At 66.1% G+C, this 57,671-nt stretch carries 51 protein-coding genes (1 of these 51 running past the window's edge); 36 read left to right on the top strand and 15 right to left on the bottom strand.

Going from position 1 to position 57,671, the window contains the following annotated elements; translation table 11 throughout:
- Window positions 1-824, bottom strand: partial view of a 3-hydroxybutyryl-CoA dehydrogenase gene (locus tag AB4Z51_RS20395; protein WP_028152200.1) — the 5' portion only. Its footprint begins 28 nt before the window's first position; 824 of the gene's 852 nt are visible here — the first part of the coding sequence; it begins with the start codon at window positions 822-824; the stop codon falls past the left edge of the window.
- 401 nt (window positions 825-1,225) lie between these two features.
- Here AB4Z51_RS20395 and pstS point away from each other — a divergent pair, with 401 nt between their 5' ends.
- From pstS to AB4Z51_RS20380, 3 genes are all read left to right on the top strand, one after another.
- Window positions 1,226-2,281, top strand: a complete 1,056-nt coding sequence (gene pstS / locus AB4Z51_RS20390; RefSeq protein ID WP_441497842.1) for a phosphate ABC transporter substrate-binding protein PstS — start codon at window positions 1,226-1,228, stop codon at window positions 2,279-2,281.
- A gap of 181 nt (window positions 2,282-2,462) precedes the next feature.
- Window positions 2,463-2,834: an arsenate reductase (glutaredoxin) gene (gene arsC / locus AB4Z51_RS20385; protein WP_441497841.1), complete on the top strand. Its 372-nt coding sequence runs from the start codon at window positions 2,463-2,465 to the stop codon at window positions 2,832-2,834.
- Window positions 2,831-3,529 (top strand): ABC transporter permease, encoded by a 699-nt coding sequence (locus AB4Z51_RS20380; RefSeq protein ID WP_441497840.1) that lies wholly within the window; start codon window positions 2,831-2,833, stop codon window positions 3,527-3,529. The genes arsC and AB4Z51_RS20380 overlap by 4 nt, the downstream gene beginning before the upstream one ends.
- On the opposite strand, the gene AB4Z51_RS20375 is transcribed toward AB4Z51_RS20380, so the two are convergent.
- Together AB4Z51_RS20375 and AB4Z51_RS20370 are read right to left on the bottom strand one after the other, a co-directional pair.
- Window positions 3,503-4,312, bottom strand: coding sequence for an extracellular solute-binding protein (locus AB4Z51_RS20375; protein WP_441497839.1), 810 nt, complete (start codon window positions 4,310-4,312; stop codon window positions 3,503-3,505). The genes AB4Z51_RS20380 and AB4Z51_RS20375 overlap by 27 nt on opposite strands.
- Window positions 4,313-4,512: 200 nt before the next feature.
- Entirely contained in the window at window positions 4,513-4,839 is a 327-nt protein-coding gene (locus tag AB4Z51_RS20370) for a hypothetical protein (RefSeq protein ID WP_441497838.1), read from the bottom strand.
- Between the two features lie 41 nt (window positions 4,840-4,880).
- Between AB4Z51_RS20370 and AB4Z51_RS20365 the strand changes: the two genes are divergently transcribed.
- Together AB4Z51_RS20365 and AB4Z51_RS20360 are read left to right on the top strand one after the other, a co-directional pair.
- The gene (locus AB4Z51_RS20365) at window positions 4,881-6,416 is read left to right on the top strand and encodes a hypothetical protein (protein ID WP_441497837.1); all 1,536 of its coding nucleotides are present in this window, start codon (window positions 4,881-4,883) and stop codon (window positions 6,414-6,416) included.
- 64 nt (window positions 6,417-6,480) lie between these two features.
- Window positions 6,481-6,759: a TonB-dependent receptor plug domain-containing protein gene (locus AB4Z51_RS20360; RefSeq protein WP_441497836.1), complete on the top strand. Its 279-nt coding sequence runs from the start codon at window positions 6,481-6,483 to the stop codon at window positions 6,757-6,759.
- 19 nt (window positions 6,760-6,778) lie between these two features.
- Here AB4Z51_RS20360 and AB4Z51_RS20355 read toward each other — a convergent pair whose 3' ends face one another.
- Window positions 6,779-8,095: an alpha/beta hydrolase gene (locus tag AB4Z51_RS20355; protein ID WP_441497835.1), complete on the bottom strand. Its 1,317-nt coding sequence runs from the start codon at window positions 8,093-8,095 to the stop codon at window positions 6,779-6,781.
- 272 nt (window positions 8,096-8,367) lie between these two features.
- Here AB4Z51_RS20355 and blaBJP point away from each other — a divergent pair, with 272 nt between their 5' ends.
- The 24 genes from blaBJP (at window position 8,368) to AB4Z51_RS20235 (ending at window position 37,563) form a co-directional block, all read left to right on the top strand.
- Complete coding sequence (blaBJP, locus tag AB4Z51_RS20350) at window positions 8,368-9,252, top strand: BJP family subclass B3 metallo-beta-lactamase (protein ID WP_441497834.1); 885 nt, start codon at window positions 8,368-8,370, stop codon at window positions 9,250-9,252.
- A 335-nt stretch (window positions 9,253-9,587) separates the two neighbouring features.
- Complete coding sequence (locus AB4Z51_RS20345; protein ID WP_441497833.1) at window positions 9,588-11,597, top strand: putative bifunctional diguanylate cyclase/phosphodiesterase; 2,010 nt, start codon at window positions 9,588-9,590, stop codon at window positions 11,595-11,597.
- A gap of 248 nt (window positions 11,598-11,845) precedes the next feature.
- Window positions 11,846-12,625, top strand: a complete 780-nt coding sequence (locus tag AB4Z51_RS20340; protein WP_441497832.1) for a LuxR C-terminal-related transcriptional regulator — start codon at window positions 11,846-11,848, stop codon at window positions 12,623-12,625.
- A gap of 234 nt (window positions 12,626-12,859) precedes the next feature.
- Complete coding sequence (locus AB4Z51_RS20335; protein WP_085405637.1) at window positions 12,860-13,228, top strand: hypothetical protein; 369 nt, start codon at window positions 12,860-12,862, stop codon at window positions 13,226-13,228.
- Window positions 13,229-13,264: 36 nt separating this feature from the next.
- Window positions 13,265-14,785, top strand: a complete 1,521-nt coding sequence (locus tag AB4Z51_RS20330; protein ID WP_441497831.1) for a phage tail sheath family protein — start codon at window positions 13,265-13,267, stop codon at window positions 14,783-14,785.
- 24 nt (window positions 14,786-14,809) lie between these two features.
- On the top strand, window positions 14,810-15,334 hold the full coding sequence (locus tag AB4Z51_RS20325; RefSeq protein ID WP_135216063.1) for a phage tail protein: 525 nt from the start codon (window positions 14,810-14,812) through the stop codon (window positions 15,332-15,334).
- 8 nt (window positions 15,335-15,342) lie between these two features.
- Complete coding sequence (locus tag AB4Z51_RS20320) at window positions 15,343-16,047, top strand: hypothetical protein (RefSeq protein WP_205124615.1); 705 nt, start codon at window positions 15,343-15,345, stop codon at window positions 16,045-16,047.
- A 113-nt stretch (window positions 16,048-16,160) separates the two neighbouring features.
- Window positions 16,161-16,691, top strand: coding sequence for a hypothetical protein (locus AB4Z51_RS20315; protein WP_135216064.1), 531 nt, complete (start codon window positions 16,161-16,163; stop codon window positions 16,689-16,691).
- On the top strand, window positions 16,688-18,037 hold the full coding sequence (locus tag AB4Z51_RS20310) for a DUF4255 domain-containing protein (RefSeq protein ID WP_441497830.1): 1,350 nt from the start codon (window positions 16,688-16,690) through the stop codon (window positions 18,035-18,037). The genes AB4Z51_RS20315 and AB4Z51_RS20310 overlap by 4 nt, the downstream gene beginning before the upstream one ends.
- Window positions 18,034-20,007, top strand: coding sequence for an ATP-binding protein (locus AB4Z51_RS20305; RefSeq protein ID WP_441497829.1), 1,974 nt, complete (start codon window positions 18,034-18,036; stop codon window positions 20,005-20,007). Before AB4Z51_RS20310 ends, AB4Z51_RS20305 begins: the two co-directional genes overlap by 4 nt.
- On the top strand, window positions 20,004-20,237 hold the full coding sequence (locus AB4Z51_RS20300; protein WP_063981957.1) for a hypothetical protein: 234 nt from the start codon (window positions 20,004-20,006) through the stop codon (window positions 20,235-20,237). The genes AB4Z51_RS20305 and AB4Z51_RS20300 overlap by 4 nt, the downstream gene beginning before the upstream one ends.
- Entirely contained in the window at window positions 20,234-22,579 is a 2,346-nt protein-coding gene (locus AB4Z51_RS20295) for an eCIS core domain-containing protein (RefSeq protein ID WP_441497828.1), read from the top strand. Before AB4Z51_RS20300 ends, AB4Z51_RS20295 begins: the two co-directional genes overlap by 4 nt.
- A gap of 3 nt (window positions 22,580-22,582) precedes the next feature.
- The gene (locus AB4Z51_RS20290; RefSeq protein ID WP_441497827.1) at window positions 22,583-23,131 is read left to right on the top strand and encodes a hypothetical protein; all 549 of its coding nucleotides are present in this window, start codon (window positions 22,583-22,585) and stop codon (window positions 23,129-23,131) included.
- A complete protein-coding gene (locus tag AB4Z51_RS20285) occupies window positions 23,128-23,793 on the top strand; it encodes a hypothetical protein (protein WP_063981954.1) in 666 nt (221 codons plus the stop codon). The genes AB4Z51_RS20290 and AB4Z51_RS20285 overlap by 4 nt, the downstream gene beginning before the upstream one ends.
- An 11-nt stretch (window positions 23,794-23,804) precedes the next feature.
- Window positions 23,805-24,155, top strand: coding sequence for a hypothetical protein (locus AB4Z51_RS20280; protein ID WP_063986204.1), 351 nt, complete (start codon window positions 23,805-23,807; stop codon window positions 24,153-24,155).
- 14 nt (window positions 24,156-24,169) lie between these two features.
- Window positions 24,170-25,300 (top strand): hypothetical protein, encoded by a 1,131-nt coding sequence (locus tag AB4Z51_RS20275; RefSeq protein WP_063981953.1) that lies wholly within the window; start codon window positions 24,170-24,172, stop codon window positions 25,298-25,300.
- The gene (locus AB4Z51_RS20270; protein WP_063981952.1) at window positions 25,297-25,809 is read left to right on the top strand and encodes a phage baseplate assembly protein V; all 513 of its coding nucleotides are present in this window, start codon (window positions 25,297-25,299) and stop codon (window positions 25,807-25,809) included. The genes AB4Z51_RS20275 and AB4Z51_RS20270 overlap by 4 nt, the downstream gene beginning before the upstream one ends.
- Window positions 25,810-25,818: 9 nt before the next feature.
- On the top strand, window positions 25,819-26,133 hold the full coding sequence (locus AB4Z51_RS20265) for a hypothetical protein (protein WP_441497826.1): 315 nt from the start codon (window positions 25,819-25,821) through the stop codon (window positions 26,131-26,133).
- A 12-nt stretch (window positions 26,134-26,145) separates the two neighbouring features.
- A complete protein-coding gene (locus AB4Z51_RS20260) occupies window positions 26,146-26,517 on the top strand; it encodes a GPW/gp25 family protein (RefSeq protein WP_063981950.1) in 372 nt (123 codons plus the stop codon).
- A complete protein-coding gene (locus AB4Z51_RS20255) occupies window positions 26,514-29,060 on the top strand; it encodes a putative baseplate assembly protein (RefSeq protein WP_441497825.1) in 2,547 nt (848 codons plus the stop codon). Before AB4Z51_RS20260 ends, AB4Z51_RS20255 begins: the two co-directional genes overlap by 4 nt.
- Window positions 29,057-31,696 (top strand): putative baseplate assembly protein, encoded by a 2,640-nt coding sequence (locus AB4Z51_RS20250; RefSeq protein WP_441497824.1) that lies wholly within the window; start codon window positions 29,057-29,059, stop codon window positions 31,694-31,696. Before AB4Z51_RS20255 ends, AB4Z51_RS20250 begins: the two co-directional genes overlap by 4 nt.
- Window positions 31,693-33,822, top strand: coding sequence for a hypothetical protein (locus AB4Z51_RS20245; protein ID WP_441497823.1), 2,130 nt, complete (start codon window positions 31,693-31,695; stop codon window positions 33,820-33,822). Before AB4Z51_RS20250 ends, AB4Z51_RS20245 begins: the two co-directional genes overlap by 4 nt.
- A 21-nt stretch (window positions 33,823-33,843) precedes the next feature.
- Window positions 33,844-37,026, top strand: a complete 3,183-nt coding sequence (locus tag AB4Z51_RS20240; RefSeq protein ID WP_441497822.1) for a DUF6519 domain-containing protein — start codon at window positions 33,844-33,846, stop codon at window positions 37,024-37,026.
- A 15-nt stretch (window positions 37,027-37,041) separates the two neighbouring features.
- Window positions 37,042-37,563 carry a hypothetical protein gene (locus tag AB4Z51_RS20235; protein ID WP_354177883.1) on the top strand — a complete coding sequence of 174 codons (522 nt, stop codon included), beginning with the start codon at window positions 37,042-37,044 and terminating at the stop codon, window positions 37,561-37,563.
- Between the two features lie 28 nt (window positions 37,564-37,591).
- Here the strand turns inward: AB4Z51_RS20235 and AB4Z51_RS20230 are convergent, their stop codons facing one another.
- The 8 genes from AB4Z51_RS20230 to AB4Z51_RS20195 are packed head-to-tail and all read right to left on the bottom strand — an operon-like array spanning window position 37,592 to window position 45,955.
- Window positions 37,592-38,311, bottom strand: a complete 720-nt coding sequence (locus AB4Z51_RS20230; RefSeq protein WP_135216076.1) for an ABC transporter ATP-binding protein — start codon at window positions 38,309-38,311, stop codon at window positions 37,592-37,594.
- The gene (locus tag AB4Z51_RS20225; protein WP_135216077.1) at window positions 38,304-39,059 is read right to left on the bottom strand and encodes an ABC transporter ATP-binding protein; all 756 of its coding nucleotides are present in this window, start codon (window positions 39,057-39,059) and stop codon (window positions 38,304-38,306) included. The genes AB4Z51_RS20230 and AB4Z51_RS20225 overlap by 8 nt, the downstream gene beginning before the upstream one ends.
- Entirely contained in the window at window positions 39,056-40,054 is a 999-nt protein-coding gene (locus AB4Z51_RS20220) for a branched-chain amino acid ABC transporter permease (RefSeq protein ID WP_135216078.1), read from the bottom strand. Before AB4Z51_RS20220 ends, AB4Z51_RS20225 begins: the two co-directional genes overlap by 4 nt.
- On the bottom strand, window positions 40,051-40,926 hold the full coding sequence (locus AB4Z51_RS20215; protein WP_028152185.1) for a branched-chain amino acid ABC transporter permease: 876 nt from the start codon (window positions 40,924-40,926) through the stop codon (window positions 40,051-40,053). Before AB4Z51_RS20215 ends, AB4Z51_RS20220 begins: the two co-directional genes overlap by 4 nt.
- Window positions 40,927-40,936: 10 nt before the next feature.
- Window positions 40,937-42,178 carry an ABC transporter substrate-binding protein gene (locus AB4Z51_RS20210; RefSeq protein ID WP_441497821.1) on the bottom strand — a complete coding sequence of 414 codons (1,242 nt, stop codon included), beginning with the start codon at window positions 42,176-42,178 and terminating at the stop codon, window positions 40,937-40,939.
- A gap of 23 nt (window positions 42,179-42,201) precedes the next feature.
- A complete protein-coding gene (locus AB4Z51_RS20205; protein ID WP_441497820.1) occupies window positions 42,202-44,577 on the bottom strand; it encodes a xanthine dehydrogenase family protein molybdopterin-binding subunit in 2,376 nt (791 codons plus the stop codon).
- Window positions 44,574-45,098, bottom strand: a complete 525-nt coding sequence (locus AB4Z51_RS20200; protein WP_135216081.1) for a (2Fe-2S)-binding protein — start codon at window positions 45,096-45,098, stop codon at window positions 44,574-44,576. Before AB4Z51_RS20200 ends, AB4Z51_RS20205 begins: the two co-directional genes overlap by 4 nt.
- Window positions 45,095-45,955 carry an FAD binding domain-containing protein gene (locus tag AB4Z51_RS20195; protein ID WP_135216082.1) on the bottom strand — a complete coding sequence of 287 codons (861 nt, stop codon included), beginning with the start codon at window positions 45,953-45,955 and terminating at the stop codon, window positions 45,095-45,097. Before AB4Z51_RS20195 ends, AB4Z51_RS20200 begins: the two co-directional genes overlap by 4 nt.
- A 257-nt stretch (window positions 45,956-46,212) precedes the next feature.
- On the opposite strand from AB4Z51_RS20195, the gene AB4Z51_RS20190 reads away from it, so the two are divergent.
- Window positions 46,213-46,833, top strand: coding sequence for a TetR/AcrR family transcriptional regulator (locus AB4Z51_RS20190; protein WP_167768217.1), 621 nt, complete (start codon window positions 46,213-46,215; stop codon window positions 46,831-46,833).
- Here AB4Z51_RS20190 and hutU read toward each other — a convergent pair whose 3' ends face one another.
- The 3 genes from hutU to hutI are packed head-to-tail and all read right to left on the bottom strand — an operon-like array spanning window position 46,834 to window position 51,288.
- Window positions 46,834-48,504 (bottom strand): urocanate hydratase, encoded by a 1,671-nt coding sequence (hutU, locus tag AB4Z51_RS20185; RefSeq protein WP_135216084.1) that lies wholly within the window; start codon window positions 48,502-48,504, stop codon window positions 46,834-46,836.
- 13 nt (window positions 48,505-48,517) lie between these two features.
- The gene (gene hutH / locus AB4Z51_RS20180) at window positions 48,518-50,077 is read right to left on the bottom strand and encodes a histidine ammonia-lyase (protein WP_135216085.1); all 1,560 of its coding nucleotides are present in this window, start codon (window positions 50,075-50,077) and stop codon (window positions 48,518-48,520) included.
- Window positions 50,074-51,288: an imidazolonepropionase gene (hutI, locus tag AB4Z51_RS20175; protein WP_135216086.1), complete on the bottom strand. Its 1,215-nt coding sequence runs from the start codon at window positions 51,286-51,288 to the stop codon at window positions 50,074-50,076. Before hutI ends, hutH begins: the two co-directional genes overlap by 4 nt.
- Before the next feature lie 82 nt (window positions 51,289-51,370).
- Between hutI and AB4Z51_RS20170 the strand changes: the two genes are divergently transcribed.
- The 6 genes from AB4Z51_RS20170 to AB4Z51_RS20145 all read left to right on the top strand — a co-directional run bounded on the left by AB4Z51_RS20170 (window position 51,371) and on the right by AB4Z51_RS20145 (window position 57,356).
- Window positions 51,371-52,729: a formimidoylglutamate deiminase gene (locus tag AB4Z51_RS20170; RefSeq protein WP_441497819.1), complete on the top strand. Its 1,359-nt coding sequence runs from the start codon at window positions 51,371-51,373 to the stop codon at window positions 52,727-52,729.
- A complete protein-coding gene (gene hutC, locus AB4Z51_RS20165) occupies window positions 52,726-53,454 on the top strand; it encodes a histidine utilization repressor (protein WP_014493578.1) in 729 nt (242 codons plus the stop codon). Before AB4Z51_RS20170 ends, hutC begins: the two co-directional genes overlap by 4 nt.
- Window positions 53,455-53,559: 105 nt before the next feature.
- Window positions 53,560-54,504, top strand: coding sequence for an ABC transporter substrate-binding protein (locus tag AB4Z51_RS20160; RefSeq protein ID WP_135216088.1), 945 nt, complete (start codon window positions 53,560-53,562; stop codon window positions 54,502-54,504).
- A gap of 71 nt (window positions 54,505-54,575) precedes the next feature.
- Window positions 54,576-55,349 (top strand): ABC transporter permease, encoded by a 774-nt coding sequence (locus tag AB4Z51_RS20155; RefSeq protein ID WP_028156759.1) that lies wholly within the window; start codon window positions 54,576-54,578, stop codon window positions 55,347-55,349.
- On the top strand, window positions 55,346-56,131 hold the full coding sequence (locus AB4Z51_RS20150; protein WP_063981932.1) for an ABC transporter ATP-binding protein: 786 nt from the start codon (window positions 55,346-55,348) through the stop codon (window positions 56,129-56,131). The genes AB4Z51_RS20155 and AB4Z51_RS20150 overlap by 4 nt, the downstream gene beginning before the upstream one ends.
- Window positions 56,124-57,356 carry a Zn-dependent hydrolase gene (locus AB4Z51_RS20145; RefSeq protein ID WP_063981931.1) on the top strand — a complete coding sequence of 411 codons (1,233 nt, stop codon included), beginning with the start codon at window positions 56,124-56,126 and terminating at the stop codon, window positions 57,354-57,356. The genes AB4Z51_RS20150 and AB4Z51_RS20145 overlap by 8 nt, the downstream gene beginning before the upstream one ends.
- The last annotated feature ends 315 nt before the right edge of the window (window positions 57,357-57,671 follow it).

The raw sequence follows: 57,671 nt of genomic DNA, 5'->3' as shown, positions 1-57,671 counted from the left end.
CCGGTCTTGCGGCCGAGATGGCCGGCATCGACCATTTCCTTGAGCAAGGGGGCCGGACGATATTTGGGGTCGTTGAAGCCCTTATAGAAGACCTCCATCACCGAGAGCATGGTGTCGAGCCCGACGAGATCGGCCAGCGCCAGCGGCCCGATCGGATGGTTGCAGCCGAGCTTCATGCCGGCATCGATCTCCTCAGCGGTCGCGATCCCTTCCTGGAGCGCAAAGATCGCCTCGTTGATCATCGGGCACAGGATGCGGTTGACGGCGAAGCCGGGGCTGTTCTTGGCCGTGATCGCCACCTTGCCGACCCGCTTGGCGAAATCCAGCGCCTTGGCGTGGGTGTCGTCGGAGGTCTGCAAGCCGCGGATGAGTTCCAGCAGCGCCATCACCGGCACCGGGTTGAAGAAGTGCATGCCGATGAAGCGATCGGGACGATCGGTTGCGGCGGCAAGCTTCGTGATCGAGATCGAGGAGGTGTTGGTCGCGAGCAGCGTGCGCGGCGACAGCGTGGCGCAGAGGTCCTTCAGGATCTTGACCTTGAGCTCCTCGTTCTCGGTCGCGGCCTCGATGACGAGATCGCAATCGGCGAGCTTCGCGCGGTCGGTGGTGCCGGTGATGCGCTTGAGAGCCGCCTCGCGATCGGCCGCCGACATCTTCTCCTTCTTGACCAGGCGCTCGAGGCTGCCGCCGACGGTCGACAGCCCGCGGTTCACCGCCGCATCGGAGATGTCGACCATCACGACCGAGAGCCCGGCCGCGGCACAAATCTGCGCGATGCCGTTCCCCATGGTCCCTGCCCCGATGATGCCAACCGTGTTGATCATTGCCTCTTATCCTTGATCCTTGCGAGCGTGCCAGTAGCGGCCCGGCCCCATTGTTCCTGCATCAGGGTCTAGCACCGCCAACAGGCGGGTGCGACCCGATCCTGCCCCTTCCTTAAAGCATCCCAGGCGGGAATAAAGCCGCCATTCGGTCGCGAAATGGCATGATTTGGCGGTCTGACAGGCGGTTTTCCCGAAATTTGCGCGTGCTCTACCCCCGGCGCTTTTCCGCGGGACGGCTGAGCCCGGCCCGCTTGGACCACCTTGATCTACATCAATCGGACGATGCGGTGGTCGCTAACGGTGTGGTGTAATTGATGCGCAATGGCCAGCGCGAATGCCTCGCGACGCTATTGTGACATAGCCCACATCAGCCTCGTGCCCTACCTGTTAGCGTCGCGCACATGAAGAAACATATTGCACTCCCCGTCCTCCTCGCCGCTCTGCTCGTCGCCACGCAAAGCCTGGCGGCCGAGACCAAGGGAGCCGGCTCAACCTTCGTTTCGCCCGTGATGGCGAAATGGATCGACGCATACAAGACGAAGACCGGCAACACCGTCAGCTATCAAGCGGTCGGCTCCAGCATCGGCGTCGGCCTGATCAAAAAAGAGGCCGTCGACTTCGGCGCAAGCGACATGCCGCTTGATCCCAAGGAACTGGACAGGCTCGGCATGATGCAATTCCCGATCGTGATCGGGGGCGTCGTACCGGTCGTCAATATCGATGGAGTCAAACCCGGCCAGATCCGCTTCACCGGCCAGATGCTCGCCGACATCTATCTCGGCAAGCTGAAATCATGGAACGATCCGGCCATTCGCGCGATCAACCCCGACATCAGGCTGCCGAACACTGCGATCACGGTGGTTCATCGCATCGACGGATCCGGCACGACGTTCAACTGGTCGAACTACCTCTCGAAGGTCAGCACGCAGTGGAAGACGAGCGTGGGCGAAGGCACCTCGGTCGAGTGGCCACTTGGTCTCGGCGGCAAGGGCAATGACGGCGTCGCCTCGCTCGTCAGCCTCGTGCCCGGTTCGATCGGCTATCTCGAATACACTTACGCGCTGCAACGGCTAGACAGAATCTCATTTGGCGTCGTGCAGAACAGCGCCGGCAATTTCGTCGTCCCCGACGCCGCATCGTTCCAGGCCGCGGCCTCGAGCGCGGACTGGAAGGCGGAGAAGGATTTCCACCTCGTGCTCACCAACGCGCCCGGCGAAGACGCCTACCCCATCACGGCCACGACCTTCGTGCTGATGCCGAAAGCGCCGAAATCCGAGGAACGATCGGCAGCGGCCATCGACTTCATCCGCTGGTCGTTGGAGAACGGAAAGGCTCAGGCCGAGACGCTGAACTACGTTCCGCTTCCGCCTGCCCTGGTCGACCAGATCGAACGCTATTGGCAGCAGAGCATCGAGACAAACCCCACGGTCTCGGCCTCGGCTAACGTCAAGCGCTGAAGCTTGGAAACGAGCGGCCGTCATGCCGGGCCTGTCCCGGGCATCCACGTTCCCAGAGCCAGCCACGCGACCGCGATCCTTCTGGAAATCTCGCCGTGAATCGTGATTTAGTCCCGCAGAAGGCCTGTTGCCGGCTCGCAGCGGCGAGAACGCGCGAAGGTCCAGGCCCGGGGGCTTTCGAATGGACGTGATCATCTACCACAATCCCGACTGCGGCACGTCGCGCAGCGCGCTTGCCGCAATCAGGAGTGCCGGCATTGAGCCGGACGTGGTCGAATATTTGAAGACGCCACCCTCGCGAGCCCCGTTGCAACAGTCCATCGCGCGCATGGGGATTTCGGTGCGCGAGGCAGTCCGCGAGAAGGCGGCGCCCGATACGGAGCTCGGGCGCGACAACCCGGCACTGACGGATGACCAGCGGCTCGAAGCGATGATGGTACATCCGATCCTGATCAACAGGCCGATCGTGGTGACCCCGAACGACGTCAGGCTTTGCCGCCCTTCGGATCTGGTGCTTGATCTCCTGCCGGCGCAACAGCGTCCGGCCGGATGAACGATTTCGCGCGATCCATCGGCGCCGCGTTCACACTGATCGGCGAGGCCGACGCCGAGCTGCTCGGCATCGTCGCGCTGTCGGTGCGTGTCAGCCTGACCGCCGGCATCGTCGCGCTGCTGATCGGCGCGCCCTTCGGGGCCCTGCTCGCGATCACCCGATTCCGCGGGCGACAGGTCGTCATCGTATTGACCAATGCGTTGCTCGGCCTGCCGCCGGTCGTGGTCGGGCTTGCGCTCTATCTTCTGCTGTCGCGGTCCGGCCCGCTCGGAGCAGCCGGACTGTTGTTCACGCCGACCGCCATGGTGATCGCGCAGACCATGCTCGCGACCCCGATCGTGGTCGCGCTGGTGCACCGGCCGGCGAGCCTGCTCTGGGCGGAGTATGGCGACCTCGCGCGGATCGACGGACTATCGATACTGCGCAGCATCGGCCTGCTGTTCGCGCTCGGCCGAACGTCGCTGCTGACGGCCTTTCTCGCGGCTTTCGGACGCGCGATCGCCGAGGTCGGCGCCATCATCATCGTCGGTGGCAACATCCGCGGCTTCACGCGCACGATGACGACGGCGATCGCACTGGAGACCAGCAAGGGCGACCTGCCGCTGGCACTCGGGCTCGGGCTGATCCTGCTCGCACTCAGCGTGGCGGTGTCGACCGTCGCCTTCCTGCTAGTGGGACGCGTTGGGGAAAAATAGCTGCTGGCCGCCGACCTTGTAGCTGGCGATCGCATCCTGCCCCTTCGGCGAGACCAGCCAGTCGATGAAGGCCTGTCCCTCCTTCGCCTTCACATTCGCATGCGTCGCCGGATTCACCAGCATGACGCCATACTGGTTGAACAGCCGCTTGTCGCCCTCGGTCAGGACGGCAAGCTCGCCGCGGTTCTTGAACGACAGCCAGGTGCCGCGGTCCGACAGAACATAGGCGTTCGACGACGAGGCCATGTTCAGCGCCGGACCCATGCCCTGGCCGATCTCGCGATACCAGCTGTCCTTGCCGGCACCGATATCGACGCCCGCCTCCTTCCACAATCTCAGCTCGGCCGCATGCGTGCCGGACTTGTCGCCGCGCGAGATGAATGGCGCCTTCGCCGCCGCGATCTTGCGCAGCGCATCCGTGACGTCCTTGCCGCCGGCGATCTTTGCGGGATCGCTCTTCGGACCGACAATGATGAAGTCATTGTACATGACGTCGAAGCGCTTCACGCCCTGCCCCTCGGACATGAACTTGTCCTCGGCCGGCCTGTCATGCACGAACACCACGTCGGCGTCGCCGCGCCGCCCGATGTCGAGCGCCTGGCCGGTGCCGACGGCAACGACCTTCACCTCGATGCCCTCCGCCTTCGAGAACAACGGCAGCAGGTAACCAAACAGGCCCGACTGTTCCGTCGACGTCGTCGAGGCCACGGTGATGGTGCGATCCTGCGCGAATGCGCATGTCGACCAGACCAGAACCGCTGCGATGGCGGCAAGCTTTCTCATTGCGTTGTCCTCACTCCCCAGACGTTTGAACTTAGGCGGGAAGGATGACGCAGGGAAGTCCGACGTTCGGCGCAGGATCAGCGGCCGGGTATGTCTTGCGGATCACGTCTTTTCTCCTTCGCCGTCGAAGGAAGCGTATCGGGGATCGGCGCGGCAATTCTGTGGGCGCGGTCACATTGGCCGCCTGCCACGCCGGAGCTTCAGGACGACCGCAGCTTGTCGATGATGGCCGTCACCTCGTTCAGCTGGGCTTTGGCCGTGGCCAGCAGATCAAGCAGATCGCGCGCGGACTGGGCTGATCCGCCGGCGGCGGCCTGATCGATCACGCTCAAGCCGTCGGTGAGACGCGAGATGATTTGCACGAGCTCATCGCGGCGCGCCTCGAGGTCCGCAAGCGTTGCGTCAAAGCGCTCGTCGAGCCGGGCGCCTTGCAACGAGCGGATCGGAACGATCCTGTCGTCGGGAGGATCGGACATGCGCGTGCTTTGCGTTGCCGTCCCGTCCATCCTAGGCGCGACCGCCCGCAACCCGGCGGTCGTGCATTGTCGCATCCGACACGGCAGTCGCGTTGCCCTTTCCCGCGCGGAGGACGCACGGATGTTCTGCAATTGGTCCCACCTACATTGACATCGATGTGACGGCCGGGGCAGTTTTTTGCATTGCTGGCGAATCAGCGATTGCTTCACGCCGAGTACCTCTTGGACAACTCCCTGTGCTTTCGAGACTGATATCGTTGCTGCGCCGCATTCCCGCGGTGAAATGGGCGTTCACCCGGCTTAGGCCCTTGCCTCACGGCGGCAGCATCGATGTCGCGCCGATCGCGGCAAGCGATTCGCCCGCAACCGTTGCCGACATCGCAGAAGCTGTTCCGGCTCCCGACAGCATCAGCACCACCCCGCTGCCCAGTGACACCGAGATCGCCGTTGCGGCTCCGGTCGCCGAAGATGGCGCCGCTATCTCTGTCATCCCGGAGAGCTCGTCCGCGGCGCCAACTGATATCAGCGTCACCGATGATTCATCCTTGGAAGCGCCGACAGAGGTCGAGGCGGTCGTCGTCGAAGAGGTTTCGGTCTCTTCAGTCGAGGTGGAGAGCGCGGCCGTCGATGCTCATGAGCTCGTCACCAACGATCCGCCCGCGGAGCCTGAAACCAGCGTCGCACCCGTCGTCGTAGAAGAGACACCGGTCCCGGTTGTCGAGATCGAGAGCGAGCCGGTCGGTGCACCCGAGCTCGTCAGCAGCGACCCGTCTGTGGAACTTCCGGAGATCGCTGAACCCGTCATCGTTGAAGAGGCGCGGCTGTCGCCTGTCGAGGCCGAGAGCCGGCAGGCCAACGTTTCCGAGCCCGTCGTCAGCAACGATGCATCTCCCGAACTCGCGACCGAGGTGGAGCTTGTCGTCGCAGAGGAGGCGCTGGTCTCGTCTATCGACATCGAGATCGCTCCGGTTGATGCCCCCGTTCTCGCCGTCAACGACGATACCTCCTCCGACGTCGCTGATGTGGAGCCGACTGTCGTGGAGGACACGTGTGTCGCGCTTGYGGACAGCGACGTCTCGGCGGGGGAGGTCTCCGGGAACAGCATCGACAGCGTTGCCATCCCTGTCGTCGCAATGGAGATCGAGCCGGTCCCGGCCAACGATCCCGGCCCGATCGCAACGATCGCCGCGGAGGATTCCTCCGCCGACGGGGCAAGCGCCGTCACGCATGTCGCGCCGGAGCCGATCCTCGAGTCTCCCGCTCCGGTGATCCCCAGCGCGCCGAAGACGCGCGCAAAGGTCGTGGAACCCGTCGACCGCGCCACGTTGATCCGGCAGCGCTGGACGGAGACCGGGATCAGGATGTGGAATCCGCGGCTTCACGGCGCCGGCGACGCCACGCTGAACATCCAGGGCCGCGTCGAGCTGCTGCCGCCCGCGCCCGGCGAGACCATGCCACGCTACGACAAGCTCGAATTCAGGATGCTGGACGGGCAGATCGTCTGCGAGGGCGTCGTCGTCGAGGCGCCCGCGTCGGCGGGTCAGCGCAGCTTTACCCGGCTCGCCGAGCCGCGCAACACTGACCGGCCCCGCGAACCGCTACGGGAACGCCAGGCCGCTCTCGCCTGACCCTTGTCCTCTGCGACCATGCCCGCCATATGCTATGGCTGACGGCTTGGACATGGGAGGCCGCATGCCCGCAAGATTATTGCGCCTGATCGTGATCGCCGCCCTCTGCATCTCGCAAGGGGCCTTTGCGGCGTCCGGCAAACGCCCGCACCATGCGCCCGCCACCGATCGGGCCGCGCCCTACAAGGCCGACCGGCTCTCGACCTCGCGCGGCGAGGCGATCCTCAACACGCCCGGCCAGACCACCGTGCTGACACGTCAGATCCTTGACGACATGAACGCGACGACCCTCCGGGACGCCATGCGCTCGACCGCCGGCGTGACGATTGGGATTGGGCGCTAGATTTCGCGCGGCTTCACGTTCAGGGGATCGGATAGCCCTTCCAGACCCACTCCAGCGCCGACGGCAGCGTTTGCGCAATCGTCGGGCGATCGACATGCTTGGCGTTGCGCACGAACAGGAACTGGTAGTGGTAGCCCTTCTCCGCCAGCACCTTCGCCATCAGCGCGTTGGACAGGGTCCAGTCGTGCATGCCATCGGGAATGGTGGGGTTCGGATAGAACAGGTCCTGGTCGCCGCCGAAGAACCAGAAGCGGATCGGCTTCGCCGGCGCAGCGACGATCAGCGGCACGCCGGGCGGCTCGGCCGGCGTGAGCACGCCGGCCTTTGATACGAGGTTGGGACCGGCCGGCCCCGTCCATGCGCTGTGATATTCCCAGGCGCCGCCACGCAGCGACGGATCGTGAGGCCATTGCTGGTTGACCATCGTCGGCGAGAAGGCCAGCACGCGGTGATAGAGATCGGGATAGAACCACGCCATGGTGAAGGCCGCCACACCGCTCGAGCTCAGGCCCATGGTCGCGCGCCCGTCGGGGTTTTTGGTCAACTTGACGTCGGCGTTCTTCTCGACCAGCGGCAGCACCTCGCGCTCGACGAACTGCGCATAGTCGCCTGACACCGCATCGTATTCGCGGCCGCGCTGGCTGCCCTGCGCATCCTGCCCGCCATTGCCGATCTGGATCGCGATCATCGGCGGCACGCGGCGCTGCGCGATCAGATTATCGAGCGTCGTAGCGAGGTCCTTGTAGGCGTTGGAGCCGCCGTCGCCGACCACGATGAACGGCGCCTCGGTGCCGCGTACATATTGCGCCGGCACGTAGACGTCGATCGTGCGTGACCAGATTCCAGGATGGCTGGTGGTGACGATCATGTGCGACTTGTCATCCGGCGCGGTGACGGTCGTCATGATCGAGGAATTGGTGCAGCCGGCGACGTCGTCGCGGATCAGGCCGGGATTGTAGATCGTGCTTTCCTTCGACGTCAGCGTGAAGGATTTTGTCGTGCCGCGTGGTACGCCTTCCTTCGCAATCGTCTCCGGCGCGGGATTGTGGGTGGGCCCGATGATGAAATTGCCCTCGGCGCCGGGCGGCGGCAACGCTCCGTCGGGCAGCTCCGTCGCGCGCGGATAGTTGGGGTTCGAGGGATCGCGCGTCGGCGGCGCCGTCTTGAAGTCGAGGCCCGTCGTGTCGATGAAGAACGGTGCCGCCTTATCGGTGGTGTTGGCCCCGGGCGGCACGGCCATGTTCTGGGTGACGCAGGCCGGCTGCGACAGTGCAATTGAAGTGAAGGAGACGAGGGAAATCAGCGTCCCCGCAAGGACGGACAAAGAATTGGTCATTTCAGCTCCCGGTGCCGACAAGTCTTTCTGGCTCGCCTTGACGCAAAGTATGGCGGGCCGCCTGCGCGCGGTCAAACAGCAAGCGGCCGCATTCCAGCGATAGCCGCCATGCTCAAACCGAACGGCGACCGCTATTCCGCGCATGCCCATGAATATTTCCGGATACGAGGCCGTTGCTGCCGCAGCTCGCGCGACGTAGCTTGCGCACCGCGCCGTGCCAAGCAAAAGGCGCGCACGGTCAAAATGAACAAGAACACTTCGGGAGGCGACCTATGAAGAAGCTCGCGGCCACGCTATGTGCGCTGGCGTTCCTCGCAACCGGCGCACAGGCGCAGACCATCAAGGATTTCCTGACAGCGGTCATGCAGAAATGGACGGCGCCATTCGATCCGTTCCAGCTGATCGGCAACATCTATTATGTCGGAACCGACGGCATTGCCGTTTATGTCATCAAGACATCGCAGGGCCTGATCCTGATGGACACGGCGATGCCCCAGTCGACCGGCATGATCGAGGACAACATCGCGAAGCTCGGCCTCAAGGTCGCCGACATCAAGATCATCCTCAACACGCATGCGCATCTCGACCACACCGGCGGCTTCGCCGAGATCAAGAAGGAGACCGGCGCACAGCTCGTTGCCGGTGAGCGCGACAAGCCGCTGCTCGAAGGCGGCTACTATCCAGGCGACGAGAAGAACGAGGACCTCGCCTTCCCCGCAGTGAAGGTCGATCGCGCGGTGAAGGAAGGCGACAAGGTCACGCTCGGCGACACCATGCTGACGGCGCATGCAACGCCCGGCCACTCGCCGGGCTGCACGAGCTGGGAGATGACCGTCAAGGACGGTGGCCAGGACCGCGAGGTGCTGTTCTTCTGCAGCGGCACGGTGGCGCTGAACCGGCTGGTCGGCCAGCCGACCTATGCCGGCATCGTTGATGATTACCGCGCGACCTTCGCCAAGGCCAAGGCGATGAAGATCGACGTGCTGCTCGGACCGCATCCGGAAGTCTATGGCATGCAGGCCAAGCGTGCGGAGATGAAGGACGGCGCACCGAACCCGTTCGTCAAGCCGGGCGAGCTCGCAACCTACGCAACCAGCCTGTCGGAGGATTTCGACAAGCAACTCGCCAAGCAGACCGCGGCGTTGGAGAAGAAATAGCGGCCATTTGCGCTCTCCTCACCTTTCCTCCCGCGGGGAGAGGTGAAGCGCGCGCGTCGGCTGATCGCGCGGCCATGCGCCGTCGCCGATGTGAAAGCCAAGGTCTCGCATGGTTAGCGGATCGTAGCTGCGGGTGGCTGCGGGCAAGGTGTGCCTGAGACACGCGCCTCGGCCGCCGGATATCCTTAACACGGCCTCACCAATACACGCGGCTGGAAAATCCCGCGGCCGCGCGCAACCTGCGCTGGCTTTTCGTACAGCCGCACCTAACGCGGCCTCTACCCCCGTCGTGCAAGATCGCCGCCGTTTTGAAGGGATCCGGGGCGCGTATTGCAATGCCTTTCGTCAATTTGAAGTCTCAGCTCGCCGCCGCGATGCGGCTGTTTCGCGTGCCGGCCGACAACCCGGACCTGACGCGCGCGCAGTTCGACGCCTTCTCCAAGCAGATCCCGCTGCTCTATTTCATCCTGATGAGCAACACGATCGCGGTTGCCTATACCTATGTCAACGTGGCGCCGGACTGGCTGACGATGATCGTGCCGCGCGTGCTCACCGTGCTCGCGGCGCTGCGTACCTTCTGGTGGCTGCGCCAGCGGCATCTCGTGCGCAGCGATGCCGACATCCTGCGCAATCTGCGCGCCACAAACTGGATGACATTGCCGATCGGCGCTGGCTTCACCGCATGGTCCTTTGCGCTGTACCCTTACGGCGACGCCTTCGCCAAGAGCCAGGTCGCCTTCTACATGGCGGTGACCGTGATCGGCTGCATCTTTTCGCTGATGCATCTGCGTTCCGCGGCGTTGATCGTGACGCTCGTCGTCGACGTTCCCTATGTGCTGTTCTTCTGGGCCACCGGCGAACCGACGCTGAAGGCGATCGCGGTCAACAACCTGCTTGTGTCGGGCGCGATGGTGACGGTGCTGTTCATCTACTATCGCGACTTCGCCGATCTCGTCTCCAGCCGCAAATCGCTGCTGGCGCAGCAGGCGGCGACGCAAGCGCTATCGGACGAGAACTTCCGCCTCGCCAACCTCGATTCCCTCACCGAGCTGCCGAACCGCCGCCGCTTCTTCGCCGAGCTGTCGAGCGCCTTCAGCGACGCCGAGCGCAGGCGCGTTCGCGTCGCGGTGGGGATCATCGACCTCGACGGCTTCAAGCCGATCAACGACAATTACGGCCACTCGGTCGGCGATCGCGTCCTGATCGAAGCCGGGCGCCGCATCCGCGAAGTTTGCGAGGGCTTCGGCCCGCAGCGGGTGGAATTTGCCCGGCTCGGCGGCGACGAGTTCGGCCTCGTGGTGTGCGGCGATCCCGAAGATGACGATTTGATGCGGCTCGGCCAGCGCATCGGCGAACAGGTCAAGTTGCCCTACCAGCTCGACACCGCCCATACCGGGCTGTCCTGCTCGATCGGCTTCGCGCTGTTCCCAAGCTCGGCGACCTGCGCCGAAGCGCTCTATGAATGCGCCGACTACTCGCTCTATCACGCCAAGCGCCATCTGCGCGGCCGCACCGTGATCTTCTCGAGCGAGCTCGAGGCCGAGATCCGCAGCCGCGGCGTCATCGAGAACTTGCTCCGCACCGCCGATTTCAGCACCGAGATGGACCTGGTGTTCCAGCCGATCGTGGACGCCATGAGCGAGCACACCGCCGGCTTCGAAGTCCTGGCGCGCTGGCACAGCTCCCGCCTCGGCCTGGTCTCGCCGGCCGACTTCATTCCGGCCGCAGAGCGCATCGGCTTGATCCGGCCGCTGACGCAGGCGCTGCTGGTCCGCGCGCTCGCGACGGCAAGGGCCTGGCCCGACCACATCCGCCTGTCGTTCAACCTCTCCGCCCACGATGTCTGCGCAGCCGAGGGCATTTTGCCGCTGATCTCGATCATCGAGAAGAGCGGGTTGCCGCCGCACCGGATCGACTTCGAGATCACCGAGACCGCCGTCACCTTCGACTTCGTGCGCGCGCAGCAGTCGATCGCGACGCTGAAGGCCATGGGCTGCGGCATTTCACTGGACGATTTCGGCACCGGCTATTCCTCGCTGAGCCACGTGCATCGGCTGCCGCTCGACAAGATCAAGATCGACCGCAGCTTCGTCGCCGACATCAACGAAAATCCGGTGAGTCACAAGATCATCAAGTCTCTCGCCGGCCTGTGCGACGACATGGAGATCGCCTGCGTCGCCGAGGGCGTCGAAACGCGCGCCCAGCTCGACAGCCTGCGCCGCCTGGGATGCGACTTCATCCAGGGCTACTACTTCGCAAAGCCGATGTCGGGCGATGCGATTGGCGATCATCTCGCAAAGGAACACCAGCGTCTCGGCGACGCCGGCGCCAAGGTCGTGGCCTGAGAGGCCAGATCTCAATCCGCACGCGCAGCGCTGATAGATTAAATTGCTGCCTGTCAATCGTCCGCATCACATGCGTCGAAACGCCCCCGACATGTCGGGATGCCGTGTCGGTGCTTGTCAGCGACGTCAAAACGCGCGATACTCAATTTCAAGGGGAAATGTATTAAAGATACAACTTTTTGATCTTGGTGGCCTTCAACTGGGCGCGGCGGCAAACACGGTTGTGAGTTGGCAATCGGGAGGCAGGCATGTCGTCCAATGCGTCATTTTCGGCAGGGCGCCACGTCCCGCCGCATTCCCACCTCACCGCTTCGCATGCATCACCGCCGCCCGCCGAGCCGGACGGCGGCCTCATACCCATCAGCCTCTTCATCCTCAGCGATGTGCGCCTGCTCTGCGAAGGCCTCAGTTCCTGCCTGGCCCGGCAGGAATGCTTACGCATCGCCGGACACGGCGATCTTGCGACCCCGCCTGAGCAAGTCGTCGACAGCGGCGCACAGGTGCTGCTGGTCGACATAGCGACGCCGCAGGGCTTGCAGCAATCGGCGGTCTGCCGCGCGCTGGCGCCGGCGTTGAAGGTCGTCGCCATCGCGGTCGCCGAAGCCGAGCAGGACATCCTGGCCTGCGCAGAGGCCGGCGTGTCCGGCTTCGTGCTGCGCGAAGGTTCGATCAGCGACGTCGTCGCCGCCGTCCATAACGCGATGCGCGACGAGCTCGTGTGCTCGCCCAAGGTCGCCGCCGCCCTGTTCGGCCGCCTCGCGCTGCTCTCTGCGCGGACCGTCACGCGAGCGCCGGCCGCCGGCGTCGACACGCTGACACCACGCGAGCACGAGATCATTCGCTTCGTCGGCGAAGGGCTGTCGAACAAAGAGATCGCACGAGCCTTGCGGATCCGCAATTCGACCGTGAAGAACCACATGCACAACGTGCTCAGCAAATTGCAGATTCGTCGGCGCGGCGAGATCAGCAAGCATCTGCACGCGAATGGCGCGGCCGCGTCTGCATCGTCGCGGATCCAGACCCGCTAGACCTTTCGGCCTAGATCCTCCGGGCCGGCATCGCGCGCGAAGCCGCCATGTCGCGGTGAATTGCGCGCCCGTTTGCGTCATCGCGGTCTCGACGCCGCGGGCATGGTCCGGACCATCAACTCCATCCTCGCTAGACCCTTTGGTTCAATCGCGCCGTCGCGCCTTGTGCAAGGCTCACCGCAAAGGTGGCCATTGCGACAGAGACGCATCCTCATTGCGGGATTTCCGAGACTGATGACCGATCTTCTCGAGCATGTCGTCGCGAAAGATCCGGCGTTGTCCGTAGTCGGGACGAGTGACGACGCCAATCTGGCAACGGAGGCACGCCGCACCCGGGCCGACGTCCTCGTGGTGGCACAGAAGGCGCCGGACGAGCGCGACAGCCTCGCGAGCCTTCTGCACAGCCGGCCGCGGATGAAGGTCGTCACCATCGTCGCAAGCGGCGAAAGCGGCGCGCTCTACGAGCTGCGGCCGCACCGCACGGCCATCACCGAGATCACGACGCAATCCCTGTCGGAAGCCATTCGGGATCCGCCCGGCCCGAGGCGCCGGCCGCGCCAGCGGCGCGCCCGCCGGCCAGGCAAGACCATCGCCGCGGTCTGACCAAGGAAGACGGACCGCCAAATCACAGGAGCCGACATGCCCTCAGCCCTTCTGCAACCCGGCGTCTATATCGAGGAAATCTCCAGCGGGGTGCGCTCGATCTCGGGCGTGGCGACGTCGATCGCGCTGTTCATCGGCTGGGCGCCGCGCGGCCCCGTTGACCGTGCCGCGCGCATCTCGAGCTTTGCCGACTATGAGCGCGCCTATGGCGGGCTCGACCGCCGCGCCAATCTCGGCTACGCCGTGCGCCAATTCTTCGACAACGGCGGCAGCGACGCCTACGTCGTGCGGATCGCGCTGTTCAATTCGGGAACGCCCGCCAACGACGCGAAGACCGCGACCTGCGCGATCAACGATCTCGGTATCGAGGCGAGTTCTCCGGGCCTGTGGGCCAACTCCTACAGCGTCCGGCTGACGCTGCGTGCGGACGACAGCACCCGCTTCCGGCTCGACGTCATCGGCCCGTCGCCGAGGACTGACATCGTGGAGACGTTCCAGGACCTGTCGATGAACAAGGCGGATCCGCGCTACGCGCCGAGCGTCGTCAACGGCCGCTCCGCCTTCATGGACAAGCTGACCACGGCGTCAACGACGGTGCCGACCCCGGCCACGAAACCATTTACGGGCGGCGCCGATGGCACGGTCCTCTCCGCTAATGACGGTCCGTTCGTGAGCGCGATCGATCCGCTGTTCGCGACCGGCGGGATCGTCGATCGTATCGACATCTTCAACCTGGTCTGCGTGCCCGGCCTCACCAACGTCAATTCAACAACCCAGGGCGCACTCGCCAAGCTACAGCAACGCTGCCACGTCCGCCGTGCGTTCCTGATCATCGACAGCCTCCAGAACGAGACCGTCGCCAACATGAGCGGCGCCAACGGCGAGGCCGGCCTGACCGGCTCGGACGGCAATTTCTCCGCGCTGTACTACCCGTGGGTGATGCAGGCCGATCCGCTGCAATCCGGCGTCGTGCGCGACTTTCCACCTTGCGGCTTCGTCGCCGGCGTCTACGCCCGGACCGACGCCACGCGCGGGGTCTGGAAGGCGCCGGCCGGCACCGATGCCAGCGTCAACGGCGGCGTCGGCTTCGCGTTGAGCTTGAGCGACGCCGAGAACGGCCAGCTCAATCCGATCGGCGTCAACTGCCTGCGCACGCTGCCGGTCTACGGCAACGTGGTCTGGGGCGCGCGCACGCTGCACGGCCAGAACGACCGCGGCTCGGAATGGAAATACGTTCCGGTACGGCGCATGGCACTGTTTCTGGAGGAGAGCCTCTACCGCGGCACGCAATGGGTGGTGTTCGAGCCCAATGACGAGCCGCTCTGGGCACAGATCAGGCTCAACATCGGCGCCTTCTTGCAGGGCCTGTTCCGGCAGGGCGCGTTCCAGGGCCGCTCGCCGCGCGAGGCCTATTTCGTCAAATGCGACCGCGAGAGCACGACGCAGGCCGACATCAATCTCGGCATCGTCAACATCATCGTCGGCTTCGCGCCGCTGAAGCCCGCCGAGTTCGTCGTCATCAAGATCCAGCAGATCGCCGGCGACATCCCAACCTGAGGCAAAGACACCTGAGGCAAGCAAATGGCACAGTTCTCGGTCAATCCGCAGCGCTTCGATCCCTACAAGAACTTCAAGTTCCGCGTGAAATGGGACGGTCGCTACGTCGCCGGCATCAGCAAGGTGTCGGCGCTGAAACGCACCACCGAGGTGGTCGAGCACCGCGAAGGCGGCGATCCCTCGACGGGACGCAAGTCGCCCGGACGCAGCAAGTTCGAGGCGATCACGCTCGATCGCGGCGTCACCCACGACACCGAGTTCGAGAAATGGGCCAACAAGGTCTGGCATTTCGGTGCAGGACTTGGCGCCGAGGTTTCGCTGAAGGATTTCCGCAAGGACATCATCCTCGAGGTCTACAACGAGGCCGGGCAGCTCGCGCTGGCCTACAAGCTATACCGCTGCTGGGTCTCCGAATACCAGTCGTTGCCCGATCTCGACGCCAACGCCAATGCGGTGGCGATCCAGCACATCAAGCTGGAGAACGAGGGATGGGAGCGCGATCAGGCGGTCGCCGAGCCGTCCGAGCCCACTTTCACCGATCCGGCCTGAGGCCGCCCATGCTCTCCGCCACCGCACAACGCGAGCAGGACATCCTGGCGCTGTGGGACCGGGCCGCCGGCCGCGCGCAGCGCCAGCGCGATGATGCCCTGTTCGCGGCGGCGGGCGCAGCGCCGACGGACTCGATCGGCACAGGCAATGTCGCGCTGCTGGCCTTGCGCACGCGATTGTTCGGCGCGCCGTGGCGGCTGCGCGCCGCCTGCCCCATTTGTCACACCGACTGCGAGTTCACGGCGGACAGTGCAGTGCTCGCGGACGGACTTGCACCACCGGCTGACGCCGTGCCGCCGCGCATCACGAACGGAGGCAGCGAGCTGGCCCTGCGGCTGCCGATGCTTTCAGATCTTGCAAGCCTCGCCGCGACCTGCGATTCCGGTGCCGCAACAAAACTGTTGCTCGCGCGCTGCCTCGGTGAGGCGCCCCCGGCTGCGCCGGACATCCTGCACAGGATCGAGGCCGAGCTCGAACGTTGCGATCCCGGAGCGGTGCTCAGTTTCGCGCTCGACTGCCCCGATTGCGGCCACGCCTGGCAGGCCGTGATCGACATCGCGCCGGCGCTCTGGACCGAGGTGCAGGCCGCGGCCGAGCGTAGCCTGCTCGAAGTCGACGCCCTCGCGCGCGAATATGGCTGGAGCGAAGCCGAGGTGCTGGCATTGCCGCACACCCGCCGCGCCGCCTACCTGCAACTTGCGGGCGCGTCATGACGGGCCTCCTGCAAAATCTTGCACGCATCGGCCGCGGCGAACCGATTCCCGGCGCAGCACGCGTTGCCCTGCCGCCGCGTTTTGCCGCCCCGCCCCGGAATGACGATGCTCCGATGCACGAGACAAGACTGGATGAAAGACAGACACCGGCATCCTCGCCGGCGGCATTGCCGAACATCACCGGCGCAGACGATCCTGCCACTGGCGTGCAGGCGCCGCAGCGCAGACAAATGGAGCCGGACAACGAAGGCGCACCGTTGCGTCTCGAGGCCAAGGTCGCAGCTGCCGCGCCGCCGCTTCAATCGACCGACGCGCCGTCGAGATCGCCTGTCGATGACCCTCTGCCTGCCGACCCGCGCGATCCGCCGCGCGGCACACAGCCGCGTGACACGGTCTTGCGCGACACGCCCCGCCCCCGAAACGAAGCTGCAACACCGCCGGCGCTTCCGCTCGGCCAGACCGTGCTCGCCGGCCAGGCGCAGCGCCGGCGCGAGACACCGCCGGTGATCAAGGTGACGATCGACCGCATCGACATCCGCTCGCCGGAGCCCCCACGCACGGCACGCGCCGTTAAGCCCGCATCAAAGCCGTCGGTGTCGCTATCCGACTATCTGCGCCGCCCTGGACCCGGAGGCCGCGCATGAGTTCGCCGCTCGCGATCGGCGCGGTCAGCGCAGTGCTGCGCAACCTGCTCGACAACGGGTTGATCGAGGCCGGGCCCGCGGTCGGCGGCACCGTCAATGTCAGTGCGGTTGCGCCCGACACGATCGACCTCGCCAGCCCTGAAGAGCAGCCGCGGCTCAATCTGTTCCTGCATCAGGTGACGCCGAACCCGGGCTGGCGCAACCGCTCCCTGCCGTCGCGGTCCTCGACCAGCGGCGAGCGACTGACCAACGCACCGCTCGCACTCGACCTGCACTATCTGCTGACGGCCTACGCGCGGGTCGACTGCCAGGCCGAAATCCTGCTCGGCTATGGGATGCATCTGTTGCACGAGCGCCCGGTGCTCGATCGCGCCGCGGTGCAGCGCGCGCTCAATCCCAATCCGCTCGACGTCGYGATGCTGCCGCCAGCGTTCCAGGCGCTCGCTGCCGCCGACCTTGCCGATCAGGCCGAGTTGATCAAGATCACGCCGGCTGTGATGGGGCCGGAGGAGATGTCACGACTATGGGCGGCCATCCAGTCGCATTACCGGCCGACGGCCGCCTATGTGGTGTCGGTGGTGCTGATCGAAGCCACGAAGCCCGCAGTCTCGCCGCTGCCGGTGCTGTCGCGCGGGATCATCGATCCCGCGACCAAGCGCGACCGCGGCGTCGTCGTCAATCCCGACACGTTGCCTCCGCTGCCGACGCTGTTTGCGGCGACGCCGCAGAACAAGCAGGCCGGCGCACGGCTTGGCGAGCCCGTGGTGCTCTCCGGCATTCGCCTCAGCGGCAGCAATTTTCATGTGCGGCTGGCGCACCCGCTATTTCCGGCGCCTTTTGAACTGGTGCCGGGCGCACCCAACGACGACGGCACCGAGCTCACCGTGACGCTGCCGAACGATGCTGCCGCGCAGGCAGCGCTCGCGCCGGGGCAATGGAGCCTCACGCTGCGCCTGCTGCCGGCCGGCGAAGCCAATGAGCGCGAGACCAACGCGGTGGCCCTGGTCATCGCCCCAGCACTGGTCATTGCAGCCGATGCCGGACTTTCGCTGCCCGCAGCGACCGTGCTGCGCAAGACTGCGCCGCTGCGCGTCACGGCCACCCTATTCTCGCGGCCGCAGGTGCAGCCGCGGCAGCGCGCGAGCCTCGTCCTCGGCACGGCGGAAGCCACCGCCAAACCGCGCAGCGCGGCCACCGATCCGCTGGTGTTCGACTTCCCCGCGACGCTTCCCGCCGGGGCCTATCCGGCGCGGTTGCGCATCGACGGCGTCGACAGCCTCCTGCTCGATCTCAGCGGCGATGCGCCCGCTTTCGATGCCTCGCAAACCCTGAGCGTGCCGCCATGAACATGCACGACAGACCGCAAGCGCAGCCCGTGCTCGATTGGGCCAGCCGCAACCAGCATTGGCTGGCGGCGCAGTTCGCTGCGCTGCGCGGGCGACTCGCACGGCAGTTGCGCGATACATCGGCCAACGCCGAGCCGCCTCCGCCGGAATGCGCCGATGATTTCGAGCCCGCGCTCGAGGCGCTGACCAAGCTGTTCGGCCTGTCGGCGTTCGAGCGCGACGTCGTGCTGCTCGCGGCCGGCGTCGAGCTCGACAGTGCGCTGCGTCGCCTCGTCGGCGTGGCGATAGCGCAAGCGCCCGAAGCCATCGCGAGCACGCAGCCGACGTTCAATTTCGCCATGCAGATGCTGAGCGAACCACATTGGGATGCGCTCTCGCCGCTCCGGCCGTTGCGGCGCTGGCGCCTGATCGCATGCGAGGGCCGCGAGGCGCCGCCGCGCCGCCCGATCCAGATCGACGAGCGCGTGCTGCACTACCTGACCGGCGTCCCCGCGATGGATGCCCGCCTGATCGGGCTCGTTCGCTGCGAGCCGGTCGGATCCATCGAGCCCGATACACCACAGGCGAACACGATCGCGCACGCGCTCGGCACGGGCGCGGCCGCCCTGGCCACCCTGGGTCACGCTCGCGGCGAGATCGAGCCGCAGCGCGACCTCGCGCGCGCCGCGCTCGCCTGCCTCGGTGCGAACGGCCTGTGGTTGCACGCCCGCGACCTGCCGCACGATCCGCGCGAGCTCGCCGAGATCGCCCGTCTGCTCGACCGCGAGGCCGCGCTCTCGGATGCCATCATCGCGCTCGAGCTCGACCGCCCGATCGAGGCGGCGGATGCCGAGGCGCATGCGATGACGCTGCTCGCCCATCTGATGGGACCCGCGATCGTGCTCAACGCGCCGGAGCCGGCCCGCTTGTCGCGACTGCGGCAGCGCCGCATGCTGCGGCTCCAGGTCGCCGATGCCCCGGCCGCCGCGCGGCAGGTCGCAGCCTTGCGCGGGCTTACGCGCGAGCAGGCCGCCGCGCTCGCAGCCGCGCTGCGCCCGGCGCTGCGGCAGTTCGACGTCCCCGCCGCCGACCTGCGCCTCGTGGTCACCGAAGCCCTCGCCGAGACCCAGGCCGATCCCGCTCTGCTCGGGCCGGCGGTATGGCGGCTCTGCCGCGCCGCGGTGCGCGGCGGGCTTGACACGCTGGCGCAGCGGATCGACAGCCGCGTTGGCTTCGACGACCTGGTCGCGCCCCCGGTGGTAACCGCGCAGCTCCGCGCCATCGCGAATGAATTGCAGCACCGGCCGCGCGTCCATGGCGACTGGGGCTTTGCCGCGCATAACGGCCGCGGGCTCGGAACCGCCGCGCTGTTCGTCGGCGAATCCGGCACCGGCAAGACCTACGCGGCCGAAGCGATCGCGAGCGCGGCCGCACTTGATCTCTACCGCATCGATCTTGCCAGCGTGGTCAGCAAATATATCGGCGAGACCGAGAAGAATCTGAGCCGGCTGTTCGAGGCCGCGGAGACCAGCGGCGCCATCCTGCTGTTCGACGAGGCCGATGCGCTGTTCGGCAAGCGCAGCGAGGTGCGCGACAGCCATGACCGCTTCGCTAATATCGAGATCGCCTACCTCTTGCAGCGGATCGAGACCTATCGCGGGCTCGTGATCCTCACCACCAACATGAAGAGCGCGCTCGACCGCGCCTTCCTGCGCCGCATCCGCTACGTGGTCCAGTTCCCCTACCCTGACGCTGCCGCGCGCGAAACATTGTGGCGCATGCAGTTCCCCTCCGATGCACCGCTCGGCAAGGTGGATTTCGCAGGCCTCGCCAGACTGCAACTGACCGGCGGCAACATCCGCGCCATCGCGCTTAACGCCGCCTTCCTGGCCGCCGCCGGCGGCGGACGGATCGAGCAGGACGCGATCAATGCCGCGGTGCGTGCCGAGTTCTCCAAGCTCGAGCGGCCTTGGCCGGGAGTCGGGCCATGAAACACGCCGCTATCGATATCCGGATTGGACGTCTCGTCGTCGATGCGTCGCGACACTCCGAAGCTGCGGGACTTGCCGACGCAATCGGACAGGCCTTGCAACAGCGGCTCACGGGGTCCGCCAACGAGGCGAGCGCCGTCCATGCCGAGGCGCCGCGCGCCGTCGCCGATCGGATCGCGGCACGATTGACCACGACATCCGGCGCCGGCGCTCCGCGAGGCAAGCTATGACCGTGCATGCCGCACCAAAGGCAGTGCCGAAGCAATCCTCGCCGGCCCATGCGCCTTCGCTCGAGCTTCGTCCGGCCCGCGACCGCTTCGAGAGCGAAGCCGAGCACGCGGCCGAGAACGCCCTGCGGCCATCGCAGCCGGCTGGCCCGGCCCCGGTGCTGTCGCCGCTTCCACGCTCTGCTGGCACGACGGGACAGGCCGCGCCGGGCGCGGTATCCGCGGTGGTCGGATCGGCAGGCTCGCCACTCGGCGCTCCGACACGCGAGACGATGGAACGCCAATTCCGGTCCGACTTCAGCCATGTGCGGATCCACACCGACGCGCAGGCCGCAGCCTCGGCCCGTGCGATCCGCGCAACCGCCTACACCGCGGGCGCCCACATCGTGTTCGGCGACGGCGCATACAATCCGCAAAGCCCACGTGGCCGGCACATTCTGGCGCACGAGCTCGCCCATGTCGTGCAGCAGCGCGGCGCGACCGTGCCGCCAGCGGCGGTGCAGCGGCTCGCCTGGTACGAATCGATCGCCGTGTTCTTCGGCGCCGAGGGCAATTTCGGCGACAAGGAGCTGCTCGCCTATCTCGAAAAGATCACCAAGTCCGCGGCGATCGAAGGCAGCTTCGACAGCGACAACAAGGCGCGTGCGATCGTCCGTCGGTGGAAAGCCGGCCAGGCCGAGTTCAAGCTCGATCCAGCCCAAAAGGCGCTGTTGATCCTGGAGATGCAGGACGGCCCCACACTTGATGACGACGAGAACGCGATCCTCGACCTGCTCGAGCTGAGCGATATCGCCGCACTGAGGATCATGTTCGGTTCAGGCAAACTCAGCGTCACCGAGCTCGAATCCGACATCGACGGCGCCGAGTACAAGAGGTTGAAGCGCTTCTTCGCAACCCGCTTTCGCGGCGGACGCGACGCGCTCGCCAAGGGCGACGTCGAGCCGCTGGGCGAACCGGGCAAGGGCGCGCCGACCTTCGCCTACGATGCCATGGCCATCAAGATCCGGATTGCGACGGCAGCGGGCCACGACGAGGTCGCCACCATCGCCGCGGAGGTGTTCGCGCTCGCGCCGGCCGAGCGGGCGAAGGCCACGGAGGAACTCGGCCGCGAGCGCGCCGACATCGCCCGCCGGTTCGACCTCCTCAGCGACCAGGCCGAGGACGAAAGCGATCCGGCGAAGAAAGCAACGCTCAAACAGCAGGCTGACGCGACGGAAAGGATCCTCGACAAATACGACGTCATGCTTCAGGGCGTGTTCCGCGACGTCACGCTGATCACCAGCGCCGGCGATCTGTCGACGACGGTCGAACCCGATGCCGCGAAGAAGGCAGACATCGCGGTGGCGCTGAGGCCCGACCCCAGCAGCCCGCTGCCATTCGACAACTCCCCGGCGGGCAAGAAGAAGTACGACGACGCCTTGCGCCTGCTGATGCCCGGCATGATCCAGGACTACTGGGATGAAATGGTCAAGGACAAGGGGACCGCGGAGCACGGCGATCCGAACAAGGTGCACCAGCTTGCGGAGTTCGAGCGGATCGGCAAGGCCAGCAAGGACGAAACCGACAAGGTGTTCGGCGAGTACTACGACCGGTCGAAGCATCCCGAGCTGAAAGCCGATACGCTCGGCGCGCGCGGCAACATCCACGACCTGTTCGCCGAGACCGAGGCCGAGCTCGCGGGCATGGACAGCACCGAGAAGCGCGACAAGGCGAAGGCGCTGATGCGGTATTTCTTTCAGGCCAACGACCGCGTGCGCGCCATCAATCGCAAGCTCAATGCCTCGCCGCATTTCGATGCCAGCAACAATCCCGTGGGCGACGAGGCGATCATCCTCGACCAGATCGCCGACGACTTCACCAGCACGGCCGCGCAGGTCGACAAGCTGAACGAAATCGACCGCGGCTGGGATGCCTCCGCCAATCTCGGCGACATCAACATCCAGATCTTCAAGAAGGCCGACTCGGACAAAGATCGCGATTTCCTGTGGGACATGTTCCAGACGCTGATCCACRAATATATCCACACGCTGCGGACCACGGAATACGACAATTTCGCCAATACTTTCGGCGACGGCTCCAACGAAAACAATACGCTGATCGAAGGCGTCGATTCGCTCTTCGACGAGATCGCCTGGGAGAATGTCGCACCGCGGGTCAACGATCCCAAGCTGCGCGAGGCGGTTGAGGGCCCCGCATATGCAAAGCTCAAACCGATCACCGTGCAGCCGGCATCACGCCGACGCTATTCCTCGTATGCGGAGGCGGTGAAGCTCGTCAACGTCGTCGGCATCCGCAACCTCTACGCCGCCTATTTCCAGGGCGACGTCAAGAAGATCGGAGGCTGAGCGATGCAAGCCGCGCGCCCGTCGGATCTCGCTCTGTCACCGCTGCGGCTGCTCGCCGGCCGCGACCTGCGTTCGTTCGCAGGCCTCGCGCACCCGACCTCCCTCGACGACGTCGCAGCCGTGTTCGATCTCGACCGCTCCTGGCATGGACAGGGCGCGCTCGGCAGCGCCAGGCACCGGACCGACTGGTTCAACGCCGCGGCCGCAGGCTTCGCGCGAGGCGCGCGGGTATGGGCAAACGACGGCACGGTGGTGCTGATCGATGCGACCGACGTCGTCCTCGTCGAGCCGCTGCCGTCGTTGCTCGACGCACTCGGCGAGCCGGAGACAAGGCTCAATTCGTTCCAGGGGACGTTCGAGGTCGAAGCCAATGAATACGTGTACGCGCAGCGGGGCCTGACGCTCTACGTCAACCGCGCCGTCGATACGACGCTCCGGATTGCCGCGTTCGCACCGGGCAGTCTTGAACGCTATSAGCGCGACTTGCGGCTCGACCTTCAGATGAAACGGCTGCCACCGTCGCGCGGCCCATCGGGGGATCGCCTGCCATGACCGGCCTCACCTCGTCCCCAAAACTGATCAAGGGCGGCCTCGTGGTGCTGGCGCCGGGCGGCGGCACGGTGCGACGGCAGATCGCGCTCCAGTACAATCCGGACACGCTGAGCCGCAGCTACCAGGTGCAGGGCACCGGCGGCGACGGCTCGGCCGGCGGGCGGGCGCAACCGTTCCGGCTGAAAGGGCCCGCGATCGAGACCATCAAGCTCGACGCCGAGATCGACGCCACCGACCAGCTCGCCGATCCCGACGCGCACGCCAATGCGGTCGCCTTCGGCATCGCGCCGCAGCTCGCGGTGCTCGAGGCGCTCGTCAATCCGAGCGTCGACGATCTGCTCGGCATCGCAAGCCAGGCCGATGGCGGCACGCTCGAGATCCTGCCGCCGGAGGCGCCGCTCACTCTGTTCGTCTGGAGCAAGAACCGGGTCGCGCCGGTGCGCGTCGCCGAGTTCTCCATCGTCGAGGAAGCGTTCGATCCCGCGCTCAATCCGATCCGCGCAAAGGTCTCGCTCGGGCTGCATGTGATGAGCACCGACGATCTCGGCTTCTCGCATCGTGGCGGCACCATCTTCCTCAATTACCTGCGCAATCGCGAGACGCTTGCCGGCCTGACCGGGAGCGCCTCACTGGCCTCGCTTGGTCTTTCCAGCCTGCCCTGACGGAGCACATGATGTCCTCGGATCCCGTCCAGATGCTGATCGATGCCGGCGCGTTTCCGGACAATAGTTTTCCGCCGAACAGCCGCTATCACGGCACCGCGATCGGACGGCTCAAGCGCAGCGCCGACGATCCCGGTGTCGCCTATGTGCTGCGCCGCTTCATCCCCCAGGGGCGCGACATCGGCATCGCCGGCGAACACATCGTCAATGCCGGCGCCCGGCCCGACACGCTCGCCTCCGCAACGCTTGGCGACCCTGAACTGTATTGGCGGATCGCCGACGCCAATGTCGTGACCGATCCGCTCGAACTCACCGACACGCCCGGTGAGCGCGTGCAGATCCCGCGCCCGAACGGGCTTTAGGGAGACGATTCCCGATGATGCAGGGTGGCGTCCAGCTCTCGCTCCAGATCGGCCCGGCGCCGGTGCCGGCGCCGCGCGAGGTGCTGGAGACGCTGACCCATGCCAAGATCGAGATCGGATCGGGCGATGCGCAGAGCGGATTCGAGCTGACTTTCGACCTGCCGGTGCGCTCGCCGCTGCGCACCATCTTCCTGCTTGCCGGCGGCGGCGCGCTGCCGCCGCTGCTGCGCGTGGTGCTGATCGTCACCATCAACGGCATGGCCGAGTCCGTCATCGACGGCATGGTCACCAATGTCGAGACACAGCCGGGCAGCGGCGGCGTCGGCAAGCTGGTGATCAAGGGCAAGGACATGTCGGCGCTGATGGACATCATCGAGCTGCCGGGCCTGCCCTTCCCGGCGATGCCGCCCTCGGTGCGCGTGCTGGCCATCCTTGCCAAATACGCAGCACTCGGCGTGATCCCGATGGTGATCCCGAGCGTGCTCGATATCCCGCCGATCCCGGTCCAGCAGATCCCGCAGCAGAAGGGCAGCGACTACGCCTACGTCAAGAAGCTCGCGGGTGAAGCCGGCTACGTCTTCTATCTCGAAGCCGGTCCCGCGCCCGGTGCCTCCAAGGCCTATTGGGGACCGGAAATCCGCTTTGGCGCGCCGCAGCCGGCACTCACCACCAACATGGACGCGCTCACCAATGTCGAGGAAATCTCGTTCAACTTCGACAAGGAACGCAAGGTCATGCCGATCGTGTTCTTCCAGGAGGCCAACAGCAAGGCGCCGATCCCGGTGCCGATCCCCGACATCACGCCGATGAGCCCGCCGCTCGGCGTGGTGCCGCCGCTGCCGCCGAAGATCGAGAAGCTCTCCAACACCGCGCATCTGTCCGCGCCGCAGGCGCTGATGGCGGGGCTCGCTTACGCCAGCCAGCACAGCGACAGCGTGTTCGGGAGCGGCAAGCTCGACGTCGCCAGATATGGCCGCGTTCTGAAGTCGCGGCAACTGGTTGGCGTGCGCGGCGCAGGCCTCCCGTTCGACGGGCTCTATTACGTCAAGAACGTCACCCACGAGATCGAGCGCGGCTCCTACAAGCAATCATTCTCGCTCGCACGCAACGCGCTGATCTCGACCGTTCCGCAGGTGCCGACATGAGCGATGCGCCACTTTTCGGAAAGTATCGCGCGGTGGTGATCAACAATATCGATCCGCTTCAGATCGGCCGGATCCAGGTGATGGTGCCCGACGTCGGCGCCGTGATACCGACGAGCTGGGCGATGCCTTGCGTGCCGACCGCAGGCATCAATGCCGGTTTCTTCACGGTGCCGATCATCGGCGCCGGGGTCTGGATCGAGTTCGAGCGCGGCGACCCCGACTATCCGATCTGGGTCGGGTGCTACTGGGGCAGTGCCGCGGAGGTGCCGGTACTGGCGCACGCAGTGCCACCCGGCGTCCCCGGCATCACCCTGCAAACCCCCTTGAAGAACGGTCTCACCATCAGCGACGTGCCGGGCCCGACCGGCGGCATCCTGATGCAGACCACGACGGGCGCGATGATCTCGGTCAGCGACGTCGGCATCACCATTTCCAACGGCAAAGGCGCGGTCATCACCATGACCGGACCGACCGTCGACGTGAATCTCGGCGCGCTCACCGTGATCTAGGAGACGCACATGCCCGCTCCCGTCTTGCATCTCGGCGCCACGGTATTGTGCAGCCATGCCGGACAGGCGACGCCGATCGCGCCGTTCCCGCGCGTGATGCTGTCGGGCCAGCCCGCGGTCAATCTCACCAGCCCCTATGCGATCGCGGCCTGCTCGCTCACCGGCTCGGCGCCGCCTTGCGTCACGGCGCAGATGGTAGTGGGCGCCGCACGGGTGATGATCGGCGGCGCACCGGCCGCGACCATGATGGGGCAATCCGTCTGCACGCCGACGGGCACCCCGATGCTGCCCGTCGTGGCGCAGAGGCGCGTGCTGGCAACCTGAGGGGAGGACGGCGTGAGCAGCGAACTCGATTTCCCCTATCATTTCGACGACCAGGGCCGCACGGCCACGACCGGCCGTCCCGATCACATCCGCGACCTGATCGAGCAGGTGCTGTTCACGATGCAGGGCGAGCGGGTGATGCGGCCGGATTTCGGCGCGGGACTCCTGGCGCTGGTGTTCGAGCCCAATTCGGTGACGCTCGCCGCGACCACGCAGATGCTGGCCCAGGCCGCGCTGCATCAGCACCTGTCGCATCTGATCGCCGTCACCTCGGTCGAGGTGATCAATGACGATGCGGTGCTGCGGGTCGAGATCCGCTACGTGGTGCTGGCCGACCGCACCAGCCACGTCGCAAGCTTTGCGGTTCCGGGAGGCGCGGCATGAAGCAACGTTGCTGCGACCCGCGCCGGCTCGAGGTGCTCGAGGCCAAGGGCAGCGCCAACGCCATCGCATTCATCGAGGTGCTCGACCTCGCTTCTCCGCCCGGCGCGCCACGGCAACAGACCCTGCTGGTGCGGCTGCTGCATTCCGGCTTCACGCTCTCGCCGGACAATCTGCGCATCACCGGCGGCGAGCGGATCGCGACCGTCGGCGTGGTCTGGTGCGCGCCGGCCGACGCGCTGCCGGCCGAGGCCGAGCCCGGCCTGGTCGACACCGTCGACGATCTCGCCCGCACGCTGGTCGTCCGGACCGACAGCAGCGGGGATTATTCGATCTACAATTTCGGCATCTTCGCCAATTCCGGCTCGGCCCTGCCGCCGGCCGGGTTCGATCCGAAGCTGTCGGCGATCGACTTCACCTTCAAGGTCGAATGCCCCTCGGATTATGACTGCGCAGGCACCGCGCCGTGCCCGCCCGTGCCGCGCTTGAGGCCGGAGATCGACTATCTCGCGCGCGACTATCAGGGTTTTCGCCGGCTAATGCTTGACAGGCTGAGCCTGCTGGTGCCCGGCTGGCAGGAGCGTTCGGCGGCGGATCTCGGCGTGACCCTGGTCGAGCTGCTCGCCTATGCCGCCGACAACCTCGCCTATCGCCAAGATGCGGTCGCCAACGAAGCCTATCTCGCCACCGCGCGGCAGCGCATCTCGGTCCGGCGGCATGCGAGGCTGGTCGACTATCATTTGCACGAGGGCTGCAACGCCCGCGCCTTCGTGCATTTCGACGTCAATGGGCAGAAGATCGCGCTGCCCAAGGGGACGCAGTTGCTCACCCGCGTGCCGGGCCTCGGCGCGGTGCTGACGCCGGGCTCGCGCGAATTGAACGACGCGATCGACGGTGGCGCCGAGGTGTTCGAAACGGTCGCGCCAGCCGAGTTGGACCAGCAACAGAACAACCTCACGTTCTATGCCTGGGGCAACAACGGATGCTGCCTGCCCCGCGGCACCACGCGTGCGACGTTGCGCGGCCACATTGATACGCTCGCCATCGGCGATATCCTGATCTTCGAGGAGGTGATCAGCCCAACGACGTTGTCTGCCGCAGATGCCGATCCCGGCCATCGCTGGGCGGTGCGGCTGACCGAGAGGACGCTTACGAGCGATCCGTCGGGCGGGCTGTTCGACGAGCCTCCGGTCGACGGCCTGGTCGACGTCACCGAGATCGCCTGGAGCGAGGCCGACGCGCTGCCCTTCCCGCTTTGCCTGACGGTGGAGGACCGCCCCGAGCTCGCGATCAGTGTTGCGCGCGGCAATATCGTGCTCGTCGATCACGGCCGCACGCTGCCGCCCGAACAGCTCGGCGTGATGCCGCGCGCCAGCTTGAAGCAGGCTTCGCGCGCGCCGGGCAATTGCTGCACCTCGTCCCCGGACGTCATGCTGCCGCCGCGCTTCCGCCCGGTGCTGGCAAACAGCCCGTTGACGCAATCCTTCGATCTCCGCGCGCTGCTCGCCGTTCCCGTCAGCAACGACAAGCCGTGGTGGGCGGCCAGCGCATTTTCGCTCTTGTCGCCGCGCGACGCCACGCCTGCCATCGTCGATCTCACGGGACAAGTCGCCGGCATCACCGAGCACTGGCTGCCGCGGCGCGATCTGATCGACAGCGCCGGCAATGCGCCGCATGTCGTGGTCGAGATCGACAACCACGGCCACGCCCTGCTGCGGTTCGGTGACGGCCTGCTCGGCAAGCGCCCGGCCGAAGACACCGCATTCACGGCGACCTACCGGATCGGCAACGGCACATCCGGAAATGTCGGCGCCGAAGCCATCGCCCACATCGTCAGCACCACGGACGGCGTGTTCGCGGCTGTACGCAATCCGCTTCCCGCATCCGGCGGCGTCGAGCCCGAGGACATCGAAGCCGCCCGCCGAGATGCCCCACAGGCGTTCCGTACCCAGGAGCGCGCGGTGACGGCGGCCGATTACGCCGCCGCCAGTGAACGACGCGCCGACGTGCAGCGCGCGGCCGCAACGTTCCGCTGGACCGGAAGCTGGCACACCGTGTTCGTGACGCCCGACCGCTTCGGCGGCGGCGTAGTCGACGCGCCCTTCGCTACGCAACTGCGCAACCATCTCGAGCGGTTCAGGATGGCCGGCTACGACCTCGACGTACGACCGCCGCGCTATGTGCCGCTCGACGTCACACTGCATGTCTGCGTCAAGCCGGACTATTTCCGCGCCGATGTCGCGCAGGCCGTGCGGACGGTGCTGTCGAGCGCGGTGCTGCCCGATGGCACGCTCGGCCTGTTCCATCCCGACAATTTCACCTTCGGCGATCCCGTCTATCTCAGCCGCATCATCGCGGCCGCACAAGCGGTCGAGGGTGTCGAGGCGGTGCAGGCGGAAAAATTCCAGCGGCTGATCTCGCCGATCGCGACCTCGCTGGATGACGAGGTGATCCCGATCGGAAGCCTCGAGATCGCGCAGCTCGCCAATAATCCGAGCTTCCGCGAGCGCGGCCGGCTCATCATTGAGGCGGGAGGCGGCAAATGACGCTACCGGTTCCAACCGTCAAGCCTCATGCCCTGCCTGCCGGCAGCGAGAGCTGCGGCTGCTGCGCCGGCATTGAAGCCGAGACGCCGCAAGGCATCTCGAACCGCTACGGCCTCTCCGCCATCGCCTACCGCGTCGGCGACCACGCCCAGTTCCGCGACAGCCTGCACGCCGCGCTGTCCTCTGCCGCGTTCGCGCCGCTCGGCAAGCTGCAAAGCCGCGCCGATGACGATTTCACCATCGGCCTGATCGATGCATTCGCCTGCGCTGCCGACGTGCTCACCTTCTACCAAGAGCGCATCGCCAACGAATCCTATCTTCGCACCGCGCTGGAGCGCGTGTCGCTCCAGGAGATGGGCCGGCTGATCGGCTACCGCCTGCGGCCCGGCGTCGCCGCCGAGACATGGCTTGCCTTCACGTTGGAAACGCCGCCCGCGCCGCCGCCAAAACTGTCGCCCGAGCCGGGCAGCTTCGTCACCGGCGTGCCCGCTCAAGTGTCGATCGAGATCGGCACGAAAGTGCAGAGCGTACCGGGGCCGGACGAGAAGCCGCAGACCTTCGAAACGGTCGAGCGACTGGACGCCGCACGGCCGGCCTGGAATGCGATCCGGCCGTGGCTGGCGGAGACACGCCGGCCGGACAAAGGCGACACGGTCATGTACCTCGCCGGCCAGCGCAACAATCTGAAGCCGGGTGATGCCCTGCTGATCGTCGGCGATGCTTTCAATCCCGGTACGAACGACAGCAACTGCGATTTCCGCTTCATCGACAGTGTCGAACTGCAATCGGATTTCGATCGCACCAAGATCACCTGGCAAGCCGGCCTCTCCGGGGTCACGGCCGCGCAAAATTCGAAGGTCTATGCGCTGCGCAAGCGGGCAGCACCCTTCGGCCACAACGCGCCGATGTGGAAGTCGATGTCGACGGACTTTCGCAACAACTATCCGAGCGGGAGTGACGCGCCGGAGTGGCCCGACTACACGATCTCGCCGATGGGCTCGGCCCAGGGCGGCGGTTTCATTGATCTCGATACGGTCTATTCCGAGGTCCGCGCCGGCGGTTACGTCGTGCTTTCGATGGCAGCCAAGGGCTTCATCCAGGTCATCATCAAGGCCTTCGGCAAGTCGGATGTCATCCTCGATCTTGGCCCGCATCTCGACGTCTACCAGGTCGCCGATGCGAACGAGACGTCGCGCGCGGAGTTCGCGCTGGCCGGCAAGGTCACGCGGCTGCAATTGCGTGGCTCCCATTACGACCGCTATCAGGACCAAGTTCGTCGCATCACGGCCTTCGTGCAGTCCGAGCAGCTCGCGCTTGCGCCCTACGCCGTCGATGATGCCGCGACCGGCAGCAGCATCCCTGCAGCCGTCAGTGCCGATGGCCTCGTCGCAGGGCGACGGCTGATCGTACGCGGCAATCGCGTCTCCGACGGCCAGGCTGTTGTCGTGCAGGCCAACCTCGTGACCGCCCAGGCTGTCGATGCCGGCCGCTGCATGCTTCAGATCGATCCGCCGCTCGCCGGCAGCCTCGACCGCGGCAGCATCGTGGTTCATGGCAATGTGGTGCCGGCTTCGCATGGCGAGACGGTGACTCAAATCCTCGGCTCGGGCGATGCAGCCCAGCCGTTCCAGCAATTCGAGCTGAAGCAGGTTCCCCTGACCTATCGCGCCGCCGCCAATGAGAGCGGTGCCGCGAGCGAATTGACGTTGCGCGTCGGTGAGATCGCATGGCACGAGCGCGCGACGCTGTACGGCGCGGCTGCCACCGATCGCGTCTTCGCGCTTGATATCGACGAGCAAGGGCGCAATCTCGTGAAGTTCGGCGATGGCGTCAGCGGCGCGCGGCTGCCGAGCGGGCTCAACAACATCCGCGCCACCTACCGCAAGGGCATCGGTGTCGCCGGCAATGTTCGCGCCGAGACGCTGAGCCAACTGCTGTCGCGCCCGCTCGGCCTCAAGGGCGTGAGCAACCCGTTTGCGGCCGAAGGCGGCAACGATCCGGAGCCGGCGGACGCGGCGCGACGCAGCATGCCGCTCGGCGCCCGCACGCTCGGCCGCGTCGTGTCCGTCCTTGACTATGAGGATTTTGCCCGCGCCTTCACCGGCATCGCCAAGGCGCAGGCGCAGGTGTTGCAACTGCCGCGCGGAAAGACCATCGCCATCACGATCGCGGGGCCACCCGGCGCTCCCGTCAATTCGACAAGCCCGGTATGGACCAATTTGCTCGCTGCGCTGAAGGCGGGCGGCGATCCGCATGTCGCCGTCATGCTGCTGCCCTACCAGGCCAGCACCTTCCGGATCGGATTGAAGGTCAAACGCGATCCCGATTTCGACGCCAAGGCCGTACTCACCGCCGTTGAGGCGGCGCTGCGCGCGCACTTCACCTTCGACGCGCGTGAGCTCGGCCAGCCGGTGCAGCAATCCGACGTGATCGCGGCGGCACAATCGGTGCCCGGCGTCATTGCTGTCGACCTCGTCCAGCTCTATGGCGGCACGGCGCCCTTCGCGCAGATCATTCCCTCGCGCCAGGTCCGCCTGCTCGCCTCGCGGATGCACGTCGACCAGGGCGTGGCGAGACCGAGCGAACTCCTGACATTGAACCCGGCGCCATTCGACCTCCTGGAGGAGATGGCATGAACAGCCTCACCCCAGAACGGCTCTACAGCCTGCTGCCGACGCTGCACCGGTTGCGCGACGCCGCGCTTGCGGGCGATCCCGCAAAGGCCGGTCCGCTCCAGGCTCTATTGGCGGCATTTGCGCGCGAGTTCGCCACGCTGGAAGAGTCCGTCGACCAGCTCTACGACGACCAGTTCATCGAAACCTGCGCCGAGTGGGTGACGCCCTATATCGGCGACCTCATCGGCTACCGGCCGCTGCGCGGGCTCGGCACCGAGCTGACCTCGCCGCGTGCCGAAGTCGCCGACACCATCGCCTTTCGCCGCCGCAAGGGCACCGCGCTGATGCTGGAGGAGCTCGCGCAGGACGTCACCGGCTGGCCGGCACATGCGGTCGAATTTTTCGAGCAGCTCGCCACCACGCAATACATGAAGCACATCCGCCTGCATGCGCCCGCGACCTGCAATCTGCGCGACACGGCGGCACTGTTCCGGCGCGACGGCGCCTTCAACAGCATCGCGCACACCGCCGAGATGCGGCGGCCGGAAACGGGCGCCGGCCGCTACAACATCCCCAACATCGGCATCGTCCTGTGGCGGCTGTTGTCGCTGTCGCTCACGGCGGTGCCGCTGACGCCTGATGCCGGCGACGCGACCGGCCGGAAATTCCGTCTCAACCCGCTCGGCGCGGACATGCGGCTGTTTCGATTCGCTCAGGCCGAGTCCGACGTCTCCCATCTCGCCGAGCCGATCAATGCGCCGGAGCCGCTGTCGGTGCGGCTGATGGCAATGGCGGTGCGCGCCGCACAGGCAACCGCACAGCCGGACGCACGGCGCGAGGACGATTATGGCGCCGGCGAGAGCCTGGTGTTTTTCACGCCGGGCACCCCGCCGATGCCGGTGTCGACGGCCAAGGTGCGGGTCTGCGATCTCCGCGACATTCTCGATGGCGGCGGCAATGTGATCGGCTGGGCCCATGAGGCGCAGGTGACGGCCGGCACGATCGGCTTCGATCCCGAACGCGGCCGCGTGCTCCTCGGCGATCCCGCCGACGGACCGCTGCTTGCGACATTCCACTACGGCACTGCGCGGCAGATCGGCGGCGGCGAATATCCGCGCGTGCCCGGGTCGGGCGATATCGGCAACGAGCAGACCGTCGGTGCTGGAGGCGCGTGGCAGGCCAAGCTCAACCTGATCAGGACCGGTGGCCGCCTCATCATCGGCGACAGCCTGACCTACAAGGAGACGCCGACCTTTGTGGTCGACGACGTGATCGGCGATGCCACGCCGCACCATGTCGTGGTCGCCGCGCATGACCAGACCCGCCCGCTGCTGGCGGCGGGCGGCGAGATCACGCTCGACATCGGCGCGCGCGGTCGCCTCACGCTCGACGGGCTCGTGATATCGGGCGGCGCGTTGCGGCTGGCGGCCTTTGCCGATGTCGAGCCGCGGGAGCTGCTGCTGCGCGATTGCACGCTGGTGCCCGGACTTACCCTGAATGGGGACGGCCGTCCGACCTCGCCGGGCGAGCCGAGCCTGATCATCGAGCATCCCTTCGCCAAAGTGACATTGGAGCGCTGCATCGTCGGCCCGATCCGCGCCGTCACTGATGCCGAGGTGACGCTGACCGACTGCATCATCGATGCCGGCGCGCCGGCGAACGTCGCCTTTGCCGCCGATGCCGCGGGCAGCCCCGGCGCCGAACTGACGGTCGCCCAATGCACCGTCATCGGCAAGGTTCACACGAAACTGTTGAAGCTCGCCTCCAACACCATCTTCTTCGCAGAGCTTGGTCCAAAGCCCGCGGAAAAGTGGATCGCGCCGCTGCTGGTCCAGCGCCGCCAGGAAGGTTGCGTCCGCTTCTGTTACGTGCCCGCGGGTTCGATCACGCCGCGGCGCTTCCATTGCGTGCCGAATGACACGGCGGCCACGGCGCTGCCGCTGTTCACCTCGCTGCGCTATGGCGATCCCGGTTACGGGCAGCTGCGCCGCGCCACCAGTCCTGCGATCCGCGCCGGCGGCGACAATGACAGCGAGATCGGCGTTCTCAACGCATTATTCCAGCCGCAGCGCGAGGCCAATCTCAGGCTGCGGCTCGATGAATATCTACGTTTCGGGCTGCACGCGGGCCTGTTCTTCGCGAGTTGACCGAGTGCATCGGAGGCTATCATGGGTGCCGACTTCTCACGCGTTCGTCTCGACCCGCTGCTCGACTTCGCCGGCGTGGAGCTGAAACAGGGCGCGGTGCTGCTGGACGGCGACGCCAACGAGCTGATGGCGATCCTAGATCGCRGGCTGCGTGCACTCGCCAGCGACATTCTCGACCGCGATACGGTGTCCTCGACGACCCCGGATGCATTCAAGCTCGGCGTTGCCGGCAATACGCTCGAGATCGGCAAGGGGCGGCTCTATGTCGACGGTCTGCTCGCGGAGAACCACGGCCTTGCCGATCCCGACAAGCGCCTGTTCGACGAACTCATGGCCGAGACTGTTTTCACCGACAAGCTGACCTATGAGACCCAGCCCTATCTGCCGGATGCGGTGCGGCCGCCGCTGCCGACGGCCGGTCGCCATCTCGTCTATCTCGACGTCTGGGAGCGCGAGCTGACCTGGCTCGAGCGGCCGGAACTGGTCGAGATCGCCGTCGGCGTCGAGACCAGCTCGCGGCTCCAGACGGCGTGGCAGGTGCGTGTGCTCGACACCGATGCCGGCGCCAACACCAGCTGCGCGACGCCCGACGACGACATGCCGGGTTGGAGCACAGTGATCGCGCCATCGACCGGCGTGCTCACGACAGGCACGTTCGACGCAGCTCCGGTGACCGACCCCTGCGAGCTGCCGCCGACCGGCGGCTTCCGCGGCCTCGAGAACCAGCTCTACCGGGTCGAGATCCACGACCCCGGCCAGCCCGGCGGCACGGCGACCTTCAAATGGTCGCGCGAAAATGCCAGCGTCGGCTCGCGCGTCGCCAGCATGATCTCGGCGACCGAACTCGAGCTCGACAGCCTCGGGCGCGACGACGTGCTGCGTTTCAACACCGGCGACTGGGTCGAGATCATCGACGACGCCAGGGAGCTCTCGCAGAAGGCCGGCGAGATGCGCCGCATCACCGTCACCGAGGCGACCCGCCGCATCAGCTTCACACCGGCACTGCCGGCCCTGATGCTGCCGCCGGGATTCCCCAACAGCGATTGGCCGAAGCAGACCAATTTGCGGGTGCGCCGCTGGGATCAGAAGGGAAAGGTGTTCCGGACCGATGCCAGCGGCACGCCGGTGCAGATCGGCGATCTCGATGCCGCCGGATCGACCGGCGTGATCAAGGTGCCCGCCGCGGGCACGACAGTCCTGCTCGAGGACGGCGTCACCGTGAGCTTCGATTCGACCGGGGCTGCGGGCTGTCGTGCCGGCGACTGGTGGGCCTTCGCCGCGCGCACGGCGGATGCCAGCGTCGAGTTGCTCGACCGCGCTCCGCCGCGCGGCATCCATCACCATTATGCACGGCTCGGCATCTGGGACGTCGACGCCAAGAGCGTCACCGACTGCCGCCACCCGTGGCCGCCGAAAGGCGAAGGCCACGACTGTGCCTGCACGGCCTGCGTCACCGTCGAGCAGCACGAGAGCGGCAGCTTCACCATTCAGGACGCCGTCAACAAGGTGCGCGAGACCGGCGGCACCATCTGCCTCGGCCCCGGCCGCTACGTGCTCAAAGAGGCCGTGGCGATCAACCAGGCGAAATCGGTCCGCATCGCCGGCAAGGGCCCGGCGACGCTGCTGGTGGCGCCGACCGGCGCCTTCGCCATCCAGGACTCTTTTGCGATCGCAATCGAGGACCTCGCGATCCTTTCGCTCGCACGCGATCCCACCATCGACGTCTCGACCTGCATCGGCCTCGGCCTGACCCGTCTCGCCATCGCGGCACTCGGCACCGAGAATGCACAGCTCCCCGCGGTGGTGCTGCGCGGTGTGGTTGGCGGTGCGAAGCTCGCCGAGAACGCGATCTTCGCGCCGGTTGGGATTGCGGGCGGCGCGCTCAAAGGCGTGGAGAACGGTGCCGGCTTCCTGCTGACGGCCGCGGTGACCATCGAGGAGAACGTCCTCTTGTGCCAGCGCGGCGCGATCGCCTTCGCCGACGAGGTGCTGCATCTGCTCGCCACGCGGATCGCGCACAACGAGATCATCGGCTGCACCGACACTGCTATCGCCGCGCAGGGCCTTGCGCTTCCCGGCGCCGCGCTGGCGATCGACGGCAACAGTTGTAACGTCACGGCCAACGGCATCGCCTGCGCCGCGGCGGGGCTGTGGATCGAGCGCAACCAGCTGCGCAACTGGTCGCCCGGCGATCACGTCGGCATCGGGCTGATCCCCGGGCTCGACCGCCGCAGCACCGCCACCGCGCATATCCTCGCCAACCAGATCCACGGCTTCGGCACGGCCGGGATCAAGGTGATTGCCGGAGCACAGGACCTGATCATCAAGCTCAACGCGATCGACGCCTGCGGCGCCGGGATCATGCTCGGCGGCGCGACCGACGCCGCAGCCGTCTCGATCGAGAACAACCGCATCCGCAACATCGAACCGGTCTCCGAGAGCGAGAACGGCACCGTGGTCGGCATCGAGGTGATACGCGCCGACAGCGCGACGATTGCGGGCAATCTGGTTCGCGCGATCGGCCTGACGGCGGTCAAGTCGGCACTGCGCGCCGGCGTCGTCACCTTCGGCGTCAACCGCCCGCGCGTGAGCGGCAACGAGATCGTCGAGGTCGCGCCCGCCAAGGGGTTTGTCGGCACCAGCGCCGGCATCATGCTGCGCGCGCCGCAGACCCAGATCGAGGTCAATCACAACAGCGTGCAGCGCGACCTCACGCCGGGCGTGGACAATTCGGACGGCAACTGGTTCGCGCTCACCACGGCGGAGGTCAATCCGAAGGTGCCGTTCGGACAGGCCGGCGACAAGGTCGCGATCCGGCTCGGCGACGGGCGGATCCTCGCGCTTGGCGCCGACTATGCGTTCGTCAGGGCAAGCCTTGCCGCCAACGACACCGAGGGCGCGCGCGCCGGCATCATCGGCAACATGCTGTCCGCGCGCGGGCCAGCCCCCGCCGTTCTGATCGTGGCCGGCCAGGAATGCCTGTTCAACGACAACCGGGTGGAATCCGGCAGCAGAAGCGTCGCCGTTTCGCTGGAGAGCGCGGTCGCCATCATCAGCACGAACCGGGTGCGCGGCGGCGAAAACTCGATCCGCCTCACCGGCGCGCGGGCAGTGACCGTGATCGGCAACATCACGACCAGCAACATCATCATCCCCGGCGGCATTGCAAACACGCCGTGGGCGCCACTCAACGTGATCGGCTAATCCGCGGAGATTTCGATGCGCACCTTCATCGTTGGAGACGAGACGAAACTCAAGGCTGTCAGCGAGAAGCTGCTGCATGCCAATCTGAGCCAGGTTCGCAGCGAGGCTGCGCTGAAAGCCTTGCAGGAGGCCAATCCGCATGCCGATCTGAACAGACTCGCGCGCGGCACCGTGCTGTTCGTGCCGGATACGCCGGGCTTCAAGGTCAGCACCACAAGCTCCGCCACCGAGGGTCCGCTCGCAGCCTTGCACGAACTCCTGGATGAGGCGCTCGGCCTCGCGCTCGAGGAGACCGCAGCCGGCAGCAACGCGCGGCTCGCGGATCAGGAGCAGACCGTCAAGGCCTTCGACGACGGCGCGGTGAAGAAAGCGATCGGCGACCCCAATGTGGGCGGCCAGATCCGCGAAAGCGTCAATGCCGTCAGGAAAGGCTTCGAGGCCGATCGCGAGCTTGCAGCGCGCGCGGAAAAGAACATCACCGAGGTCGGCAAGGCCGCGATCGCAAAGCTCAACGAGCTCGGCAAGCTGCTTGGATGACCTGCTGGCGTGCGGCCCTCCGGAGCCGTCATACCGCGCAGTAGCGCTCCTGGATGTCCTTGTCCGCCAGCAGCGCCGCGGCGCTGCTTTGATGCACGACCTCGCCCTGGTCGATGATCACCGCGCGGTCGGCGAGCCGCAGGGCCCATTCGACGTTCTGCTCGACCAGCAGCAGTGTCTTGCCCTCGTCGCGCAGGCGGCGGAACAGCACGCCCATCTCCTCGACCAGGACGGGCATGATGCCTTCCGAGGGCTCGTCGAGCAGGATCATCTTGGGCCTTGCGATCAGCGCGCGGGCGATCGCGAGCATCTGTTGCTCGCCGCCCGAAAGCGTGACACCGTCCTGATCGAGGCGTTCCTTCAGGCGCGGAAAGGTTTCGGCGATCTCGTCGATCGCGGCGCGCTCCTCGATCTCGCTTCCGGCCGCGACCAGGCCGAGGCGGAGATTTTCGCGCACGGAGAGCCCGGGAACGATGCGGCGTTCCTCGGGCACATAGGCCAAACCGAGATGGAAGCGCTGATGAGCGCGGAGCGGCAGCAGCTCCCTGCCCGCAAAGCGCACGCGGCCGGTCGCCTTCGGCATCAGACCCATCATCGCCCGCAGCGTCGTGGTCTTGCCGGCGCCGTTGCGGCCGACGAGAGCGACCACCTCGCCCTCCTTCACGTGCAGGGAAATGCCATGCAGGATATGGCTTGCGCCATACCATGCGTGGAGATCATCGATTTCGAGCAGCGCGGTCTCAGCCATAGCCTTCACTCTGTCCGAGGTAAACCCGTCGGACTTCCGGGTTGCTCCTGATCTCGTCGGGCGCGCCGTCCGCCAGCAGACGGCCGTGATGCAGCACCACGACACGCTTGGACAGGCCGAGCACCATCTTCATCTTGTGCTCGACCAGCAGCACCGTGCGCTTCTCCGCGAGCCGTTCGAGCAGCGCGACCATGTCCTTGGTCTCTTCCGGCCCCATGCCGGCGGTGGGCTCGTCGAGCAGGAGCAGCTCGGGCTCGGAGACCAGCGCTATCGCGATCTCCAGCGCACGCTGCTGGCCATGCGAGAGGAATTTTGCCAATTCAGCGCGTTTGCCGAGCAGTCCGACCGCCTCAAGCGCCGCATCGGCGCGCGCGTTCAGCTCCGTCAGCCGGGCGCGGTTGCGCCAGATGTCGTAGCTCACGGTCAGCGCCTGGGCTGCCACGCGCACATTCTCGTGCACGGACAAGTCCGGAAAGATGTTCGTGATCTGGTAGGAGCGCGAGATGCCCTGATGCACGAAGCGGTGCTGCGGCAGGCCGTTCAGCTCGCGTCCCCTGAAGTGCAGCGTGCCCGACGTCGGGGCCAGCGCGCCGGAGAGGATGTTGAAGAAGGTGCTCTTGCCAGCGCCGTTCGGTCCGATGATCGAGGTCAGCTGTCCTGCCGCAAAGGACACGGTAATGTCTTCGAGCGCGACGAAGCCGCCAAAACGCTTGCCGACCCCCTCGACGCGAAGCAGTTCGCCGCTCATGGCCGCGCCTTTCCGATGCCGAGCGTGTCGAGCAGCGTTCCCCAGATCCCCTTGGGCAGGAACAGCACGAACAGCACGAAGATCGCGCCGACGAAAATCTGCCAATGCGGCGTCCAAAGTGAGATGACATCCTCCAGGATCAGGAAGCTCGCAGCCCCGACGAAGGGCCCGAAGAAGCTGCGCGCGCCGCCGAGCAGCACCATCATCACGATCATGCCCGATGTCTGGTAGTGCAAAAGGTCGAGCGGTACGATCGACAGGTGCAGCGCCAGCATGCAGCCGCCAAGCGAGGAGATCGCGCCCGACAGCATGAACACGATCAGCTTGCTGCGCTCGACGTCATAGCCGCACGCCCGCGCCCGCTGCTCGTTTTCGCGGATGGCCTCGATGACGGCGCCGAACGGCGAGTTCAGGATCCGCGACTGGAACCACATCGCGAGCGCCGCGAAGGCCATCAGAACGTAGTATTTGTTGACGGGGTCGAGGAAATTGACGGGGAAGCCGAACAGGCTGATGCGGTCGACGGTGAAGCCGCGCAGGCCGTTCTCGCCGCCCGTGAAGGACGAGGCCTGCAGCGCGACGTAATAGACGAGCTGGGCCAGCGCCAGCGTCACCATGGAGAAATAGATGCCGCGGGTGCGCGTCGAGACGATGCCAATTGCGGCGGCAAGGCCGGTGCTCAGGAGGACGGCGATCGGCACCGCGGCGAACCAGGGCACGCCATAGCGGCCAATCGCAATGCCGGTGAAGTAGGCGCCCGCGCCGAAGAACGCCGCCTGCCCGAACGACAGCAGCCCGGTGTAGCCGAACAGCAGATTGTAGCCCATCACCACGACGCCGTAGATCAGGACGTTGACGGCCAGCGCCTGCGACGGCAGCAGCCAGGGCAGCACGGCCAGCACCGCAATCGACAGCAGCACGCGCTGCTTGAGAAGCCAACTAAGCCCGCTGGACGAGGGCTTGGCGACCGCTCCGCCGCTCGATGGTGACGTCACGCGGTCCTCCCTCTCACGCCGAACAGGCCTTGCGGGCGGATCAGCAGCACAATCGCCATCAGCGCGAACATGACGATGGTCGCCATTTCAGGGGCGAACAGCGCCACCAGGCTGATGGAGATGCCGACCATGAGGCCGGCGACGACCGCGCCGACGATCGAGCCGAGCCCGCCGATCACGGTCACGACGAAGGCCTCCGCCAGTACCAGCGAGCCCATCTCCGGATTGACGCTGCGCATGGGCCCCGCGAGCACACCGCCCAGCGCGGCAAGTCCGACGCCAAGGCCAAAAATCGCGAGCCAGACCCGGCCGATATCGACGCCGAGCACCTGCATGATGGTGGGATCGCGGGCGCCCGCGCGCACAATGAGGCCGATGCGGGTCTTCTCCAGCGTCAGCCAGAGCACCAGCAGCACCACCGCCACCAGTGCGATGACGAACAGGCGGTAGCGCGGGAAGAAGCCGATGCCGAGATCGAGCACGCCGACGAGCTGCGGCGGGGTCGGAAACGGAATGCCGTCGCTGCCGAACACGATGCGCACGCCCTCGACCAGGATGTAGCTGAGGCCGAAGGTGAGCAGCAGCGGATCGTCGATCGAGCGTCCATAGAGCCTGCGGATCAGGACGAGCTCGATCAGCATGCCGAACGCGCCGATCAAAATGGGAGCGAGCAGCAATCCCCACCAGAAGCTTCCGGTGAGCGATGCCAGATACAGCCCCGCATAGGCCCCGATCATGAACAGCGCGCCATGGGCGAAATTGACCACCCCGAGCATGCCGAATACGATCGTCAGTCCAAGCGCAGTGATCACCAGGACCGCCCCAAGGGCGATCCCGGAAAGAAGCTGCATGATGATCAGCGACAGGTCCATCTGCTATGGCTTAGGTCGCGTGGCCGAGCTCGCTGCAGCTGCGCAGCATATCGTCGGAACCCGAATCGTTGGCGAGAATCGCAAACAAATCGTTGTCGTTCGCCATCGCGGACTTCTTCTTGGACTCCAGCACCAGCACCGACTGCACCGACTGGTGGTCGCATTTGCGGTAGTGCTGCGGGCCCTTGGTCAGGTCGTATTGCAACTTCTCGAGGGCATCGATGACCTTGTCGGCGTCGGTGCCTCCGGCGACCTGCATGGCTGCCAGCAGCGAACCGACGCCGGAATAGCCGTAGGCGCCGTAATCGGTCGGGATCGCACCGCCATTGGCAGCTTTGAACGCCGCGTTGAAAGCGGCCGCCGATTTGCTCTGCGACTCCAGGCCCCAATAATAGTTGGCCCCGCCGACCACGCCCTCAAACACGTCGGGGCCGACAGCGAGGCGCTGGTTGTGCAGGATGACGGGTACGACGATCTTCATCTGCTGCTTGACACCGAAATCCACCGCCTGCTTGATCGCGTTTGCCTGGTCCCGGCCGAAATTGGAGATGCAGAGCACGTCCGGCCGCATCGACATCAGGCGCGGCATGAAGGTGGAATAGTCGGCCGCTCCGAATGGGTGCAGGATCTCGCCGACATTGTCCGCGCCGATCGCTGCCTGCGCGCGCTTGAAGCCGCGCAGCATCTCATGGCCATACGCATAGTCGGCCACGAGATGGGCGACCTTCATGCCCTTCTTCAGGGTCTGCCGCGCCACCGCAGCGGTCGTCATGTGCGGGTTCAGCGCCTCGTGGAACGTATACTTACTGAAATCCTTGGCCTCGTTGATCGTGTCGGACTGGCTGATCGACACGTAGATCACGCCGCGGGCGCGGGTGACCTCGTTGACGGCGAGCTGCACCGCGCTGGAAAGCGCGCCCACCACGGCGTGGACCTTGTCCTTCTCGATCAGCTCCAGCGTCCGGGTCGCGGCCTCGCCGGCATTGAGCTTGTCGTCACGCACCAAGAGCTCGACCTTGCGGCCGCCGATGCCGCCCTTGTCGTTGACGAGCTTGACGGCAAGCTCGGCGCATTTGACCTGATCGCGCGCCTCAGCGGCGAACGGACCGGTCAGCGGCGTCGGGAAGCCGATGCGAATCGTCTCGTCCGCGGCGCGGCCGAGCCGCGGCATGGCGAGCAGGGCGGCGCCGGCGGAGAGGCCAGCGAGCGCGGTGCGGCGGGATATTGTCGAGGTCGAACCGGATTTGGGCATGATTTCCTCCAACTGACTTTTTTTTAGAAGCGTTTCAGGGCTTTCAGGACTTTTATGGGCGTGATCGGGATCGAATTGATCGTCGCGCCGAACGGCGCGAGCGCGTCGTTGACGGCGTTGAGAACGCAGGCGGATGCCGCCGCCGTGCCGGCCTCGCCAACTCCCTTGGCTCCGAGCACGGTGTCGGCGGTCGGCGTCTCGACATGGCCGATGACGATGTCTGGCATCTCCATCGGCATCGGAACGAGGTAGTCGGCGAGCGAGCCGTTCATGAGCTGACCAGTCTCGCTGTAGCGGCATTCCTCGAACAGCGCCGCACCCAGCCCCTGCACGATGCCGCCGCGAAGCTGCTCGTCCACCAGCATCGGATTGATGACGCGGCCGCAATCCTCGACGATGAAGTGCTTCAGCACTTTGACGAAGCCGGTCTCGACATCGACCTCCAGCGAACAGCCCTGGATGCCGTTGGTGAAGGCGAACGGATAGCCCTGCGGAGCAAAGTGATGACTGACGGTGAGCTGCGCCTGTGTGCCGGGCGGCAAGGTGTCGGAGCGGAAATAGGCGATCCGCGCGATCTCGGAGATAGGCAACCGCTTGTTCCGGGTCACGGCGTCGACGACCTCGCCATCGATGATGTCGAGTGCCGAGGGCTGCTCCTGAAGAATGAGCGCGGCAATCTCCAGAATATTGCGCTTGAGCACGCGCGTGGCCTGCAGCGCGGTCTCGCCGCCGATGCCGGCGCCACGGCAGGCCCAGGTGGCGCCGCCATGCGGCGTCACCTCGGTATCTCCTGTGATGACCTTGACGTGTTCCTGCGCAAGGCCGAGCTGATCGGCCACGATCTGGCTAATGATCGCCTCGGTGCCCTGCCCCTGCTCGGTGACCGAGATCAGGCAGCGGACCTCGCCCGACGGCGTCAGGCTGAGGATCGCGCCGTCCTGCGACGAGATGCGCGCGCCGCCGACGCCGTAGAAGGCCGGGCTGGGATTGGTGATCTCGACGAAGGCCGCAATGCCGATGCCGCGATAGACGCCGCGCTTGCGCAAGTCGGCCTGCTCGGCGCGCAACCCCTCATAACCCATCATCTCGTGCAGGCGCTTCAGGCAGGCCTGATGCGACAGCGCCTCGAAGCGATAGCCGGTCGGCGAGGTCTGCGGATAGGCATCGTCAGCGATGACGTTCTGCGCGCGGATGGCGAAGGGATCGAGGCCAACCTTGGCCGCCGCCATGTCCACCAGCCGCTCGGTGACGGCACAGGCGATGGGATGACCGACGGCGCGATACTGGCTAGTCTGCACCTTGTTCTGGAAGATCACCTCCAGTGTGGCGCGATAGTTCTTGAAGCGATAGGGCGCGCCGATCAGGCGGATCACCTGGTTGCCCTCGACCACGCTGGTGCGCGGATAGGTCGAGAACGCCCCGATCGCGGTCAGGTCCAGCACGTCCATCGCCAGGATCTCGCCGTTGGGATCGAGCGCCATGCGGGCCCGGACGCGATGATCGCGGGCGTGGATGTCGGAGACGAAGGACTCGATGCGGTCGGCGACGTATTTGACGGGACGGCCGAGCAGGATCGACAGGCCGACCACCGCCATGTCCTCGTGATAGACATGCAGCTTCATCCCGAAGGAGCCGCCGATGTCGGTCGCGATGACGCGGACGCGGGCCTCGGGGATGCCGTAGTGGCGCGAATAGAGATCCTGGAACTGGTAAGGCGTCTGCGTCGCGTGATGCACGGTGAGTGCGCCGGCGGCGGGATCGTAGTCCGCAACGATGGCGCGCGGCTCCAGCGTCACCGCGGTGTGGCGGCCGAAGGAGAACTCTTCTTCCACCACATGCGCGGCATGCGCAAAGGCGTCGTCAACGGCGCCATTGTCGAGATGGGCCCGGAAACAGGTGTTATTGACACTGCCGGGATTGATCAGCGGGCCACCAGCCTCTCGTGCACTGTCGATATCGACGACGACAGGGAGGTCCTCGTAATCGATCTCGATCAGCTCCAGCGCATCTTCCGCAATCGCGCGGCTCTCGGCGACGACGGCCACCACGGCCTGCCCGGCCCAGACCACGCGGTCGAGCGGCAATGGCAATTGCGGAGCCGACGCCATGCCCTTGAAGTGGTCGAGCGTGCCGGTCCAGGGCGTGCAGATCTTTGCGAGGTCCTCGCCGGTGGCAACGAGATGCACCCCTTCGAGCGCGCGGGCCTCGTCGGTGTTGATGGCGACGATCTTCGCATGCGCATGCGGACTGCGCAGGAAGGCGGCGTGGAGCATGCGCGGCAGGCGAAGGTCGCTGACATAGCGACCGCGGCCGGCGAGCAGCCGCTTGGCGTTCGGGCGCGGCACGGAGCGGCCGATATAGGAATTCGGGCGGTCGAGCGAGGTCAGCGGCGCGCTCATGTCGCGCCTCCATTTTCATTGCGCGCTTTCGCCACCGCGTCGATGGCGTCCACGATCGCCTCATAGCCGGTGCAGCGGCAGTAATTGCCCGACAGCGCATCGCGAATTTCGTCGCGGCTGGGCAGCGCGATCTGCGAGAGCAACTCGTGCGCATTGACCAGCATGCCCGGCGTGCAGAAGCCGCATTGCAGCGCGTTGCGGCGATGGAATTCGGCCTGGAGATCGGCGATCACGCCGCTCTCGGTAAGACCTTCGATGGTATTGATCTTGGCGCCATCGGCCTGCACTGCAAAGATCAGGCAGGAGTGCACAGCGCGGCCGTCGAGCTGCACCAGGCAGGCGCCGCAGGCCCCCATCTCGCAGCCCGCATGCGTGCCGGTCAGTTCGAGCGCGTTGCGCAGGCAATCGACCAGCGTCTCGCGCGGCGCCACCTCGCAGGCGACCTTGCGGCCATTGACGACGAAGCGGACCTGCACGGTCTCGTCGGGGTCGTCCAAAATGGTTTCGTCAAAACCGCTCATGCGCCCTCACCCAGACGTCCGAGCAGGCGGCCGAGCAGCACGCGGGCGAGATGCAGCCGCATCGCCGGCGGCACCTCGTCGCTGTCGGGCGGCGCGAGATCGCTTTCGAGCGCCGCTTGTGCGGCGGCGATACGTTCGGGATCCAGGTTCGAGCCGATCAGGGTTGCCTCAGCGCCCTTCACCCGCGTCGGTGTATTGCCGACCGAGAAGAAGGAAATGCGGATGTCGTCGATGCGTTCGGCTGTGAAAGTCGCAAGCATGCCGCACCCGACCAGAGCATAGTCCCCGCGCCGGCGCGCCAGCTCGTCGAACGCAAAACGCTGATCGGCCTTGAACAACGGAACGTAGATCGCGGTGATCAGCTCACCGGGCCGCAATGCGGTCTCGAACAGTTCGACGAAGAAGTCGTCGGCTTTCACACGCCGGCTGCCGGAAGGGCCGGCGATCTCGATCTCGGCATCGAGCGCCAGGGTCATCGCCGGGAATTCGGAGGCAGGATCGGCGAGCGCGACGCTGCCGCCAATGGTGCCGCGGTTACGGATCGCGGGATGGGCGACAAAAGGCGCAGCAGCATGCAGCAGCGGCGCGAATTCGGCGATCAGCGGCTCGCTCAGCATCTCGCAATGGCGCGTCAGCGCGCCGATGCGCAAGTAACCGCCTTCGCGCCTGACGCCGCGCAGCTCTTCGATGTGGGTGATGTCGATCAGCAACCGTGGCGCTTGCAGCCGCAGCGACAACGCCGGCACGAGGCTCTGGCCCCCGGCAATGAAGCGCGCGTCATCGCCGGCGCGGGCATGAGCATCCAGCGCCTGGTCGATCGTCGCAGCACGAAAATAGCTGAAAGCCCTCGCCTTCACCGCCGTTTCCTCGAGATCCGTCGGCTCATCAGCCGGGATGCCAGATTTGTAACCATCTGGTCTCAAAATCCTGACACGCCCTCAAAGACCGGTCAACAGGAAATGACCATTTGGTCACAAATGCACCTTTAGGCTAAGAAGGCAGCCGGAGATTGCTAAACAGCGACGAAATGGCCCGAAAAGCGCAGAAGCCAGCGAAACGACCGGTCCGGAAGCGGACGGACACAGGCAGCAAGTCCGCGCCAAAGCGCCGCAACATGCGTGCGGCCGACCGCGAGCGTGCGATCGTGGACGAGGCGATCCGCTTCTTCGCCGAGCATGGCTTCGAGGGCCAGACCCGCGAACTCGCCAAACGCATGGGCATCACGCATTCGGCGATCTATCGCCACTTCCCGAGCAAGGAGGCGCTGATCGAGCGGGTCTACCAGGAGGTCTATCTCAGCCGCTGGTCGCCCGACTGGGGGGCGATGATCCGCGACCGCTCGCTGTCGCTGGAGGCGCGGCTGACGCGCTTCTACCTCGATTATGTCGAGCGCGTGTTCGAGTACAATTGGGTGCGGATCTTCGTCTTCTCCGGCATGAAGTCGTTCGGCATCACCGGCCGTTATCTCGACATTGTCCGCCGCGAGATCATCGAGCCCGCGGCGGCCGAGCTGCGCCACGATCTGAAGCTGCCCGACGCGAAATCCCATCCGCTCAGCGAACGCGAGACCGAGCTGTTCTGGGGCCTGCACGGCCGCATCTTCTATCTCGCCATCCGCAAGTTCATCTACGAGACGCCGATCCCGCCCGATCTCGACGCGATCGTCCGCGACGCCGTCCAGACTTTCATGGACGGCGCGAAGATGACAATGCCGAAGCTGCTGGTGAGCGGCTAGTTACTTCGCAAGGCTTGGCAGATCGAGGCCCTTGTCGCGGGCGCAGTCAATCGCGGTCTCATAGCCCGCGTCTGCATGGCGCATCACGCCGCTGGCGGGATCGTTCCAGAGCACGCGCTCGATCCGCTTGGCCGCTTCCGGCGTGCCGTCGGCGACGATCACCATGCCGGCATGCTGCGAATAGCCGATGCCGACGCCGCCGCCATGGTGCAGCGAGACCCAGGTCGCGCCGCTGGCGCAATTGAGCAGCGCGTTGAGCAAAGGCCAGTCGGACACCGCATCCGATCCGTCCTTCATCGCCTCGGTCTCGCGGTTGGGGCTCGCCACCGAGCCGCTGTCGAGATGATCGCGGCCGATCACAATCGGCGCCTTCAATTCGCCACGTGCCACCATCTCGTTGAAGGCTAGGCCCAGGCGATCTCGATCGCCGAGGCCGACCCAGCAGATCCGCGCCGGCAGGCCCTGGAACTTGATGCGCTCCTTGGCCATGTCGAGCCAGTTGTGCAGATGCTTGTCGTCAGGCATCAGCTCCTTGACCTTGGCGTCGGTCTTGAAGATGTCCTCGGGATCGCCCGACAGCGCAGCCCAGCGGAACGGCCCGACGCCGCGGCAGAAAAGAGGGCGGATATAGGCGGGCACGAAGCCCGGGAAATCGAAGGCGTTCTTCAGGCCCATGTCCTGTGCCATCTGGCGGATGTTGTTGCCGTAGTCGAGCGTCGGAATGCCCTGCGCATGGAAATCCAGCATGGCCTGGACGTGCTCGACCATCGACGTCTTCGACGCACGCTCCACCGCCTTCGGATCGGCGGCGCGCTTGGTTTCCCAATCGGCGAGCGTCCAGCCCTTTGGCAAGTAGCCGTTGATCGGATCATGCGCGCTGGTCTGGTCGGTGACGATGTCGGGCTTGACGCCGCGGCGCACCAGCTCGGGGAAAATCTCCGCGGCATTGCCGAGCATACCGACCGATATTGCCTTCCTGGTCCTCGCCGCCTCTTCCATGATCGCCAGCGCCTCGTCGAGCGTCGCGGCCTGCCGATCGAGATAGCCGGTGCGCAATCGCATCTCGATGCGGCTCGGCTGGCATTCGACCGCGAGCATCGAGGCGCCCGCCATGGTCGCGGCCAGCGGTTGCGCGCCGCCCATGCCGCCGAGGCCGGCGGTGAGAATCCATCTTCCCGCGAGGCTGCCGCCATAGTGGCGCCGGCCGACCTCGACGAAGGTCTCGTAGGTGCCCTGCACGATGCCCTGGCTGCCGATATAGATCCAGGAGCCTGCGGTCATCTGGCCGTACATCATCAGGCCCTTGCGATCGAGCTCGTTGAAATGATCGAGCGTCGCCCAATGCGGCACGATGTTGGAGTTCGCAATCAGGACGCGCGGGGCATCGGCATGGGTACGGAAGACGCCGACCGGCTTGCCGGACTGGACCAGCAGCGTCTCGTCATTCTCGAGCTTGCGCAAGGCCGCCGTGATGCGGTCAAAGCTCTCCCAGTCGCGCGCGGCGCGGCCAATGCCGCCATAGACGACGAGCTCGCTCGGACGCTCCGCGACATCAGGATCGAGATTGTTCATCAGCATGCGCAGCGGCGCTTCCGTCAGCCAGCTCTTGGCGCTGATGTCGCTGCCGCGGGGGGCGCGGATGGTGCGGTCATTGTCCAGTCGGCGGTTCATGCGGAGCACCTCTTTAGTCAAGTCTCGGGAACGGATCGGTTGGAAGCGCCGCGATCGCCACGGCCGGTAGCACATCGGCTTCGATCAGCGCAGCCGCCCTGGCGAGATCGCCGGCCATGTAGCGGTCGGCGCCGAGCGCGGGCACATGCTCGCGAAGCGCAGCGATGACGGCAACGAGTGGGGCGCTGGTCGCATGCGGCGCGCGCAGCGTGATGCCTTGTGCGGCGACCAGGAGCTCGATGCCGAGGATGGCGGCGAGATTGTCGGCCATATCCGAGAGGCGACGCGCGGCGTGCGCGGCCATCGAAACATGGTCTTCCTGGTTGGCGCTGGTCGGTGTCGAGTCGATCGAGCAGGCAGCCGCACGCTGCTTGTTCTCGGCGTAGAGTGCGGCAGCCGTGACCTCGGCGATCATGAAGCCGGAATTGATGCCGGGGTCCGGCGTCAGGAACGGCGGCAGACCGAAATTGAGCGCGGGATCGACCAGCGTCGCGATACGCCGCTCGCTGATCGCACCGATTTCCGACAGCCCCAGCGCGATCGTATCGGCGGCAAAGGCGACCGGCTCGGCGTGGAAATTGCCGCCGGAGACGATCTCGCCGGTCTCGACCAGGACGAGCGGATTGTCGGTGACGGCATTGGCTTCGACGATCAGCGTGCGCGCGGCCTGCGTGATCAGGTCGAGCGCAGCGCCCGCGACCTGCGGCTGGCACCGCAGGCAATAGGGATCCTGCACGCGCTCGTCACCCTCGAGATGCGACAATCTGATATCGCTGCCGTCGAGCAACGCGGTCAACGTCGCGGCGGCAGCGATCTGTCCGGCGTGACCGCGCAACGCCTGAATCTCGAGGCGGAACGGCGCCGTCGAGGCCATTGCGGCATCGACTGACAGCGCGCCGGTGACAAGCGCGGCGCGAGCCAGGCGAAACGCGCGCAGCACGCCGGAGATAGCGTAGGCGGTCGAGAACTGCGTGCCATTGATCAGCGCGAGTCCCTCCTTGGGACCCAGCGTCAGCGGCGCGAGACCGGCGACGGCGAGTGCCTCACGGCCGGAGACAGTCTTGCCATCGACGATCGCCTGCCCCTCGCCGATCATCACCGCCGTCATGTGTGCGAGCGGCGCAAGATCGCCGGAGGCGCCGACCGAGCCTTGCTGCGGCACCAGCGGATAGACGTCCTGCGCCAGCATGGCCTGCAACTGCTCGATCACCTCGCGACGCACGCCGGAGGCACCGCGGCCGAGCGAGACGATCTTCAGCGCCATCATCAACCGTACGATCGGCTCCGGCGTGGCCGGGCCGACGCCGCAGCAATGCGAGACGATGAGATTGCGCTGGAGCAGCGCGGTCTGGTCGGGCGGAATGCGCTTCGAGGCCAGTTTTCCAAAACCGGTATTGATGCCGTAGACCGGCGCGGCGGCGTGTGCTGCCTTTGCGACGATCTCCGCCGCCGCCTCGACGCGCGGCCAGAATGACGGGTCGAGTACGACGGATTGTCCCTTGAGCACGCGCGCGAGATCGTCGAGGCTGACCGTTCCCGGCTTGACGACGATCGCTGCGCCCTGTTCCGTCACTGTCCCCTCCACACCCGGCGATGCAGCGGATTGAAGCCGATGCGGTAGACGAGCTCGGCGGGCCGCTCGATGTCCCAGATCGCGAGATCGCACCACTTCCCTGCTTCCAGCGTGCCGGTCTCATTGAGCACGCCGAGCGCACGCGCGCCTTCACGGGTGACACCAGCGAGGCATTCGGCCACCGTCATCCGGAACAGCGTCGCGCCCATGTTCATCGTGAGCAGCAGCGATGTCAGCGGCGAGCTGCCGGGATTGCAGTCGGTCGCGAGCGCCATGTGGACGCCGTGCCTGCGGAACGCTTCGATCGGCGGTTTCTGCGTCTCGCGGATGAAATAGAAGGCGCCGGGCAGCAGCACGGCGACAGTTCCGGCCTTCGCCATTGCGGCGGCGCCGGCCTCGTCGGTGTGCTCGAGATGATCGGCGGAGAGCGCCGAGAATTTTGCGGCAAGTGCTGCGCCGCCGAGGTTCGACAGCTGGTCGGCATGGAGCTTGACCGGCAGCCCAAGCCCCCTCGCCGTCTCGAACACCCGCGCGGTCTGCTCGGCCGAGAACGCGATACCTTCCATGAAGGCATCGACGGCATCGGCAAGACCGGCCTTTGCGACCGCCGGCAGCATCTCATGACACACGAGATCGATATAGCGATCCTTGTCACCGCCGGCCTCCACGGGCAGCGCATGCGCCCCGAGCAAGGATGTGCGGATCGCAACCGGCCGCTGACGGCCGAGGATGCGCGCCGCTGAGAGCTGTCGCATCTCGGTATCGATATCGAGGCCGTAACCGGACTTGATCTCGATGGTGGTGACGCCCTCGCCGATCAGCGCATCGAGCCGCGGCATCGCGCTCGCAACGAGCTCGGCCTCGCTCGCCTTGCGTGTCGCGGCGACTGTCGAGACAATGCCGCCGCCGGCGCGCGCGATTTCCTCGTAGCTTGCGCCTTTCAGGCGCAGCTCGAATTCATGCGCGCGGTTGCCGCCGTAGACGAGATGGGTATGGCAGTCGACGAGGCCGGGCGTGATCCAACGCCCCTCGCAATCGATCCGCTTGATCGCGTCGGCGTCAACAGGAAAATCCGCCGCTGCACCCGCATAAACGATATGGCCGCCGCGCGCGGCGATCACGCCATGCTCGATCTCGCCGAGATCGGGACGGTCGGCCCGCATCGTGGCGAGCCGGGCGTTGTGCCAGATCCGGTCGAAGCGCTCTGCCATGCAATGGTCCCTTCGTGGGATGCTTGACTTATATGTCTAGACATATAATCGTGGGGCGGTTCTGTCCAGCCGGCGTGTAATCATGACCCGACTGCATTTCGCCTCCGCGCTCCTGCCTTCGGGCTGGGCCAATGACGTGCAGATGGTGATCACCGCCGGCGCGATCGCCGAGGTGACGCCGGGCGTAGCGCCGGCCGCCGGCGACGAGCGTCATGGAATTGCGCTTCCGGGGTTGGCGAGCCTGCACAGCCACGCATTCCAGCGCGGCATGGCGGGGCTGGCCGAACTGCGCGGCGATAGCACCGATACGTTCTGGACCTGGCGCGACACGATGTATCGTTTTGCGCTGGCGATGACGCCGCACGACGTCGCCGCCGTTGCGACGCTGCTGTATGTCGAGATGCTCGAACAGGGCTTTACCCGCGTCGGCGAATTCCACTACCTCCACCACAATCGCGACGGCTCTCCTTATGCCGACCTCGCGGAGATGGCTGCCCGCATTGCACAGGCCGCCGAAGCTTCCGGCATTGCGCTGACGCTGCTGCCGAGTTTTTATGCGCACGGCTCCTTCGGTGGCGCCGCACCGCATGCCGGACAACGCCGCTTCATCTGCTCGGTCGATCAGTTCGCCGCGCTGATGGCAGCGTCACGCAAGGCGATCAGCAGATTGCCGGGCGCCAATATCGGCATCGCACCGCACAGCCTGCGCGCGGTGACGCCGGACGAACTCGCGGCGATCATTCCGCTCGCGGATGGCGGGCCGGTGCATATCCATGCCGCCGAACAGGTGAAGGAAGTCGAGGATTGCCTCGCCTGGTCGGGACGACGGCCGGTGCAATGGCTGCTGGAGCACGCGCCGGTCGATCAACGCTGGTGTCTCATCCACGCGACCCACACGACGGATGCGGAAGTGACCGCATTCGCCAGGACTGGCGCGGTGGCGGGTCTCTGCCCCATCACCGAGGCCAGTCTCGGCGACGGCATCTTTCCGGCGCGCGAATTCGTCGATGCCGGCGGTGCGTTCGGTGTGGGCACCGACTCCAACGTGCTGGTCGGCGCAGCCGACGAACTGCGCCAGCTCGAATATGGCCAGCGTCTGAAGCATCGCGAGCGCAACGTGCTCTCCGGCGGTGCAGGCCGCTCGACGGGACGTACGCTGTTCGATCATGCGCTCGCGGGCGGTGCGCGCGCGCTGGCACAAGCGACGGTTGGCCTCGGGCCCGGCGCACGCGCCGACATCGTCACGCTCGACACCGCACATCCATCGCTCGCGGGACGTTTGCGCGACGCCGCCATCGACGGTTGGATTTTTGCCGGAGGGACCGGCGCGATCGATTGCGTCTGGGCCGGCGGCCACAAGGTCGTCGAAGGCGGACGACACAGACTGCGACAGACCGCGCGCGAACGCTTCAACGCGGCAGTGCGGAGGCTCGTCGCATGAGCCTGGCCACCGATGCCGCCGACCAGCCGACGCTCTACAAGCGCATCCGCGCCGATATCGAGAAGCGCATCCTGACCGGCGAGTGGCCGCCCGGGCATCGTATCCCGTTCGAGCACGAATTGGTCGCACGTTACGGCTGCTCGCGCATGACGGTGAACAAGGCGCTGTCGGAGCTCGCGCAAGCAGATCTGATCGAACGGCGGCGGCGCGCCGGCTCCTTCGTACGCCGGCCACAGCATCTGTCCGCGGTGCTGAAAATCGCAGACATTCGCGCCGAGATCACCGCGCTTGGCCGCGGCTACGGCTACGAGCTGATYGGGCGCAAGCTGCGCGCGGCGACCGCCGCCGACCGCGAGCGTCTTGGCGTCAAGAAGGCCGGAAAAGTGGTTGCGATCACCTGCCGGCACAGCGCCGACAAGGTGCCGTTTGCCGTCGAGGACCGACTGATCGATCTGTCCTCCGTACCGGATGCAGCGACCGCGGATTTCTCGCGCGAGCCGCCCGGCTCGTGGCTGCTTCATCATGTCCCATGGACGGAAGCCGAGCATACGATCAGCGCCATCGTTGCGGACGATCGCACGGCGGAGGCGCTCGACATCGCCGTCGGCGCGCCTTGCCTCGTGATCGACCGCTATACCTGGCGCAGCGCGCGCACCATCACCGCAGTGCGCCTGCTCTATCCCGGTGACTCTCACCGCCTTGTCGCCCGATTCAAGGGAGGCTGAGAGAACGATGTCGGCACAAATCGTGCAACGCTTCGGGCAACGGTCCATCAGGACCGAATGATCAACAGGGACGTCAATCCATCGATCGGCAAGAGGACGACAATCATGCGTAGTTCGACAATTTTTGCGACAATCATTGCCCTCGCGGCCACCACTCCCGTGCTCGCCGACGACGTCAAGGTCGGCATTGGCATCTCCGGATGGACCGGCTTCGCGCCGCTCACGCTGGCGAAGGAGGCTGGGATCTTCAAGAAAAATGGTCTTGACGTGACGATCAAGAAGATCCCGCAGAAGGACCGCCACCTCGCGATCGCCTCCGGCGACGTCCAGTGCGCGGCCACGACCGTCGAGACCTGGATCTCGTGGAACGCCAATGGCGTTGCGACCAAGCAGATCTTCCAGCTCGACAAGAGCTACGGCGCCGACGGCATGGCCGTGCGCAACGATCTCGCATCGATCAAGGACCTCAAGGGCAAGACCGTCGCGGCTTCCGCGCCCGGCACCTCGCCCTATTTCGCGCTGGCCTGGATGCTGAAGAAGAACGGGCTCTCGGTGAAGGACGTCACCGTCGTGAACCTCGAGCCGGCTGCGGCCGCGCAGGCCTTCGTCGCCGGCCAGAACGACGCCGCAATGACCTACGAGCCGTATCTGTCGACGGTTCGGGCCGCGCCCGACAAGGGCAAGATCATCGCGACCACGCTCGACTATCCGATGGTCATGGACACCTTTGGCTGCACGCCGAAGTTCCTCACCGAGAACCCGAAGGCTGCCAAGGCGCTCGCCGACAGCTATTTCGAGGCGCTCGACATGATCGCCAAGGACCAGGCCAAGGCCTATGAGATCATGGGTGCCGACGTGAAGCAGACCGGCGAGGCGTTCGGCAATTCGGCAAAATATCTGCGCTGGCAGGACAAGGCCGCGAACCAGAAGTTCTTTGCCGGCGATTTCCTGACCTTCAACAAGGACGCCGCCGACCTCCTGCTCGAGATCGGCATCATCAAGGCCGCGCCGAAGGTCGAGGACCTCTTCGACGCGAGCTACATCAAGTAAACCCTTGAGGAGCTGCCGGCCCCGTCTCGCGGCGGGGCCGGAAACTCGTTCACCGCCCGGATAGATCGTTGATGCGTCCCCTGGATCCCGTGACATCGAAGCAGCGCGTGGCTTACGGCCTCGCGTTCTTCGTGCTGTTCGTCGCCCTCTGGTCGTGGGCAACGCTCGGCGGCCATGTGTCGAAGACCTTTCTCGCCAACCCGCTGACCATGATGCAGGAAGGCTATGACCTGCTCGCCAAGCAAGGCTTCCTGTTCGACATCGGCATGACGATCTGGCGCGTCGTCGGCGGCTTCGCGCTCGCTGCGATCATCGCGGTTCCGCTCGGCGTGCTGATGGGCGCCTACAAGCCGGTTGAAGCGTTCCTCGAACCGTTCGTCTCCTTTGCTCGCTATTTGCCTGCCTCGGCCTTTATCCCGCTTTTGATCCTGTGGGCCGGCATCGGCGAATTGCAAAAGCTGCTCGTCATCTTCATCGGCTCGGTGTTCCAGATCATCCTGATGATCGCCGTAACCGTGGGCACCACGCGGCGCGATCTGGTCGAGGCGGCCTATACGCTGGGGGCCAGCGACCGCGGCATCATCCGGCGCGTGCTGCTGCCCTCCTCCGCGCCCGAGATCGCGGAAATCCTGCGGCTGGTGCTGGGCTGGGCCTGGACCTACGTCATCGTCGCCGAGCTGATCGGTTCGTCCTCGGGCATCGGCCACATGATCACCGACAGCCAGGCGCTGCTCAACACCGGCCAGATCATCTTCGGCATCATCGTGATCGGACTGATCGGTCTCCTCTCGGACTTCATGTTCAAGGCGTTCAACGCCTGGCTGTTTCCGTGGAGGCTCGCATGACCACGCTGAAGATCGAACAGGTCTCCCGAACCTTCCCCGCGCGCCACGGCAATGCGCCGACCAGGGCGCTGGAGCCGACTGACCTCACGATCGGCAACAACGACTTCGTCACCATCCTCGGCCCCTCCGGCTGCGGCAAGTCCACGCTGCTTCGCATCGTCGCCGGTCTCGACCGGCCGACCAGCGGGCGCGTCACGCTCGACGGGCGCGAGGTGACCGGCCCCGGCGCCGATCGCGGCATGGTGTTCCAGTCCTACACGCTGTTTCCCTGGCTGAGCGTGCGCGAGAACATCGCCTTCGGCCTGCGCGAGCGCGGCGTGCCCGAGGCGGAGCGCAACAAGATCGCCGATGCCTTCATCCGCCAGGTCGGGCTGTCCGGCTTCGAGAACCACTGGCCGAAGCAGCTCTCCGGCGGCATGCAGCAGCGCACCGCGATCGCCCGCGCGCTCGCCAACGATCCAAAGATCCTGCTGCTCGACGAGCCCTTCGGCGCGCTCGACAACCAGACCCGCGCCTTGATGCAGGAAATGCTGCTCGGGATCTGGGAGCGCGACCAGAAGACCGTGCTGTTCGTCACCCACGACATCGAGGAAGCCATCTTCCTCGGCAGCCGCGTCATCGTGATGAGCGCGCGCCCCGGCCGCATCAAGGCCGAGATCAATGTGGACCTGCCGCATCCGCGCTCCTACAAGATCAAGACCACGCCCGAATTCGTCCAGCTGAAGGAACGGCTGGTCGAGGAGATCCGCACCGAGGCGCTGAAGGTTGCCGAACATGCCTGACACCAAGCCGCGTGCCGATGGGCAACGCGTTCTCGCCGATCTCAATGCGCTCCGTGCCATCGGCGTCTACAAGACCGGCGTGCACAAGCCGACCTTCTCCGAGCCGCACAAGAAGTCGCTCGACTGGCTGGTGCAGAAGCTGCCCGACGCCGGCCTTACCGCCGCGATCGACGGCATCGGCAATGTGTTCGGCAGCAGCGCGAAGCAGGGGCCGAAGCTGCTGGCGGGCTCGCACCTGGAGAGCCAGAACTACGCCGGCTGGCTCGATGGCCCTCTCGGCGTCGTCTATGCGCTCGAAGCGGCCCGCGTGCTCAATGCCGACCCGTCCGTGAAGGGTGCGGTCGAAGTTGCCGCCTGGTGCGACGAGGAAGGACACTTTGGGCATTTCCTCGGCTCCCGCTCCTATGTCGGACAGGTGACCGAGGCCGACATCGATGCCGCCCGCGACCGCACCAGCGGCCGCACCATGCGCGACGCACTCGCCGACATGGGGCTCTCGGGCCGCGCACGCGTCGCTGCCGAGCCGGGACGCCACGTCGGATATCTGGAGGCGCATATCGAGCAGGGCGACACGCTCGAAAGCGGCAAGCTTTCGATCGGCGTGGTGACCTCCATCGTCGGCATCTGGCAGTACCAGATCAATTTCGTCGGCGAGCAGAACCATGCCGGCACCACCCGCATGGCGGCGCGGAAAGACGCCGGCCTCGCGCTGGCCAAGTTCTGCGTCGCGATCGACGAGCGGTTCCCGGGCGCCTGTGGCCCGCGCACGGTCTGGACCACCGGCCGCATGACGCTCGATCCCGGCGCGCCGAGCATCATTCCGGGCAAGGCCGAATTGCTGTTCCAGATCCGCGACGACGATCCGGCTGTGATCTCGCGGCTGGAGCAATTGCTGCGGACCATGGCTGACGAGGCCAGCGCGAAGGGCCCTTGCGCCGTCACCGTGGAGAAGCTGCGCACCGGTGCTCCCGCCATGATGAATCCCGGCATTCAGGACGCAATCGAGGCCGCGAGCAAGGCCCTGGCCGGTGGACGGTCCGTCCGCATGCCCAGCGGCGCCGGCCACGACGCGCAGTTGCTTGCGACCGTCATGCCCGCAGGCATGCTGTTCGTGCCGTCGATCGGCGGCATCAGCCACCACTGGACCGAGAACACCGCCGACGCCGACATCGTCACGGGCGCGCAGGTCTTCGTCGACGCCTGCCGGCGGCTCCTCGGTGGTTAGAACGACGTGCCGCCGCATCTGAACTCCTGGACGATGTCGTACTTGCCCTTCGTGATCGGCACGGCATAGCCGAAGCGCAGCGTTCAACCACACCCGCCTCTGGAATGCTGGGGTCGTCCGCCTTCGCGGGCGATGACAGCGCGTGTTGCAGACACACCTTCGCGCTCTCGCGGCGCATCTCGCCCGAGCTTTGCTTCGTCGTTCCACCCTCGAAGCCAAGAGGGCGCAGGGAAGGCCGGGTGCTGACCTCGCACCCGCGGTCCGCTGCGCGAAAGGTAGCGCAAGGAAACCGCACAGCAGCATACAGGTGGTGCC

The sequence above is a fragment of the Bradyrhizobium sp. 2TAF36 genome (assembly GCF_052114925.1).
In the GTDB taxonomy this organism is placed as follows: Bacteria; Pseudomonadota; Alphaproteobacteria; order Rhizobiales; family Xanthobacteraceae; genus Bradyrhizobium; species Bradyrhizobium barranii.
The sequence above is the reverse complement of the archived record's forward strand: the minus strand, read 5'-3'. Positions and strand labels throughout refer to the sequence as shown.

Excerpts from the sequence above, each read along its gene's own strand:
- pstS (WP_441497842.1), top strand. The coding sequence starts at position 1,226 with ATGAAGAAACATATTGCACTCCCCGTCCTCCTCGCCGCTCTGCTCGTC.
- arsC (WP_441497841.1), top strand. The coding sequence starts at position 2,463 with ATGGACGTGATCATCTACCACAATCCCGACTGCGGCACGTCGCGCAGC.
- AB4Z51_RS20380 (WP_441497840.1), top strand. The coding sequence starts at position 2,831 with ATGAACGATTTCGCGCGATCCATCGGCGCCGCGTTCACACTGATCGGC.
- AB4Z51_RS20375 (WP_441497839.1), bottom strand. The coding sequence starts at position 4,312 with ATGAGAAAGCTTGCCGCCATCGCAGCGGTTCTGGTCTGGTCGACATGC.
- AB4Z51_RS20360 (WP_441497836.1), top strand. The coding sequence starts at position 6,481 with ATGCCCGCAAGATTATTGCGCCTGATCGTGATCGCCGCCCTCTGCATC.
- AB4Z51_RS20355 (WP_441497835.1), bottom strand. The coding sequence starts at position 8,095 with ATGACCAATTCTTTGTCCGTCCTTGCGGGGACGCTGATTTCCCTCGTC.
- blaBJP (WP_441497834.1), top strand. The coding sequence starts at position 8,368 with ATGAAGAAGCTCGCGGCCACGCTATGTGCGCTGGCGTTCCTCGCAACC.
- AB4Z51_RS20345 (WP_441497833.1), top strand. The coding sequence starts at position 9,588 with ATGCCTTTCGTCAATTTGAAGTCTCAGCTCGCCGCCGCGATGCGGCTG.
- AB4Z51_RS20340 (WP_441497832.1), top strand. The coding sequence starts at position 11,846 with ATGTCGTCCAATGCGTCATTTTCGGCAGGGCGCCACGTCCCGCCGCAT.
- AB4Z51_RS20335 (WP_085405637.1), top strand. The coding sequence starts at position 12,860 with ATGACCGATCTTCTCGAGCATGTCGTCGCGAAAGATCCGGCGTTGTCC.
- AB4Z51_RS20330 (WP_441497831.1), top strand. The coding sequence starts at position 13,265 with ATGCCCTCAGCCCTTCTGCAACCCGGCGTCTATATCGAGGAAATCTCC.
- AB4Z51_RS20325 (WP_135216063.1), top strand. The coding sequence starts at position 14,810 with ATGGCACAGTTCTCGGTCAATCCGCAGCGCTTCGATCCCTACAAGAAC.
- AB4Z51_RS20320 (WP_205124615.1), top strand. The coding sequence starts at position 15,343 with ATGCTCTCCGCCACCGCACAACGCGAGCAGGACATCCTGGCGCTGTGG.
- AB4Z51_RS20315 (WP_135216064.1), top strand. The coding sequence starts at position 16,161 with ATGCACGAGACAAGACTGGATGAAAGACAGACACCGGCATCCTCGCCG.
- AB4Z51_RS20305 (WP_441497829.1), top strand. The coding sequence starts at position 18,034 with ATGAACATGCACGACAGACCGCAAGCGCAGCCCGTGCTCGATTGGGCC.
- AB4Z51_RS20300 (WP_063981957.1), top strand. The coding sequence starts at position 20,004 with ATGAAACACGCCGCTATCGATATCCGGATTGGACGTCTCGTCGTCGAT.
- AB4Z51_RS20285 (WP_063981954.1), top strand. The coding sequence starts at position 23,128 with ATGACCGGCCTCACCTCGTCCCCAAAACTGATCAAGGGCGGCCTCGTG.
- AB4Z51_RS20280 (WP_063986204.1), top strand. The coding sequence starts at position 23,805 with ATGTCCTCGGATCCCGTCCAGATGCTGATCGATGCCGGCGCGTTTCCG.
- AB4Z51_RS20275 (WP_063981953.1), top strand. The coding sequence starts at position 24,170 with ATGATGCAGGGTGGCGTCCAGCTCTCGCTCCAGATCGGCCCGGCGCCG.
- AB4Z51_RS20270 (WP_063981952.1), top strand. The coding sequence starts at position 25,297 with ATGAGCGATGCGCCACTTTTCGGAAAGTATCGCGCGGTGGTGATCAAC.
- AB4Z51_RS20265 (WP_441497826.1), top strand. The coding sequence starts at position 25,819 with ATGCCCGCTCCCGTCTTGCATCTCGGCGCCACGGTATTGTGCAGCCAT.
- AB4Z51_RS20255 (WP_441497825.1), top strand. The coding sequence starts at position 26,514 with ATGAAGCAACGTTGCTGCGACCCGCGCCGGCTCGAGGTGCTCGAGGCC.
- AB4Z51_RS20250 (WP_441497824.1), top strand. The coding sequence starts at position 29,057 with ATGACGCTACCGGTTCCAACCGTCAAGCCTCATGCCCTGCCTGCCGGC.
- AB4Z51_RS20245 (WP_441497823.1), top strand. The coding sequence starts at position 31,693 with ATGAACAGCCTCACCCCAGAACGGCTCTACAGCCTGCTGCCGACGCTG.
- AB4Z51_RS20235 (WP_354177883.1), top strand. The coding sequence starts at position 37,042 with ATGCGCACCTTCATCGTTGGAGACGAGACGAAACTCAAGGCTGTCAGC.
- AB4Z51_RS20230 (WP_135216076.1), bottom strand. The coding sequence starts at position 38,311 with ATGGCTGAGACCGCGCTGCTCGAAATCGATGATCTCCACGCATGGTAT.
- AB4Z51_RS20225 (WP_135216077.1), bottom strand. The coding sequence starts at position 39,059 with ATGAGCGGCGAACTGCTTCGCGTCGAGGGGGTCGGCAAGCGTTTTGGC.
- AB4Z51_RS20215 (WP_028152185.1), bottom strand. The coding sequence starts at position 40,926 with ATGGACCTGTCGCTGATCATCATGCAGCTTCTTTCCGGGATCGCCCTT.
- AB4Z51_RS20210 (WP_441497821.1), bottom strand. The coding sequence starts at position 42,178 with ATGCCCAAATCCGGTTCGACCTCGACAATATCCCGCCGCACCGCGCTC.
- AB4Z51_RS20205 (WP_441497820.1), bottom strand. The coding sequence starts at position 44,577 with ATGAGCGCGCCGCTGACCTCGCTCGACCGCCCGAATTCCTATATCGGC.
- AB4Z51_RS20200 (WP_135216081.1), bottom strand. The coding sequence starts at position 45,098 with ATGAGCGGTTTTGACGAAACCATTTTGGACGACCCCGACGAGACCGTG.
- AB4Z51_RS20190 (WP_167768217.1), top strand. The coding sequence starts at position 46,213 with ATGCGTGCGGCCGACCGCGAGCGTGCGATCGTGGACGAGGCGATCCGC.
- hutU (WP_135216084.1), bottom strand. The coding sequence starts at position 48,504 with ATGAACCGCCGACTGGACAATGACCGCACCATCCGCGCCCCCCGCGGC.
- hutI (WP_135216086.1), bottom strand. The coding sequence starts at position 51,288 with ATGGCAGAGCGCTTCGACCGGATCTGGCACAACGCCCGGCTCGCCACG.
- AB4Z51_RS20170 (WP_441497819.1), top strand. The coding sequence starts at position 51,371 with ATGACCCGACTGCATTTCGCCTCCGCGCTCCTGCCTTCGGGCTGGGCC.
- AB4Z51_RS20160 (WP_135216088.1), top strand. The coding sequence starts at position 53,560 with ATGCGTAGTTCGACAATTTTTGCGACAATCATTGCCCTCGCGGCCACC.
- AB4Z51_RS20155 (WP_028156759.1), top strand. The coding sequence starts at position 54,576 with ATGCGTCCCCTGGATCCCGTGACATCGAAGCAGCGCGTGGCTTACGGC.
- AB4Z51_RS20150 (WP_063981932.1), top strand. The coding sequence starts at position 55,346 with ATGACCACGCTGAAGATCGAACAGGTCTCCCGAACCTTCCCCGCGCGC.
- AB4Z51_RS20145 (WP_063981931.1), top strand. The coding sequence starts at position 56,124 with ATGCCTGACACCAAGCCGCGTGCCGATGGGCAACGCGTTCTCGCCGAT.